The 56,972-nt window shown below is 72.0% G+C and carries 50 protein-coding genes (1 of these 50 running past the window's edge); 13 read left to right on the top strand and 37 right to left on the bottom strand.

Annotated features, from left to right (window positions below; all coding sequences use genetic code 11):
• The 8 genes from ACWD5D_RS12785 to ACWD5D_RS12750 form a co-directional block, all read right to left on the bottom strand.
• Positions 1-846: the beginning of a GMC family oxidoreductase N-terminal domain-containing protein gene (locus tag ACWD5D_RS12785; protein WP_451372679.1), read on the bottom strand. The gene continues 930 nt to the left of window position 1, outside the view; 846 of the gene's 1,776 nt are visible here — the first part of the coding sequence; it begins with the start codon at positions 844-846; the stop codon falls past the left edge of the window.
• Positions 847-952: 106 nt separating this feature from the next.
• Positions 953-2,566, bottom strand: coding sequence for a succinic semialdehyde dehydrogenase (locus ACWD5D_RS12780; protein ID WP_451372678.1), 1,614 nt, complete (start codon positions 2,564-2,566; stop codon positions 953-955).
• Between the two features lie 126 nt (positions 2,567-2,692).
• A complete protein-coding gene (locus ACWD5D_RS12775) occupies positions 2,693-3,733 on the bottom strand; it encodes a serine/threonine-protein kinase (protein ID WP_451372677.1) in 1,041 nt (346 codons plus the stop codon).
• A 124-nt stretch (positions 3,734-3,857) separates the two neighbouring features.
• Entirely contained in the window at positions 3,858-5,615 is a 1,758-nt protein-coding gene (locus ACWD5D_RS12770; RefSeq protein ID WP_451372676.1) for a serine/threonine-protein kinase, read from the bottom strand.
• 124 nt (positions 5,616-5,739) lie between these two features.
• Positions 5,740-7,563: a serine/threonine-protein kinase gene (locus tag ACWD5D_RS12765; protein ID WP_451372675.1), complete on the bottom strand. Its 1,824-nt coding sequence runs from the start codon at positions 7,561-7,563 to the stop codon at positions 5,740-5,742.
• A gap of 195 nt (positions 7,564-7,758) precedes the next feature.
• Entirely contained in the window at positions 7,759-9,519 is a 1,761-nt protein-coding gene (locus tag ACWD5D_RS12760) for a serine/threonine-protein kinase (RefSeq protein ID WP_451372674.1), read from the bottom strand.
• A gap of 320 nt (positions 9,520-9,839) precedes the next feature.
• Positions 9,840-12,746, bottom strand: coding sequence for a protein kinase (locus ACWD5D_RS12755; RefSeq protein WP_451372673.1), 2,907 nt, complete (start codon positions 12,744-12,746; stop codon positions 9,840-9,842).
• Positions 12,747-12,914: 168 nt separating this feature from the next.
• Positions 12,915-14,993, bottom strand: a complete 2,079-nt coding sequence (locus tag ACWD5D_RS12750) for a serine/threonine-protein kinase (RefSeq protein ID WP_451372672.1) — start codon at positions 14,991-14,993, stop codon at positions 12,915-12,917.
• Positions 14,994-15,340: 347 nt separating this feature from the next.
• Between ACWD5D_RS12750 and ACWD5D_RS12745 the strand changes: the two genes are divergently transcribed.
• Positions 15,341-16,543, top strand: coding sequence for a serine hydrolase domain-containing protein (locus ACWD5D_RS12745; RefSeq protein WP_451372671.1), 1,203 nt, complete (start codon positions 15,341-15,343; stop codon positions 16,541-16,543).
• A gap of 162 nt (positions 16,544-16,705) precedes the next feature.
• On the opposite strand, the gene ACWD5D_RS12740 is transcribed toward ACWD5D_RS12745, so the two are convergent.
• On the bottom strand, positions 16,706-18,412 hold the full coding sequence (locus ACWD5D_RS12740; protein ID WP_451372670.1) for a glycerol-3-phosphate dehydrogenase/oxidase: 1,707 nt from the start codon (positions 18,410-18,412) through the stop codon (positions 16,706-16,708).
• Between the two features lie 281 nt (positions 18,413-18,693).
• Here ACWD5D_RS12740 and ACWD5D_RS12735 point away from each other — a divergent pair, with 281 nt between their 5' ends.
• Both ACWD5D_RS12735 and ACWD5D_RS12730 read left to right on the top strand, forming a co-directional pair.
• Positions 18,694-19,902 (top strand): nucleotide sugar dehydrogenase, encoded by a 1,209-nt coding sequence (locus tag ACWD5D_RS12735; protein ID WP_451372669.1) that lies wholly within the window; start codon positions 18,694-18,696, stop codon positions 19,900-19,902.
• A gap of 297 nt (positions 19,903-20,199) precedes the next feature.
• Positions 20,200-20,694, top strand: a complete 495-nt coding sequence (locus tag ACWD5D_RS12730; protein WP_451372668.1) for a hypothetical protein — start codon at positions 20,200-20,202, stop codon at positions 20,692-20,694.
• Between the two features lie 125 nt (positions 20,695-20,819).
• Here ACWD5D_RS12730 and ACWD5D_RS12725 read toward each other — a convergent pair whose 3' ends face one another.
• From ACWD5D_RS12725 to ACWD5D_RS12710, 4 genes are all read right to left on the bottom strand, one after another.
• A complete protein-coding gene (locus ACWD5D_RS12725; protein ID WP_451372667.1) occupies positions 20,820-21,944 on the bottom strand; it encodes a GuaB3 family IMP dehydrogenase-related protein in 1,125 nt (374 codons plus the stop codon).
• 117 nt (positions 21,945-22,061) lie between these two features.
• Complete coding sequence (guaB, locus tag ACWD5D_RS12720) at positions 22,062-23,564, bottom strand: IMP dehydrogenase (protein ID WP_451372666.1); 1,503 nt, start codon at positions 23,562-23,564, stop codon at positions 22,062-22,064.
• 163 nt (positions 23,565-23,727) lie between these two features.
• On the bottom strand, positions 23,728-24,315 hold the full coding sequence (locus tag ACWD5D_RS12715) for a sigma-70 family RNA polymerase sigma factor (protein WP_451372665.1): 588 nt from the start codon (positions 24,313-24,315) through the stop codon (positions 23,728-23,730).
• 517 nt (positions 24,316-24,832) lie between these two features.
• On the bottom strand, positions 24,833-25,444 hold the full coding sequence (locus ACWD5D_RS12710) for a response regulator transcription factor (protein ID WP_003948568.1): 612 nt from the start codon (positions 25,442-25,444) through the stop codon (positions 24,833-24,835).
• 381 nt (positions 25,445-25,825) lie between these two features.
• Between ACWD5D_RS12710 and ACWD5D_RS12705 the strand changes: the two genes are divergently transcribed.
• Positions 25,826-26,155 (top strand): WhiB family transcriptional regulator, encoded by a 330-nt coding sequence (locus tag ACWD5D_RS12705; protein ID WP_393877525.1) that lies wholly within the window; start codon positions 25,826-25,828, stop codon positions 26,153-26,155.
• Positions 26,156-26,222: 67 nt separating this feature from the next.
• Here ACWD5D_RS12705 and ACWD5D_RS12700 read toward each other — a convergent pair whose 3' ends face one another.
• Entirely contained in the window at positions 26,223-27,122 is a 900-nt protein-coding gene (locus ACWD5D_RS12700; RefSeq protein WP_451372664.1) for a LysR family transcriptional regulator, read from the bottom strand.
• Between the two features lie 80 nt (positions 27,123-27,202).
• Between ACWD5D_RS12700 and ACWD5D_RS12695 the strand changes: the two genes are divergently transcribed.
• From ACWD5D_RS12695 to ACWD5D_RS12685, 3 genes are all read left to right on the top strand, one after another.
• Complete coding sequence (locus ACWD5D_RS12695) at positions 27,203-27,871, top strand: MOSC domain-containing protein (protein ID WP_451372663.1); 669 nt, start codon at positions 27,203-27,205, stop codon at positions 27,869-27,871.
• Positions 27,872-27,988: 117 nt separating this feature from the next.
• Positions 27,989-28,762: an SDR family NAD(P)-dependent oxidoreductase gene (locus tag ACWD5D_RS12690; RefSeq protein WP_451372662.1), complete on the top strand. Its 774-nt coding sequence runs from the start codon at positions 27,989-27,991 to the stop codon at positions 28,760-28,762.
• A gap of 76 nt (positions 28,763-28,838) precedes the next feature.
• Positions 28,839-29,546 carry an ester cyclase gene (locus tag ACWD5D_RS12685; protein WP_451372661.1) on the top strand — a complete coding sequence of 236 codons (708 nt, stop codon included), beginning with the start codon at positions 28,839-28,841 and terminating at the stop codon, positions 29,544-29,546.
• A gap of 59 nt (positions 29,547-29,605) precedes the next feature.
• On the opposite strand, the gene groL is transcribed toward ACWD5D_RS12685, so the two are convergent.
• The 4 genes from groL to ACWD5D_RS12665 form a co-directional block, all read right to left on the bottom strand.
• Positions 29,606-31,234, bottom strand: a complete 1,629-nt coding sequence (gene groL / locus ACWD5D_RS12680) for a chaperonin GroEL (RefSeq protein ID WP_451372660.1) — start codon at positions 31,232-31,234, stop codon at positions 29,606-29,608.
• A gap of 118 nt (positions 31,235-31,352) precedes the next feature.
• Positions 31,353-31,661, bottom strand: a complete 309-nt coding sequence (groES, locus tag ACWD5D_RS12675) for a co-chaperone GroES (protein WP_004955293.1) — start codon at positions 31,659-31,661, stop codon at positions 31,353-31,355.
• 359 nt (positions 31,662-32,020) lie between these two features.
• On the bottom strand, positions 32,021-32,860 hold the full coding sequence (locus ACWD5D_RS12670) for a polysaccharide deacetylase family protein (protein ID WP_451372659.1): 840 nt from the start codon (positions 32,858-32,860) through the stop codon (positions 32,021-32,023).
• Positions 32,857-33,783, bottom strand: a complete 927-nt coding sequence (locus ACWD5D_RS12665; RefSeq protein WP_451372658.1) for a polysaccharide deacetylase family protein — start codon at positions 33,781-33,783, stop codon at positions 32,857-32,859. The genes ACWD5D_RS12670 and ACWD5D_RS12665 overlap by 4 nt, the downstream gene beginning before the upstream one ends.
• A gap of 90 nt (positions 33,784-33,873) precedes the next feature.
• On the opposite strand from ACWD5D_RS12665, the gene ACWD5D_RS12660 reads away from it, so the two are divergent.
• On the top strand, positions 33,874-35,076 hold the full coding sequence (locus ACWD5D_RS12660; RefSeq protein WP_451372657.1) for a THUMP-like domain-containing protein: 1,203 nt from the start codon (positions 33,874-33,876) through the stop codon (positions 35,074-35,076).
• A gap of 49 nt (positions 35,077-35,125) precedes the next feature.
• On the opposite strand, the gene ACWD5D_RS12655 is transcribed toward ACWD5D_RS12660, so the two are convergent.
• Positions 35,126-36,391 (bottom strand): RNA polymerase sigma factor, encoded by a 1,266-nt coding sequence (locus ACWD5D_RS12655; RefSeq protein WP_451372656.1) that lies wholly within the window; start codon positions 36,389-36,391, stop codon positions 35,126-35,128.
• A gap of 50 nt (positions 36,392-36,441) precedes the next feature.
• Entirely contained in the window at positions 36,442-36,798 is a 357-nt protein-coding gene (locus ACWD5D_RS12650) for a YciI family protein (RefSeq protein ID WP_451372655.1), read from the bottom strand.
• 249 nt (positions 36,799-37,047) lie between these two features.
• Between ACWD5D_RS12650 and ACWD5D_RS12645 the strand changes: the two genes are divergently transcribed.
• Positions 37,048-37,920: a COG4705 family protein gene (locus ACWD5D_RS12645; RefSeq protein WP_451372654.1), complete on the top strand. Its 873-nt coding sequence runs from the start codon at positions 37,048-37,050 to the stop codon at positions 37,918-37,920.
• A gap of 186 nt (positions 37,921-38,106) precedes the next feature.
• Here the strand turns inward: ACWD5D_RS12645 and ACWD5D_RS12640 are convergent, their stop codons facing one another.
• Genes ACWD5D_RS12640 through tsaB form a run of 4 tightly spaced genes read right to left on the bottom strand, consistent with a single transcriptional unit; the run spans position 38,107 to position 40,592 of the window.
• Entirely contained in the window at positions 38,107-38,364 is a 258-nt protein-coding gene (locus ACWD5D_RS12640; RefSeq protein WP_451372653.1) for a hypothetical protein, read from the bottom strand.
• Entirely contained in the window at positions 38,361-39,452 is a 1,092-nt protein-coding gene (gene tsaD / locus ACWD5D_RS12635) for a tRNA (adenosine(37)-N6)-threonylcarbamoyltransferase complex transferase subunit TsaD (RefSeq protein ID WP_451372652.1), read from the bottom strand. The genes ACWD5D_RS12640 and tsaD overlap by 4 nt, the downstream gene beginning before the upstream one ends.
• On the bottom strand, positions 39,445-39,918 hold the full coding sequence (rimI, locus tag ACWD5D_RS12630) for a ribosomal protein S18-alanine N-acetyltransferase (RefSeq protein ID WP_451372865.1): 474 nt from the start codon (positions 39,916-39,918) through the stop codon (positions 39,445-39,447). Before rimI ends, tsaD begins: the two co-directional genes overlap by 8 nt.
• Before the next feature lie 17 nt (positions 39,919-39,935).
• Positions 39,936-40,592 carry a tRNA (adenosine(37)-N6)-threonylcarbamoyltransferase complex dimerization subunit type 1 TsaB gene (gene tsaB, locus ACWD5D_RS12625; RefSeq protein ID WP_451372651.1) on the bottom strand — a complete coding sequence of 219 codons (657 nt, stop codon included), beginning with the start codon at positions 40,590-40,592 and terminating at the stop codon, positions 39,936-39,938.
• 194 nt (positions 40,593-40,786) lie between these two features.
• On the opposite strand from tsaB, the gene ACWD5D_RS12620 reads away from it, so the two are divergent.
• Entirely contained in the window at positions 40,787-41,344 is a 558-nt protein-coding gene (locus ACWD5D_RS12620) for a hypothetical protein (RefSeq protein WP_451372650.1), read from the top strand.
• Between the two features lie 60 nt (positions 41,345-41,404).
• Here the strand turns inward: ACWD5D_RS12620 and ACWD5D_RS12615 are convergent, their stop codons facing one another.
• The 7 genes from ACWD5D_RS12615 to glmS form a co-directional block, all read right to left on the bottom strand.
• Positions 41,405-41,572: a hypothetical protein gene (locus ACWD5D_RS12615; protein WP_451372649.1), complete on the bottom strand. Its 168-nt coding sequence runs from the start codon at positions 41,570-41,572 to the stop codon at positions 41,405-41,407.
• 139 nt (positions 41,573-41,711) lie between these two features.
• Complete coding sequence (tsaE, locus tag ACWD5D_RS12610; RefSeq protein ID WP_451372648.1) at positions 41,712-42,224, bottom strand: tRNA (adenosine(37)-N6)-threonylcarbamoyltransferase complex ATPase subunit type 1 TsaE; 513 nt, start codon at positions 42,222-42,224, stop codon at positions 41,712-41,714.
• Positions 42,225-42,311: 87 nt separating this feature from the next.
• Positions 42,312-43,553 (bottom strand): alpha/beta fold hydrolase, encoded by a 1,242-nt coding sequence (locus ACWD5D_RS12605; RefSeq protein ID WP_451372647.1) that lies wholly within the window; start codon positions 43,551-43,553, stop codon positions 42,312-42,314.
• Between the two features lie 179 nt (positions 43,554-43,732).
• Positions 43,733-44,905, bottom strand: a complete 1,173-nt coding sequence (gene alr, locus ACWD5D_RS12600; protein WP_451372646.1) for an alanine racemase — start codon at positions 44,903-44,905, stop codon at positions 43,733-43,735.
• A 412-nt stretch (positions 44,906-45,317) separates the two neighbouring features.
• Positions 45,318-46,757 carry an NAD(P)H-hydrate dehydratase gene (locus ACWD5D_RS12595; protein ID WP_451372645.1) on the bottom strand — a complete coding sequence of 480 codons (1,440 nt, stop codon included), beginning with the start codon at positions 46,755-46,757 and terminating at the stop codon, positions 45,318-45,320.
• A 45-nt stretch (positions 46,758-46,802) separates the two neighbouring features.
• Positions 46,803-47,174, bottom strand: coding sequence for a holo-ACP synthase (locus ACWD5D_RS12590; protein ID WP_451372644.1), 372 nt, complete (start codon positions 47,172-47,174; stop codon positions 46,803-46,805).
• A 128-nt stretch (positions 47,175-47,302) separates the two neighbouring features.
• Positions 47,303-49,150, bottom strand: coding sequence for a glutamine--fructose-6-phosphate transaminase (isomerizing) (glmS, locus tag ACWD5D_RS12585; protein ID WP_451372643.1), 1,848 nt, complete (start codon positions 49,148-49,150; stop codon positions 47,303-47,305).
• 161 nt (positions 49,151-49,311) lie between these two features.
• On the opposite strand from glmS, the gene coaA reads away from it, so the two are divergent.
• Entirely contained in the window at positions 49,312-50,301 is a 990-nt protein-coding gene (gene coaA / locus ACWD5D_RS12580; RefSeq protein ID WP_451372642.1) for a type I pantothenate kinase, read from the top strand.
• Positions 50,302-50,350: 49 nt separating this feature from the next.
• Positions 50,351-51,289, top strand: coding sequence for a DUF389 domain-containing protein (locus tag ACWD5D_RS12575; protein WP_451372641.1), 939 nt, complete (start codon positions 50,351-50,353; stop codon positions 51,287-51,289).
• Here ACWD5D_RS12575 and glmM read toward each other — a convergent pair.
• From glmM to rplM, 3 genes are all read right to left on the bottom strand, one after another.
• On the bottom strand, positions 51,286-52,644 hold the full coding sequence (gene glmM, locus ACWD5D_RS12570; RefSeq protein ID WP_451372640.1) for a phosphoglucosamine mutase: 1,359 nt from the start codon (positions 52,642-52,644) through the stop codon (positions 51,286-51,288). The two genes, ACWD5D_RS12575 and glmM, sit on opposite strands and share 4 nt — an antisense overlap.
• A 178-nt stretch (positions 52,645-52,822) precedes the next feature.
• The gene (rpsI, locus tag ACWD5D_RS12565) at positions 52,823-53,344 is read right to left on the bottom strand and encodes a 30S ribosomal protein S9 (protein WP_451372639.1); all 522 of its coding nucleotides are present in this window, start codon (positions 53,342-53,344) and stop codon (positions 52,823-52,825) included.
• 42 nt (positions 53,345-53,386) lie between these two features.
• Positions 53,387-53,830: a 50S ribosomal protein L13 gene (gene rplM / locus ACWD5D_RS12560; protein WP_046730621.1), complete on the bottom strand. Its 444-nt coding sequence runs from the start codon at positions 53,828-53,830 to the stop codon at positions 53,387-53,389.
• 286 nt (positions 53,831-54,116) lie between these two features.
• Between rplM and ACWD5D_RS12555 the strand changes: the two genes are divergently transcribed.
• On the top strand, positions 54,117-54,992 hold the full coding sequence (locus ACWD5D_RS12555; RefSeq protein ID WP_451372638.1) for a hypothetical protein: 876 nt from the start codon (positions 54,117-54,119) through the stop codon (positions 54,990-54,992).
• Position 54,993: 1 nt separating this feature from the next.
• Here the strand turns inward: ACWD5D_RS12555 and truA are convergent, their stop codons facing one another.
• From truA to ACWD5D_RS12540, 3 genes are all read right to left on the bottom strand, one after another.
• A complete protein-coding gene (gene truA / locus ACWD5D_RS12550; RefSeq protein WP_451372637.1) occupies positions 54,994-55,851 on the bottom strand; it encodes a tRNA pseudouridine(38-40) synthase TruA in 858 nt (285 codons plus the stop codon).
• Positions 55,852-55,993: 142 nt separating this feature from the next.
• Positions 55,994-56,479, bottom strand: a complete 486-nt coding sequence (rplQ, locus tag ACWD5D_RS12545; protein ID WP_451372636.1) for a 50S ribosomal protein L17 — start codon at positions 56,477-56,479, stop codon at positions 55,994-55,996.
• A 179-nt stretch (positions 56,480-56,658) separates the two neighbouring features.
• Positions 56,659-56,972: DNA-directed RNA polymerase subunit alpha C-terminal domain-containing protein (locus ACWD5D_RS12540; RefSeq protein WP_451372635.1), on the bottom strand; the 314-nt coding region annotated here is incomplete at its 5' end.

The following is a 56,972-nucleotide window of genomic DNA, read 5'->3' as shown; positions in this document are numbered from 1 at the left end:
CTGGGTGCCGTAGGTGCCGGCCGCGACGACGACCCTGCGGGCGGTGAAGAGCCGCCCCTCGCCCTTCTTCCGGTCCGTGGGGAGTGTGGCCACCGCGTAGCCGCCGCGCGAGTCGTCCGTGACGGACACGACCGTGGTCAGCGGGTGGACCACCGCGCCCGCCTTCTCGGCGAGGTACAGGTAGTTCTCGTTGAGGGTGTTCTTCGCGCCGTGCCGGCAGCCGGTCATGCACTCGCCGCACTCGGTGCAGGCCTTGCGGGCCGGGCCGGCCCCGCCGAAGTACGGGTCGGCGACCTCGCCGCCCGGCTTCGCCTTCGTCGTCCCGTCGGCGTCCTCGCCGTCGCCGAAGAAGACGCCGACCGGCGCCATGTGGAAGGTGTCGCCGACGCCCATCCGCTGGGCCGCCGCCTTCAGGTGGACGTCGGAGGGGGTCATGGTGGGGTTGAGCCGCACGCCGAGCATCCGCTGGGCCTGGTCGTAGTACGGCTTCAGCTCCGCCTGCCAGTCGGTGATGTCCTTCCACTGCGGGTCGTCGAAGAACGCCTTCGGCGGGACGTAGAGGGTGTTGGCGTAGTTCAGCGAGCCGCCGCCGACGCCGGCACCCGCCAGCACCATGACGTTGCCCAGCAGGTGGATGCGCTGGATGCCGTACATGCCGAACCTGGGGGCCCAGAGGTAGTTCTTCAGGTCCCAGGAGTTCTTGGGCAGGCTGTCGCGGGTGAAGCGGCGACCCGCCTCCAGGACGCCGACTTTGTAACCCTTTTCCGTCAGGCGCAGGGCCGACACCGATCCGCCGAAGCCGGAGCCGATGACGAGGACGTCGTAGTCGTAAGCGTCCTGGGGCACGGGGGTCTCCTCGCTGAGTTTCGCGTGCAGGTGCTCTGTGGCTGTGGCCGGTCGCGCCCCGGCGGCGAAGCCGCATGTCGAATGCGGCCCCGCGCCCCCGGGTGGCCTACCGGAACCGGAATGCCTTCATCAGGCTCAGACTCGTGCTCATGAAGCGGGCGTACTTCTCGTCGTCCATGCCCAGCGACGGCGCCATCGGCAGCAGGCGCTGCTGGGCGACCGTCTGGGCCTCGGTGTACTTGAGGATGCCCTCGGAGCCGTGGCGGCGGCCGAGACCGGAGTCCTTCATCCCGCCCATCGGGGACTGGACGCTGCCGTAGGCGGGCGCGTACCCCTCGTTGACGTTGACCGTGCCGGTGCGCAGCCGGGCGGCGACGTCCCGGCCACGGCCGGCACTCGTCGTCCACACGGACGCGTTCAGACCGTACGACGTGGCGTTGGCGCGCTCGACGGCCTCGTCGTCGGTCTTGAACCGGTAGACGGAGACGACCGGGCCGAAGGTCTCCTCGTCGCAGACGGCCATCGAGTCCTCGACCCCGTCGAGGATGGTGGGCTCGAAGAAGTACGGGCCGATGTCGGGGCGGGCCACGCCGCCGGCGACCAGCTTCGCGCCCTTGGTGACGGCCTCCGCCACGTGCCGCTCGACGGTCTTGAGCTGCCGCTCGCCGACCAGGGAGCCCATGTCGGCGCCGTAGGCGAGGGAGTTGCCGAGCCGCATGGCCTTGGTGCGGGCGGCGAAGCGCTCCAGGAAGGCGTCGGCGACCGACTCGTGGACGTACAGCCGCTCGATGGAGATGCAGAGCTGTCCGGCGGAGGAGAAGCAGGCGCGGACGGCGCCCGCGGCGGCCTTCTCGATGTCGGCGTCGTCGAGCACCAGCATCGCGTTCTTGCCGCCGAGTTCGAGGGAGACGCCGACCAGGCGGGAGGCGGCGCCCGCGGCGACCTCGCGGCCGGTGCGGGTGGAGCCGGTGAAGGAGACGTAGTCGGCGTGCCGGACGACCTCCGGGCCGACGACCGGGCCCTCGCCGAGCACGACCTGGAAGACGCCCTCGGGCAGCCCGGCCTCGATCAGCAGGTCACGGGCCCACAGGGCGGTCAGGCAGGTCTCCGTGTCCGGCTTCATCACGACCGCGTTGCCGGCCACGAACGCGGGCAGCGCGTCGCCGACGGACAGCTCCAGCGGGTAGTTCCAGGGGGCGATCTGGCCCACCACTCCGCGCGGGTGGCGGAGTTCGGTGACCTTCGTCAGGGTCGGGATGGCGCCGGTGTGCCGCTTGGGCCGCAGGTAGGCGGGGGCCTTGCGCCCGTAGTGGCGGGCCGCGACGGCGACGGCCTGCACCTCCTCGTGCGCGTGCAGCCGGGCCTTGCCGGTCTCCAGCTGGATCAGGTCGAGGACCTCGGCCTGGCGGGCGAGCACCAGGTCGTGGAAGCGGAGCAGCACGGCGGCCCGCTGCCGTACCGGAGTCCTCTCCCACACCGCCTGCGCGGCGCGGGCGGCCTGGTAGGCCTTGAGCACGTCCTCCGGGGTGGACTCGGGCAGGTCCGCCAGCTTCTCGCCGGTGAACGGGGTGTGGTTGGCGGTACGGCCGGAGCCGACGACGCCCTTCGTCAGCTGCGCCACCAGCTCCGGGGTGACCACGTCGGCGGCGGTGCGGACGCCTTCGGGGGCGGGGGCGAGCGGGTTGGTACCGGTGCGGTCCTGGGCCTGCGAGTCCGTCATGAGGCGCAGGGTATGACGGGAGGAGAACTTTGTGTACCCGTCGGTAACGGGGTTTCACCGTCTGCTCACACACTGCCAGTGATCACTGGCAGCGAATGTGCTGATCAGCGCGTTGTCCGGTGGCGATCATTCGCCCGCGGGTTTTTTCGCGAGGAGGAGGCCGAGGGCGGCGAGGGGGGTGCGGCGGCGGGTGTCGGTGGGCGGGGACAGTCGGGTGTCGGTGGGCAGGGACAGTCGGGTGTCGGTGGGCGGGGACAGGGGCGGGGTTGCCGGGACCGGCACGGGCTCGGCCTCTGCCCCGGGCGCCTGCGCCGACTGAGCCGACTGAGCCGACTGAGCCACAGACACCGGTACCGGGGCCGGAGCCGGTGTCGATACGGATACCGCCTCCTCCACAGCCTCCTTCGCAGCCGCCTCCTCCACCGACGTGCCGCCCACGCACGCCTCCAGCACCACCGCGACCTCGTCCGCGCCCGGCCGGGCCTCCGGTTCGGGTGCGCGCAGGCGTTCCAGCAGCGGGCCGAGCGGACCGGGGTCGGCGCCCTCGACGGCGGTGGCCAGCAGTGCCCCGAGGGACCACAGGTCGGAGGCGGGGCCGGCGGCGCGCCCGGACAGCCGCTCCGGGGCGACGAATCCGGCGGGGGTCTCCTCGGCGTGCCCGTCCCCGATCCCGAAGTCGGTGACGACGACCCGCCCGGTGCCGGCCTCGATCAGGACGTTGGCGGGCTTGAGGTCCCGGTGCACGATCCCGACGGCGTGCGCGGCACGCAGTGCCCCGAGGACGGCGAGCCCCACCCGGGCGGCCTCGGCGGGCGGCAGCGGTCCGCGTCGTACGGCCTCGCGCAGCGACTCGCCCTCGACCAGCTCCATGACGATCCACGGCAGCCCGGCCTCGGTGACCACGTCGAGGCCGGTGACGGCGGAGGGGTGCCGCACGCGGGCGGCGGCGCGGGCCTCCCGGTAGAGGCGGTGGGCGATCCGGCCGCTCTCCTCGTCGTCGGCCGGGTCCCCGGGCAGCAGAGGCTCCTTGACGGCGACCTCCCGCTGTCCCTCCTCGTCCCGGGCGCGCCAGACGGTGCCGGTCGGGCCGGACCCGATGCGCGCGACGAGCCGGTAGCGCCCGCCGATCAGAGGTCCGTCGGGCGGGTGTTCGCCGTCTTCACTCATGCCACATGAGTACCGTGCGCACCCCGCCCTTGTCGAAGAGGTGCGGTCAAACGACACGCGGAACTCCAACTCGCTTTCACACAGCGCGAGTTGGAGCATCCGCGCCTCACCGCCCGGACGGCTGTCAGAGTTTCCCGATGTCCAGGTTGGCGATCGCCGTCCTCGCCACTTCCCGGCCCCGGTCGGTGAAGTCGCCCTTGCCCGGGTAGCCGACGGTGAGTTCGTACAGGTCGCCGGCCTTGGTGACGTAATAGAAGATCTGGAGTTCGCGGGGGCGCGGATTCTGCGAGTCGTCGGTCTTGTATTCCACGGTGTTCTTCGCGGCCTTTCTCCCGCGGTACGTGGGGCTGTCGTCCGGATCCGTCTTCGCGCCCTTGGGCATGTCGAGGGTGTACTCGCCCTGGTTCTTGAACTTCTCGTCGTCGGCGTGCATCTGGGCCGGCGCGTTGCTCTGGATCTCGTGCAGGGAGTCGTCCGACTTCCGGGCGAGGTGCAGGACGATGGAGATGTCGCCGCTGTAGTCCGTGTACGACACCCAGTTCTGGTCGGGGGCGTCCTTCTCCGGGTGACCGATCTGGTAGGCCGCGGGGGTGGCGACGGTGGCGCCCAGCCGGGCGTCGGTGTGCTTCGTCCAGTCGTCGGGGAGCGGGCCCGCGAACGGGTCGGCGAGCAGCAGGTATCCGGCCACCGCGGCCGCGACCACCGCCGCGCCGGCGCCCAGCCAGAGCGCGCGGCCCCGGCCCCGGCGCCGGGAACCGCTCGCGGGCACGGTGGCCTGCGCCGTGGCCGGCGCGGGGTGGGCGGGCTCGGGCGCCGGAGGGTTCGCGGCCGCCTCCAGCAGGGCGCGGACCTGGGGTGCCGTCGGACGGCGGGCGGGGTCCTTCTGGAGCAGGCCGTTGATGACCTCGGCGAGCGGGCCCGGCGCGGCGGCGGGCGGGGCCGGGGTGGCGGCGGGCGGGGCCGGGGTGGCGTTGAGAACGGACTGGAGGGTGGCGGGGGTGTTGCTGCGGCGGAACGGGGAGACGCCCTCGGTGGCCGTGTAGAGCACCACGCCCAGGGACCACAGGTCGCTGGCCGGGCCGGGGCGCTGGCCCAGCACCCGCTCCGGCGCGATGTACTCGGGCGAGCCGACGAAGCCGCCGGTGTCGGTCAGGTTCGAGTCGCCCTCGATCAGGGCGATGCCGAAGTCGGTGAGGACGACCCGGTCGTGCCGGCCGAGCAGCACGTTGTCCGGTTTCACGTCCCGGTGCAGGACGCCGGCCGCGTGGGCCGTCTCCAGCGCGCCGAGCACCTCCAGACCGATCCGGGCCGCCTCGCGGGCGCCCAGCGTGCCCTCCTGGAGGGCGGCGCCCAGCGAACGGCCGCGCACCAGCTCCATCACGATCCACGGCCGTCCGTCGACCACGGCGACGTCGTGCACGCCGACCACCGCGGGGTGGTCGAGCCGGGCCGCCGCACGGGCCTCGCGGCGCATCCGCTCGAAGGCGGTGGCGCGTTCCCGCTCGGGAAGGTGGTCCGGTACCCGGGGTTCCTTGACCGCCACCTCACGGTCCACCACCTCGTCCTTGGCCCGCCACACGGTGCCCATCCCGCCGTGCCCGAGCTTGGCGAGCAGCCGGTAGCGGCCGGCGATCAGCCGTCCGGCGCCGGGCTCCTGGGCCGTCGGCGGGGGCGCGGACACCTGGGTGGGCACGGCGTGCGGCGGCAGTCGGCCCTGATGACGGTCTGCGACCCCGTACGGGTTCACGGCCGCGCCCGCCCCGCTGTTCGCGCCCGCGTTCGCGCCCGTGTTCGCGCCCCCGTTCGCGCCCCCGTTCGGCGGTTGCAGAACAAAGCTCGTCGTCTCGTCGGCCGGGCGGCCCGTTCCCCCGTCGTTGCTCATGTTCCATCCATATCGCGCCATGTGCGCTACGAGCCACATCGCTCATGAACGGTCACAGAGCCGTGACCGACGAGGTGCCGTCCGGTCGTGACTGATACGGCGTCGACGAGCGGTCAGCGAGCGGTCAGCGAGCGGTGACCGTGAAGGTGTCGAGGGCCACGTCGAAGTGCTCCCGTGCCTCGCGCACCTTCCCGACCGGCGCCGACACCCACACGTCGTACATGCGGCCGCCCTCCTCCCAGCACAGGTCATAGGTGTGGCGCGGGCCCTCGGCGGCGCTGTAGCCGTTCCAGGTGAACTCCCAGAGCGCGGCGGGGTGTCCGGCGTGGGTGGTCTGGGTGACCCGGCCGTCGTGGTAACCGGGGTTGTTGCCGGGCCCCTCGGCCGCCGAACGGTTCATGACCGCGACGGGGCCGCCCGGTCCGGGCGGGGTGACCTTGATGCCGAGGCGGAAGGTCTCCCCCGGGGAGAAGTAGAAGACCCGCTCGCCCTGCCGCTCGCGGGTGAAGTCCTCTGGTACGGCGAGGGAGTAGCCGGCCGGGTCCAGGGCGGTGCGGTAGCCGGAGGGTGCCGTGTGCTTGTCGGTGGCCGTCGGCGTGCCGGGCACGGCGGGCGGAGCGGTGCCCGTACCGGAGACCGTCGGGGACGGTGTCGTGGCCGTACCCGTGCCGGTCGCAGGGCTGGACGCCGTACCACCAGGTGTGCCACCGCCCGCGTCGCCGCCCTGGTTCAGCAGCAGCGCCGCCGCCGAGACGCCCGCCCCGGCGACGGCGGCGACGAGGAGCGCGGCGATCAGCACACCGCGCGTGGACTGCCGTGCCGGCGGGGGCTGTTCACCCGACGGGACCGCCGACGAGGGGTGTGCCGACTCCGCCCCGGCCAGCCTCTCCCCTCCTCCCGATCTTCCCAGCCCTTCCGGTCCTTCCGTTCCGCCCGATCCTCCCGACCCTCCCGATCCGCCGGGCGGGGCCAACGCCCCGTGCGCCACGTCGTGTTCGGTCGGCGAGTAGGAGGCGTCGGACGGGCGGCCGCCCAAGCCGCCGTGCCGCGCCGCGCGTCCCCCGCCGAGCCGGTGCGTGCGCCCCGTGGTCGCGGTGCCCGGCGCCGGCGGGGTGCGGCCCGTCTCCAGGAACGTCCGCAGCATCCGCTCGGCGTCTGCCGCGCCCAGCCGCCGCTCGGGATCGCGCTCCAACAGGCCCCGTACGACCGGCAGCAGCGGCTCGGCCTGCGCGGGCGGCCGGATCTCGGCGGCCACGACGGCGTGCAGGATGCCGCCGAGCGAATCGCGCCGGAACAGCGACTCGCCGCTGAGCACAGCGCACAGCAGCACGCCCACCGACCACAGGTCGGACTCCGGGCCCGCCCGCAGGCCGGACATCCGCTCGGGGGCGGTGTACTCGGGCGAGCCGACGAAGGAGCCGGTCTCGGTCAGCGTGCTGGCACCCGCGACCTGCGCGATCCCGAAGTCCGTGAGCACGACCCGGTCGGTGCCCGACTCGACCAGGACGTTGGCGGGCTTGACGTCCCGGTGCAGCACCCCCGCCTCGTGCGCGGTGCCCAGGGCGCTCAGCAGATCGATGCCGATCCGGGCGGCCTCCGCGGCATCGACCGGGCCGCTCGTGGTGATCCGGTCCGCGAGGGAGCCGCCGTCGATCAACTCCATGACGATGTACGGCCGTTCGTCCTGCTCGACGACGTCGTGCACGACGATGATGTGCGGGTGCCGCAGCTGGGCGACCGCCCGCGCCTCGCGCAGGGTGCGGTCACGGCGACGGCGTACGTCGTCGTCCGCGAGGGAGTCGTCCGGGGCGAGTTCCTTCACCGCCACCCGGCGGCCCAGCACCTGGTCGCTCGCCCCCCACACGACACCCATGCCGCCGCGGCCGATGCGCGCCTCCAGGCGGTAACGGCCCGCGATCACACGGAAGTCGTCCCCCTCGGTCCCCATGCGCCCATCATGCCGCACCGGACGCGACCGCTCCGGGGAGCACTCGGCCAAGAGAGGGCGCTGATCGGCCAAGCCCGAGGCACAGGGGCGCGCACTACGCGCGTACCCCGGCGCTCGTACGTGCCCCGGAGCTCAGGCCGCGTCCCTCGGCGCTCAGGCCGCGTCCCTCGGCGCTGAGCCCGCGTCCCTCGGCGCTCAGCCCGCCTTCGGCTGCCAGCTCTGCAGCACCCACTTGAACTGCTTGCTCGTCCTCGCCCAGTCCTCCGCGGGCGTCGACATGTAGATCGCGTACTCCGTGCCCCCCCGCGAGATGTACGTCTCCTCGATGGCGCGCCGGGGCCCGGCGACGTAGGGCTCGTCCTGCTTGCGCGCGTTCCAGGTGTACTCCCACAGCGAGCCCTTGCAGTCGCGGTAGGTGTTCTCCTTCATGGTCACGCGCTTGTAGCCGACCAGCCGGTTTCGGAGCTGCTGTTCCAGGTCCAGCTGGTGCTGGTAGCCGCCGGCGAAGTCAGGGGCGGGGTCGACGGCGATACGGACGAAGTGCAGGCCGCCGTCGGGCGAGTAGTCGACCTGCTTGAAGTCGACCTGTATGCCGCCGCTGGGCCGGTACACCTTGCGCTTCCAGCCCTTGGGCAGGGAGACGCTGAAGCCGATCGGGTCGTCGTAGCGCTCCCAGCTGCCGGGGACGGTGCCGTCCGGGGCCCGGGTGTTCGCCTCCGAGGTCTGCGCTGCGGGCGGGGCGACGACCGCGTCGGAGTCCTGCTGCCTCGACTGCCACTGCTGGTAGCCCACCGCGGCGCCCCCGCCGATCACGGCCGCCATCGCGACGACCAGTGCGAGCGAGCGCAGTCGGCGCCGTGGCCGGGGCCGGGCCTGCGCCGGGCCACCGGGTCCGCCGGCCGGGCCCAGCATCGTGGGCTCGAGCGCCGTCCCCCCGGTGGCGGAGCGGCCCGGGGTGCCGGGGCCGTAACCGGCGGGCGGCGCCGTACCGGTGCCGTACCCCGCGGGGCCCGTACCGATGCCGTACCCCGCAGGGCCCGCGCCGGTGCCGTATCCCTGCGGGCCCGGCCGGGGGCCGTACGGACCGGGGGTGCCCAGGCCCGAGCTCTGGGTCGGTATGAACGCCTGGGCCGCGCTGGGCCGTCTGCCCTCCGCCGCCTCGGCGAGCATCTGCTCGGCCTCCTCGGCGGTGGGCCGCTGGGCCGGTTCCTTGCGCAGCAGGGCGGAGATGACCGGGCCGAGCGCGCCGGCGTGGCGGAGCTCCTCCGCCTCCTCCTCGACGACCGCCTGCATGGTGCTCAGCGGTGAGGTGCGGCGGAACGGCGAGCGGCCCTCGACCGCCGTGTACAGCGTGGCGCCCAGGGCCCACAGGTCGGAGGACGGGCCGGGGTCGTGGCCGCGCACCCGCTCGGGCGCGAGGTAGTCGACCGAGCCGACGACCTCCCCGGTGCGGGTGATGGTGGTGTCGCCCTCGATCTGGGCGATGCCGAAGTCGGTGAGCAGCACCCGGCCGTCCCGGCCGAGCAGGACGTTGCCGGGCTTGACGTCCCGGTGCAGGACGCCCGCGGCGTGCGCGGCGCGCAGCGCCCGCAGCACCCACACACCGATGCGCGCGGTCTCGTGCGGCTCGATGCGGCCGCGCTCCTTGACCGCGTCGGCCAGCGAGTTGCCCTCGACCAGCTCCATCACGATCCAGGGGCGGCCGTCGTGTTCGAGGACGTCGTGCACGGTGACGACGGCGGAGTGGTTGATGCGCGCGGCGGCTCGCGCCTCGGCCCGGGTGCGGGCGAGCAGGATGGCCTGGTCGCTGTCCGAGACGAAGTGCGCGGCGGTCAACTCCTTGACGGCGACCTGCCGGTGCAGCACCTCGTCGTGAGCGCGCCACACCCGGCCCATGCCGCCCCTGCCGATGGAGTCGGCGAGCCGGTAGCGGCCCGCTATGAGCAGGCCCTGCATCTGATTCACGTTGCCCCGCAATGGTCTTGTCAGGGTCAGACTAAGGACCGGCCTGTCCGCGGGGAACAAGCGGGGTGCCAAGGTGACAGTCCTGTGACGCTTGTGCCCCGGGCACCCGGAAGCACCGAATCCCCATGCGTACGGCCGGTGTAGGGAATACGCGACCAGTGCAGGAAGTGCTCAAGCGATGCGGGGAAGCCCGGCCGCCGTACGGCTTGCTCGGTCGGCGTACGGCACTCGGTCGGCGAACGGCGTGCTCGGTCGGCGAACGGCGTGCTCGGTCGGCGTACGGCGTCTTCGACGGGTGTACGTGGTGCCGCTCAGCCCGTGTAGCGGTACGTCGCCGTCGCCTGCTCGTACAGCCGGGTCACCTCGTCGCGCTCCGCCTCCGGGCCGCGGACCTGCACGATGTGGTAGCGGCCGTTCAGCAGGATCGCCATGTTGCGCACATACAGGTCGCGCCCCTGGTCGTCGGTCCAGGTGAACTGCCCCTCCGCCATGGTCCGTCCGCCCACCTCGATGGTGCGCAGTCCGGTGGCCGTGGCCCAACTGGAGTCCCGGTACGGCTGGAGTTCGCTTTCCCTGTCCCGCTGGTAGGCCATCGGATCGGTGCCGTACGTGGAGGTGCCGTCCCGTCCCGGTACGACGAGCAGCTCGAAGTTCCCGTGCGTGTACACCACCTGGCCGCGTCCGTTCCTGGGCGTGCGGGCCCAGCCGTTGGCGACCGCGATCTTGAAACCGTCCGGGTCGGCGCGCAGCGTGAACCCGTCGGCGACGGAGGAGTCGCCGCCGGTCTGGGTCTCGGTGGCGGGCCCGGACGCCGAAGGGCCGCCACCGGACGCGTTGCCGCCGGCCGACGCACCGGTGGACGGCTGCCGGGTGCGGGAGGGGGTGGGGCTCGCCTGTCCCGCGCTGCCGGTACGGTCGCCGCTCGCCGCGCCGCTCCCGTCCTGCTTCGGCATGAACAGCATCGCGTACGCCACCGCACCGGCCAGCAGGAGCAGGATCAGCAGGAGCAGGGTCCGGCCGAGGCTGCGCGGCGAACGCTCCTCCTCCCGGGCCCGCTTGTGCCGCCCGTGCGGATGGGGCGCGGGCATCCCGGCGCGCCGTCGCCGCACCAGCTCTCCGCGCCGCCGCACGATCGGCAGCCGCCTGGGGTCGGCGGGCGGGACCGTGACGACATGGCTGCCCGCGTCCGGCTCGGGCGCGGACCGCACCAGCGAACGCAGCCAGCCGCTCAACTCCTCCACGTCCGGCCGGTCGGTGGGGTCCTGGCGCAGCAACGACTCCACGACCGGGCGCAGCGGCCCGCACTCCTCCGCGAAGGCGGGCGGCTCCGAGCACACCAGCTGCACCAGCTCGGCCGTGGACTCCTCAGGGTAGGGCGCGTGCCCCTGCACGGCCCGGAACAACAGGGCCCCGAGGGCCCACAGGTCCGTGGCCGGCCCGATCGGCGCCGCCAGCTGCCAGTTCTCGTGCACGGGCCCGGCCTGCTCCGGCGCCCACCGCTCGGTCACCGGGCCCACCACGGTCATCCGCACCTGCCGGGCCCGCTCAGCCGCGATCGCGGTCCCGGGCCCGCGCCGTACGGACGTTCCGGCGGGCGGGTCGTCCCAGCGGGAGGGGCCGGTGCTCTGGGAGGGGAGGACGGGGGGTGCGGCCGGCGTGGGGCGGGCGGAGGAGGCGCCGGCCGGGGGTGCGGCTGACGTGGGGCGGGCGAAGGGGCTGTCGGCGGGGCTGCCTGCGGGGGCGGCTCCTGGGGAGAGGGCGCCCGACGGGGCGGATGCGTGAGGGGCCGTTCCGGGCGGGGTGGGTGCGTGCGGGGTGGGTGCGTGCGGGGTGGGTGCGTGCGGGGTGGCTCCGGGGAACGGTTGGGGGGCGGCTCCGGGCGGGGGCGTCCCGTGCGGGGCGGATCCCGGAGACGGCTGGGGGGCGAATCCCGGCGGGACGGCTCCGTGCGGGGCGGATCCCGGAGACGGCTGGGGGCCGGATGTTGCCGGGGGGAGGGTGCTCGGGCGTTGCGGGGCGCCGTCCGCCGGGGCCGGTGTGGTGCCGGAGGCCGGGCGGGGTGTGGCGCCGTGCCAGGGCCTGCCGTGCACGCCGTAGGGGTCGGCGATCGTGCCGGGGGGCGTGTGGCCGGGGGGCGTGCTGCCCTGTTCGGGGGCGTACGGCTGTCGTGCCGCGCCGTCGCCGTCGGTGTCGCCGGGGGCCGGCGGTCGGGCGCCGGGGAGGGCGGCGCGGCCGTTCTGCTGGGCCTCCTGCACACGCGCCGCGGCGCGGGCTCCCGCGCGGTACGCGGCGATGGCCCCGGCGCGGGCGGCACGGATGTCGTCCCCGCTGCCGCTCTCCAGTGCCCGCGGGCCCGCAGGTCCAGCGCCCCCGACTCCGCCGGAAGCCCCGCTTCCGTCCGGCGTCGGCAGCCCGCCGGCCACCCGCGCCTGGATCGCGGCCCGCCGCGCGGCCTCGGGGTCGACGTCGGCGGAAGGAGCCGGCCCGTCGGCGACCGGGCCACCGGCGACGGGACCACCGCCGGCCGGGCCACCGGAACGCGGGAAGGCACCGGCGTCACGGGGGGCCGGGAGGGCGGGGCCGTCGTCCCGGCCTTCCTCCACCGGTACCGGGTCGTATCCGCACAGCGCCTCCTCCGCCGCGCCGACTGCGAGGCCGGTCAGCATGATGCGGCCGTCGTCGAGGACGAGGACCGTGCGGGCGGTGACGTTGCGGTGCACCCAGCCGTGAGCGTGCAGCACGCGCAGCGCCATGAGGACGTCGGAGGCGACCTCCGCCGCCCGGTACGGCGTCAGCGGCTGCTCGGCGAGGAGCGCGGACAGCGGACGCGCGGGCACGGCCTCGCTGACGATCCACAGCGAACCGCCCTCGGCGAACACGTCGAAGACCTGGTCCAGCCGCGGATGGTCGGGGATGCCGGCGACCGCCTGCACGGCCTCGACCGCGCGCCGCACCGCCGGGTCCGTGGGCCTGCGGGTCGCGGTCCGGGCCACCGGGGTCCGGCGCGCCCCGCGCTCACGCGCGGTGAACCCCGCGGGCAGCCCCTCCGCGTCGAGCACCTCGGCCTCGACGACCTCGGGCAACGGCACCTGACGGACCAGGACCTCCTGCCCGCTGTAGGTGTCGAAGGCGAGGGTCTCGGTCAGTTCGTACTCGTCGGAGGGCGGCAACGGAAGGCGGTAGCGATCGGCGAGTACTCGGCCCGCATACTCGTCCACGTTGCCTCCCCCTGCCGTCCGGCCGTTCACTTTCGTTCGCCGTGCGACCCGTTCCGCGTCCGGACCCGGCTGCGTACGGTCCTCGACCATTCACGATACGTGCCGGAGGCAACTCGCATTGAGGGATGAGAGATTCTCGACGATGCTCCCGGCCCGGGCTCGTTCAGGTCATGACTTGGGCTCGAAGGACCGTGTCAGCGTCTTCCAGGTGTCCTTGCGCAGTTCGCTGTCCCACTGACCGGCCTTCGCGGTGTACATCAGCCCGTACCCGAGACGGCTGTTCACCACGAAACCCCGGTCGATGGAGCGGTACTTGGTGCCGTCACCCACGTAGGTGAACTCCCAGTCGGCGGTGTTCCAGCCTCGGTAGTCCACCTTCTCTATGCGGATCCGCTTGTACTGGGGGCGCACCATGGAGCGCTCCTGGTTCTCCCAGTCCGCCACCGGGTCGCTCTTGGGCGTGCTGGTCCAGCCGACGAGCAGCTTCTGCCCGTCGGGACCCGTGTAGCGGTCTCCAGCCCGTCCGGTGGACTCGTACTTCCAGCCCTTGGGCAGCCCGATCGAGTAGCCCTGGCCGCCCTTGTGGGTCGACACCGCCGGCGCGCTCCCGCCGTTCTTGGAGCCGGACGACCTGGAGTCGTCGCCGGAGTCGTCGCCCGACTCGCTCGGCTTCGCGCCCGCCGTGCCGTCCGCTCCGGAACCGGTCGAGGCGCTCGCCGAGGCGGAACCGTCCGTGCGCGTACCGCTGCCGTCGCCCGCCCTGGTCCCCGCGTTCTTGTCCTCCTTGACGGAGGCACTGGCGCTCGACGCGGGCTTCGCACCGGCGCCCTTGTCACCCTTGTCGCCACCGCCGAGCGTGACGGCGAGGACGGTGCCGAGCACCGCGAGGGCGACGACCAGCGCCACGATCAGCAGCGTGCGCCTGGGCACCACGTCGGTGAGCGACGCCCTCGGCACCGGCCGCGGCGGCAGGTCCAGGTCCGGCGGCGGCACCACGGGCCAGCCGGAACTCGGCTTGTTCGCGCTGGAGTTCGGTGCGGCCCCGGAACCCGATGCCACGGAACCCGATGCCGCGGAACCCTGCGCGGCGGCACCGGCAGACCGTCCCGCCGCTCCGGCGCCCTGGGTCTTCGCGGAGCTCTGCCCGGGGACGCCCGCCGCGTCGGAGGCTCCGGTCGCGGCAGCGCCGGACGTGCCCTGCGGGCCTCCGCCGTCCTTCGACCGCGTGGCGGCCGCCGCGCCCGCTGACCCGGCCGCCTTGCGGACCGAACGCAGCGCCCCGCGCAGCCGCTCGGCGGCCTCGTCGCCCCGCTTGCCCTCGGGCCCGTCGGGCTGCTTCGGCAGCGGAACCACCCGCGTGGCGTCCAACGGCTCCGGCTCGCGCGCGTGGATCACGGCGTTGAGCATGGACCGGGCACCGGCGTCGTCGAGCCGATGCGCGGGATCCTTGGAGAGCAGGCCGTAGATGACGTCCCTGAGCGGGCCCGCGTGCTTGGGCTCCTCCAGGGGCTCGGTCATCACCGCGGTGAGAGTGGCGATCGCCGAACCCTTGTCGTACGGCGGAACACCCTCGACCGCCGCGTACAGCAGGCCGCCCAGCGACCACATGTCGGCCGCCGGCCCCGGCTTGTGCCCGCGGGCGCGCTCCGGGGAGATGTAGGAGGGGGCGCCGACGAGCATGCCGGTGGAGGTGATGGACGGGTCGCCCTCGACCTGCGCGATACCGAAGTCGGTGAGCACGACCCGGCCGTCCTCGGCGATCAGCACGTTGGACGGCTTCACGTCCCGGTGCAGGATGCCCTCGCGGTGCGCGGAGCGCAGCACGTCGAGGACGGCCAGGCCGACCTCGGCCGCCCGCCTGGGCTCCAGCAGGCCGTCCTCACGGATGACCTCGGCCAGGGACTTGCCCTCGACCAACTCCATGACGATCCACGGCCGGTCGTCCTCTTCGACCACGTCGAAGACCGTCACCGCGCTGTTGTTGCGGATCCGGGCGATCGCCTTGGCCTCGCGCAGGGTGCGCGTGATCAGGCGCCGCTTCTCCTCCTCGTCGATGTTCGACGGGAACCGCAGCTCCTTGACGGCGACCGTCCTGCCCAGGGTCTCGTCCTCGGCACGCCACACCGTGCCCATACCACCGCGGCCCAGCACGTCTCCCAGCCGGTACCGCCCGGCAAGAAGACGACGCTCGCTCTTGTCCCGACGAGTGTCCTGACGTGAAGTCCCCGCCCGCTCCGCCTCCGACATGCGTCCCCTCATGCAACCGGCCCTGACAGAGCCTCCATTGTCTCTCACCCGACAAGTGGCCGACGCCAGGGGTCCCCTGTCTTCACACCTGTCCGCTCCCCGGCCCGCGCGCACCGGGACACTGACAGAACCAGATGCTCCACTTATCGGAATCAAGACCGCCGACCCGGGTACGGGCACCGGTACGGACACCGACACGGATACGGGTGCGGGCGCAGCGGGCGGGCGCAGGTCGCGGACACGGCTGTGGGCGCGGGCGCGGTCGGGCGCACCGTGCGGGCACGGCTGTGGGCGCAGGGTAGGGACGCAGGTGCGGGCATGAGTGCGGGCGCGGGCGCGGGTGCGACATGAGCGCGCACACGGGTACGGGCGCAGAGACGGCCAAGGGTGCGGACAAGGGCGGCGCCGTGCTGCGGACGCTGCGGACCCTGCCGCCCGTACCGGCACCGCGGGCCCTGCTGCCGGTCCTGCTGCCGGTCCTGCCGCCGGTCCTGCTGCTCGCCCTGTTGCTCACCCCCGCCCAGCCCGGCGCCCCCGCCTCACCCTCCACCACCTTCGCGGCAGGCGCCGCATCCGCCGCCAGGGCCACGAACGCGGTCCTCCCGCTGCTGGTCACCGAGGGAGGGGCCCCGGCCGCCGCCCTGCTGACCCGGGACAGCGCCGGCTCCCGCCGCACGTACCACTACACGGCCGCCGGCCGCGACATCACCCGGGCCGACCGCTTCCGGGCCGGCAGCATCACGAAAACCTTCGTCGCGACGGTCGTGCTGCAACTGGCCGCGGAACACCGGCTCTCCCTGTCCGACCCCGTGGAGCGGTACCTGCCCGGGCTGCTGCGCGGTCGCCGCACCGACGGCCGCCACATCACCCTGCGCGCCCTGCTCACCCACACCAGCGGACTCCCCGACTTCGCCCAGGTCACTCGCGGGAAAGTCGCCCTGACTCCGCTTCAAGACGTACGCCTCGCTCTCGCCCTCCCTCCGGCCCGCCCGGGCCACTACGCCTACTCCAGCACCAACTACGTCCTCCTCGGCATGGTCGTCCGCCAGGTCACCGGCCACTCGTACGCCACCGAGGCCCGGCGCCGGATCATCGCTCCGCTGGGTCTGACGGGCACCTCCTTCCCCGGCTCCCGCCGGTCGCTGCCCCAGCCGCACGGCCGCGCCTACGCCGCCGACGGCTCCGACGTCACCGAGCTCGATCCGCGCGTGGCCGGCGCGGCGGGCGAGCTGGTGACCACGCTCGACGACCTGGACCGCTTCTACGCGGCCCTGCTGGGCGGCGAGCTGCTGCCCCCGCGCCGGCTGCGCGAGATGCTCGACACACGCGCCGCACATGGCGTGTACGGCATGGGCCTGTACCCGGCCCGGCTTCCGTGCGGCATCACGGTGTGGGGGCACAACGGGCGGATCCCCGGCAGCTACGTGCGCACCGCGGCCACCGTCGACGGCCGTCGCGTCCTCACCTTCCGCGCGAACACGGACGCGAGCGCGAACCCCCGGCTCGAACCGGCCTTGCTCTCCGCCGAGTTCTGCCCTCGCACCCGGTAGAACGACCAAGTCCCGAACGGAGATCCCAGCCGGGGCCACCCGTTCGAGTGAAGTCGGCCCCGGCCCAGCGCACATAGCCGTGTCCCCCAGCAGCCACCCTGCGCCCAACAGCCCACGAAGCAGCCCCCTCCGCCGAGCCCAGCCACCCGCCCCCGGACCCTCCTACAGCGGCACGATGTCCGGCGCGCCCAGCCTCGCCGCGTCGGCCGTCTGGTCGTCGGGCTGGAGCTGGGACTCCCGCTCGGCCTCCACCCGCTTCTCGTAGTGCTCGACCTCACGCTCGATCTGGTCCTTGTCCCAGCCGAGGACGGGTGCCATCAGTTCGGCGGCCTCGCGGGCGCTGCGGGTGCCCCGGTCGAAGGTCTCGATGGAGATGCGGGTGCGGCGGGTGAGCGCGTCGTCCAGGTGACGGGCGCCCTCGTGCGAGGCGGCGTAGACGATCTCGGCACGCAGATAGTCGTCGGCGTGCTTGAGCGGCTCGCCCAGGGTGGGATCGGCGGCGATGAGCTCCAGCACCTGCTCGGACATCGAGCCGTAACGGTTCAGCAGGTGCTCCACGCGGACCACGTGCAGCCTGTGGCGGGCGGCGATACGTGCTCGCGCGTTCCACAGTGCCGGGTAGCCCTCCGCGCCGAGCAGCGGGATCTCCTCCGTCACGGAGTCGGCGACGCGCATGTCGAGACCGTGGACCGCCTCGTCGACGGCGTCCTTGGCCATCACCCGGTAGGTCGTGTACTTGCCGCCCGCGACCACCACGAGCCCCGGGGCCGGGTGCGCGACGGTGTGCTCGCGGGACAGCTTGCTGGTGGCGTCGGACTCACCGGCCAGCAGTGGCCGCAGGCCCGCGTACACACCTTGGACGTCGTCGCGGCTCAGGGGCACCGCGAGCACCGAGTTGACGTGCTCCAGCAGGTAGTCGATGTCGGCGCTGGAGGCGGCCGGGTGGGCCTTGTCGAGGTCCCAGTCGGTGTCCGTGGTGCCGACGATCCAGTGCCGGCCCCAGGGGATGACGAACAGGACGGACTTCTCGGTGCGCAGGATCAGGCCGGTGCTGGAGTGGATGCGGTCCTTGGGCACGACGAGGTGGATGCCCTTGGAGGCGCGGACGTGGAACTGGCCGCGCTCACCCACCATGGCCTGGGTGTCATCGGTCCACACGCCCGTGGCGTTGACGACCTGCCGGGCCCGGATCTCGTACTCCCCGCCGCCCTCCACGTCCTGCACCCGGACGCCGACGACCCGCTCGCCCTCGCGCAGGAACCCGGTCACGCGCGCGCGGTTGGCCGCCTTCGCGCCGTAGGACACCGCCGTGCGCACCAAGGTCGTCACGAAGCGGGCGTCGTCCATCTGGGCGTCGTAGTACTGGAGGGCGCCGACCAGCGCGTCCTTCCTCAGGCAGGGGGCGACGCGGAGGGCGTGACGGCGGCTCAGGTGGCGGTGCATGGGCAGGCCCCGGCCGTGTCCGCGGGCCATGGACATGGCGTCGTAGAGGGCGACGCCCGAGCCGGCGTACAACCGCTCCCAGCCCTTGTGCTCGAGCGGGTAGAGGAACGGCACCGGTTTGACCAGGTGCGGGGCGAGCCGCTCCAGGAGCAGTCCGCGCTCCTTGAGTGCCTCGCGGACGAGGGCGAAGTCGAGCATCTCCAGATAGCGCAGGCCGCCGTGGATGAGCTTGCTGGATCTGCTGGAGGTGCCGGACGCCCAGTCGCGGGCCTCCACGATGCCGGTGGACAGGCCACGGGTGACCGCGTCCAGTGCGGTGCCGGCGCCCACCACCCCACCGCCGACCACCAGCACGTCCAGTTCGTGCTCCGCCATCCCGGCCAGTGCCTCGGCGCGCTGCGCCGGATCCAGAGTCGCTGTCCTCACCGCTGCCTCCCGCAGTCGCAAACCCGCTCGCGTCGGCCGCACCCGGTGGGCGAAGCCCGGTTCACCCCCTCCTCATGCCCAAATTCTGACCGGGTTGCCCGACTTCAGCCACCACGAGCTCACAACCTGTGGACAACTCACGCGCAACCCGCGGAAGACACACGAACACAATCACACATAACGGTCATATTTGTACCTAGTCTGACAGAGCGCTCGCTCGACCAGTCCACAGGGCTTGCGCACCTGTCCCGCTTCGGTTACTGGGAAGGACGGCCCACGCCATGCCCGCAGACCTCGCCGTCATCGGACTCGGTCCCTACGGCCTGCCGCTCGCCCAGGCCGCAGTCGCCGCGGGGATCCCGACCATCGGGTACGCCACCGGCCCCGAGGCCGGCTCGCTCAGCCCCGCCGAGCTGCGCCGGATGTACGCCACCGGCTTCCGGCCGGGCACCGACCCCGCCCACCTCGGCCGGGTGCGCACCGCCGTGATCTGCGCGCCGACCCCGCGCGGCGCCGACGGCACGCTCGACCTCAGTCAGGTCGAGACGGCCGCGCGGGCCCTGGCCGAACGGCTGCGCCCGCACACCACGGTCATCCTGGAGTCGCCGGTGCTGCCCGGAACGACCGAGCAGTTCCTGCGTCCCCTGCTGGAGGAGGGCTCCGGGCTGTGCGCCGGCCGCGACTTCCACCTCGCCTACTCGCCCAGCCGGGTCGACCCCGGCAACCGCGACCACACCCCCGCCAACACGCCCAAGGTCATCGGCGGTCTCACCCCCGCCTGCACCGAGTCGGCCGCGACCTTCTACGGGCGGCTCACGGACAAGGTGGTCCGCGCGCGCGGGCTGCGCGAGGCCGAGACCGTGCAGTTGCTGGAGACCAACTTCCGGCATGTCAACATCGCGCTGGTCAATGAGATGGCCGTGCTCTGTCACGACCTGGGCGTCGACCTGTGGGACGTGATCCGCTGTGCGGAGACCAAGCCGTTCGGGTTCCAGGCGTTCCGGCCGGGGCCGGGCGTCGGCGGGCACGGCGTCCCGCAGGACCTGACCGGCCACGCCAGCCGCAGCCTGCGCATGGTGGAGCTGGCCCAGCAGGTCAACCACCGCATGCCGGGGTACGTCGTCCAGCGCGCCGCCGCCCTCCTGAACGAGCACGGCAAGTCCGCCAGGGGCGCCCGCGTCCTGCTGCTGGGCATCACCTACAAGGCCGACCTCGCCGACCAGCAGGGCACGCCCGCGCAGGAGATCGCGCTGCGGCTGATGGAGCTGGGCGCCTCGGTCAGCTACCACGATCCGCTGGTGGCCTCCTGGAGCCTGCTGGACCGCCCGGTCCCGCGCGTGGACTCCCTCTACGAGGCCGCCGCCGACGCCGATCTGACGATCCTGCTCCAGCCGCACCGCACGTACGACCTCCAGGGCCTGTCGGTGAAGGCCCAGCTGCTGCTGGACACCCGCGGGGTGACGCCCACGGGGGCCGCGCACCGGCTCTGAGAACGATCACGAACGGAAAACAGCCGGGAGCGTCGTCGTTCTCGGCTGTTAGTCTCCCCCGGACTCGTCGCACACACGTGCGTACGGGTCTTCCGTTCCGTCATCCGCTCACGGCATCCAGCGGTGCCGCACCTCGGGGGAATCTCTGTCATGAACCAGTCATCTCCGCCACCCCAGCCTCCGCAGCCCGGCCCGGCCGCCGGCAACCCGTACGCCCAGCAGCCGCCCGCCGATGCCCCGGGGATGCCCGGTGCCCCTGGCGCGCCTGGTGTTCCCGGTGCTCCTGCGGCTCCTGGTATGTCTGCTCCTGGCGCGCCGGGTGTTCCCGGTACGCCGTACCCGGCGCAGCCGGGCGCGTTCGCCGCGCCGCCGGCCCCGCCCGCGCCGGTCCGGAACAACCTGGCCCTCGGTCTGGTCGCCGCCTTCGCGGCCGCCCTGGTCGTCGGCGCGCTCTACGGCGTGATCATCGGCCTCACCGAGCACGAGATCGGCTGGGCGGCCGTCGGTGTCGGCTTCGTCATCGGCGTCGCGGCGGGCAAGGCCGGCGGGCGCAACCCCGCCGTCGCCATCGCGAGCATCCTGCTCGCGCTCGCCGCGGTCTACCTCGGCCAGCTGGTCGGCGAGGCCATGATGATCGCGGACCTCCTGCACGTGGGCTTCTCCGAGATGTTCTTCGACCACTTCGGCGTGGTCCAGGAAGCCTGGAAGAAGGATGCGGGCCCGCTCACCTTCCTCTTCTTCGCCATCGCCGCCTACGCCGCGTTCTCCGGCGCAAAGAAGGCCGGCTCGTAAGGCACACACGCGCGCGACGCACGCCTCACGAAGCACGCCTAAGCACGACGCACGCCCACGAGCGTGCCCGCACGGAAAGGGCCCGGTCACCGCTACGGTGACCGGGCCCTTCGCGTCGTACGGGGTCAGCGACGGTGCTGGCTGTCCGCGACCGTCACCTCGACGCGCTGGAACTCCTTCAGCTCGCTGTAGCCGGTGGTGGCCATGGCGCGGCGCAGGGCGCCGAAGAAGTTCATCGAGCCGTCGGGGGTGTGGGACGGGCCGGTGAGGATCTCCTCGACCGTGCCGACCGTGCCCAGGTCGACCTTCTTGCCGCGGGGCAGCTCCTCGTTGACCGCCTCCATACCCCAGTGGTGGCCCCGGCCCGGCGCGTCGGTGCCACGGGCCAGCGGGGAGCCCATCATCACCGAGTCGGCACCGCAGGCGATCGCCTTCGGGAGGTCGCCGGACCAGCCGACACCGCCGTCCGCGATCACGTGCACGTACCGGCCGCCGGACTCGTCCATGTAGTCCCGGCGGGCCGCGGCCACGTCGGCGACGGCCGTCGCCATCGGGACCTGGATGCCGAGGACGTTGCGCGTGGTGTGCGCGGCGCCGCCGCCGAAGCCGACGAGGACGCCGGCCGCGCCGGTGCGCATGAGGTGCAGGGCGGCCGTGTAGGTGGCGCAGCCGCCGACGATCACCGGGACGTCCAGCTCGTAGATGAACTGCTTGAGGTTCAGCGGCTCGTGCGAGGACGAGACGTGCTCCGCCGAGACCGTCGTACCGCGGATGACGAAGATGTCCACGCCCGCGTCGACGACGGCCTTGGAGAACTGGGCGGTGCGCTGCGGGGAGAGCGCGGCCGCCGTGACCACGCCGGAGTCGCGCACCTCCTTGATGCGGGCGCCGATCAGCTCCTCCTTGATGGGCGCCGCGTAGATCTCCTGCAGACGGCGGGTGGCCGTCTCCGCGTCCAGCTCGTGGATCTCGTCGAGCAGCGGCTGCGGGTCCTCGTACCGCGTCCACAGACCCTCGAGGTTGAGGACGCCGAGGCCGCCCAGCTCACCGATGCGGATCGCGGTGGCCGGGGAGACGACCGAGTCCATGGGGGCGGCCAGGAAGGGCAGCTCGAAGCGGTAGGCGTCGATCTGCCAGGCGATCGAGACCTCCTTCGGGTCCCGCGTACGGCGGCTGGGGACGACGGCGATGTCGTCGAAGGCGTACGCCCGGCGGCCGCGCTTGCCGCGCCCGATCTCGATCTCAGTCACGTCTTGGGCCTTTCCCTGATGCGTTTCAGCGTCTTCCAGTATCGCCGACGGGTACGACAACGGCGGCCCCGGATGCTCCGGGGCCGCCGTCGAGGGGTCTTCACGCGTGCGCGTGCGTCACTTCCTGCTGTAGTTCGGCGCCTCGACCGTCATCTGGATGTCGTGCGGGTGGCTCTCCTTGAGGCCGGCCGACGTGATGCGTACGAAGCGGCCCTTGGACTCCATCTCCTCGATGGTGGCGGCGCCCACGTAGCCCATGGTCTGGCGCAGGCCGCCGACGAGCTGGTGCAGCACGTTGGACAGCGGGCCGCGGTAGGGCACCTGGCCCTCGACGCCCTCGGGCACGAGCTTCTCGTCCGAGGTCACCTCGGCCTGGAAGTAGCGGTCCTTCGAGTACGACTTGCCCTGACCGCGGGACTGCATGGCACCCAGCGAGCCCATGCCGCGGTACGACTTGAACTGCTTGCCGTTGATGAAGAGCAGCTCGCCCGGCGACTCCTCGCAGCCGGCGAGGAGGCTGCCCAGCATGACGGTGTCCGCACCGGCGGCGAGCGCCTTGCCGATGTCGCCGGAGTACTGCAGACCGCCGTCGCCGATCAGCGGGACGCCCGCGGGGCGGGCCGCGAGGGAGGCCTCGTAGATGGCGGTGACCTGCGGGACACCGATGCCGGCGACCACGCGGGTGGTGCAGATCGACCCCGGGCCGACGCCCACCTTGATGCCGTCGACACCGGCGTCGATGAGCGCCTGGGCGCCGTCGCGGGTGGCGACGTTGCCGCCGATCACGTCGACGTTCACGCTGGACTTGATCTTCGACATCCAGCTGAGGGCGTTGCTGTTGTGGCCGTGCGAGGTGTCGACGACCAGGAAGTCCACACCGGCCGCGGCGAGCGCCTGGGCACGCTCCAGCGCCTCGGGGCTGGCGCCGACGGCGGCGCCGACGAGCAGCCGGCCCTCGGAGTCCTTGGCGGCGTTCGGGTACTGCTCGGCCTTGACGAAGTCCTTGACCGTGATCAGGCCCTTGAGGACGCCCGCGTCGTCGACCAGCGGCAGCTTCTCGATCTTGTGCTTGCGCAGCAGCTCCATGGCCTCGGGCCCGGAGATGCCGACCTTGCCGGTGACCAGGGGCATCGGGGTCATGACCTCGCGCACCTGGCGCGTGCGGTCGCTCTCGAAGGCCATGTCGCGGTTGGTGACGATGCCCAGCAGCTTGCCGGCCGGGTCGGTGACCGGGACACCGCTGATGCGGAACTTGGCGCACAGGGCGTCCGCCTCGGCGAGCGTGGCCTCCGGGTGCACCGTGATCGGGTCGGTGACCATGCCGGACTCGGACCGCTTCACCAGGTCGACCTGGTTGACCTGGTCCTCGACGGAGAGGTTGCGGTGGAGCACGCCGACGCCGCCCAGGCGGGCCATGGCGATCGCCATGCGGGACTCGGTCACCTTGTCCATCGCCGCGGACAGCAGCGGGATGTTGACCCGGACATTGCGGGAGATGCGGGACGAGGTGTCGACCGCGTTGGGCAGCACCTCGGATGCGCCCGGCAGCAGCAGCACGTCGTCGTAGGTCAGCCCGAGTGTCGCGAATTTTCCGGGCACTCCGTCGACGTTGGCAGTCATGACACCTTCCCCAAATGGCCTTGATCGGTGCGGATGTCCATGCTAACGGGAAGCGTCGCTAGCAAATTCCACGGTACGGAGTGACTTCAGGCTTCGTACGTTCGTACGGAAATCGAAGCGTTCCCGCACGACAGGGGGGCTTCGGCGGCTCCGCCCAAGGGTGTTACTGCTCGGCGAGGGCGCGCAGGCGGCTCAGCGCCCGGTGCTGGGCGACCCGGACCGCTCCGGGTGACATTCCCAACATCTGCCCCGTCTCCTCCGCGGTCAAGCCCACGGCGATGCGCAGCAGGAGCAGCTCGCGCTGGTTCTCGGGGAGGTTGGCCAGCAGCTTCTTGGCCCACGCCGCGTCGCTGCTGAGCAGGGCGCGCTCCTCGGGGCCGAGGGAGTCGTCGGGGCGTTCGGGCATCTCGTCCGAGGGGACGACCGTGGAGCCCGGGTGGCGCATCGCGGCGCGCTGGAGGTCGGCGACCTTGTGCGAGGCGATGGCGAAGACGAAGGCCTCGAAGGGGCGCCCGGTGTCCCGGTAGCGGGGCAGGGCGAGGAGGACGGCCACGCAGACCTCCTGGGCGAGGTCCTCGACGAAGTGGCGTGCGTCGCCGGGAAGCCGGGACAGCCGGGTGCGGCAGTAGCGCAACGCCAGCGGGTGCACATGGGCCAGCAGATCGTGGGTGGCCTGCTCGTCCCCGTCGACAGCACGATGAACGAGCGCACCGATCGCCCCATGGGCCGTGCCCGCCTCGTCGTCGCGCATCGGTCCATGGTGCCTTGCGGCACTCCGGTCCGTCGCATCGTGTTCGTGGTTGTGCACCGAAGCGTTATGAGCAGGTGCGCCGGCACTCATCCCCTGCGCCCTCCCCTTCCGCTCGATCGACTCGTCCCCGAGAGACTCCACATCTCAAGGATGCGGCATCCGCGGCGAAACAAGCATCGCGCGTCCGGCGGGCCGACTTGCGAAGCGCCCGCCGAGGTCCCCGGCGGAACCGTACCGCCCGGCCGGGCACGACCCCGGCAGTCCGGCCGCGTACGGCCTCACCAGCCGGTTCGCCCGCCCCGGCGGCCGGTTCACCGGCTCCGGCGACCGAGTCGCCGACGCCGGCAGCCGATTCGCCGGTCCCGGCATTCGATTCGCCGGTCCCGGCATCCGGTTCACCCACGGTCCTGACACACGCGCCGCCGCCCCGGAGGGCCCCGGTGTCGCCCACCCAGCCCACCCCAGGGCGGGCGGGGGGCTTCGGGTGGCGGTGCGTCGTGCCGCCCCGGCGCATGTCCTACCGGACCAGTCCCCAGCGGAAGCCGAGTGCCACCGCATGGGCGCGGTCCGAGGCGCCGAGCTTCTTGAACAGGCGCCGGGCGTGGGTCTTGACGGTGTCCTCGGAGAGGAACAGCTCCCGGCCGATCTCGGCGTTGGAGCGGCCGTGACTCATGCCCTCCAGCACCTGGATCTCGCGCGCGGTGAGCGTGGGCGCGGCGCCCATCTCGGCCGAGCGCAGCCGGCGCGGGGCGAGCCGCCAGGTCGGGTCGGCGAGGGCCTGGGTCACGGTGGCCCTCAGCTCGGCGCGCGAGGCGTCCTTGTGCAGGTAGCCGCGGGCGCCGGCGGCGACCGCGAGGGCCACACCGTCGAGGTCCTCGGCGACCGTGAGCATGATGATGCGCGCGCCGGGGTCGGCGGACAGCAGCCTGCGCACGGTCTCGACGCCGCCCAGGCCGGGCATGCGTACGTCCATCAGGATGAGGTCGGAGCGGTCGGCACCCCAGCGGCGGAGGACTTCCTCGCCGTTGGCCGCCGTCGTCACACGCTCGACGCCGGGCACGGTCGCGACCGCGCGGCGGAGCGCCTCTCGGGCAAGCGGGGAGTCGTCGCAGACGAGGACGGATGTCATGACCGCCCTCCGCAGCTGATGCGCGTCACCTTGAGCCTCCAGGCTGGTACGTAATCGTCACCTGTGCGGTCGACCGTCTCGGACGCCTGCCCGAGCACTTGTGTTTTCAACCGCCTCCGCACTCTCAACGACGGTCACTCGAAAGAGTTACGGGGCTGCGTGCCGTCTTCGGCACTCTACGTGAGGGTCTCGACACGGTGCAGACATGCCCAACGGACTCTCAACTTTTCATCACAACCTATGCCCCATTTAGCCGCTATTGCTCCCATTTCCTAGTGTCTGGAGCTAGATTCGCAATGAGTCATATTTTCATCTCCTTCCACCGGAGATGTACGGTCGATGGCACCGTATCCGCCCAGAACGGCTGCAAGGGGTCACGTAATGGCAGATTTCTCCCGCCTTCCCGGACCGAACGCGGACCTGTGGGACTGGCAGCTCCTGGCCGCCTGCCGCGGGGTGGACAGCTCACTCTTCTTCCACCCGGAGGGCGAGCGCGGAGCGGCCCGGAGCGCTCGCGAGAACTCGGCCAAGGAGGTCTGCATGAGGTGCCCGGTCCGTGCCCAGTGCGCGGCGCACGCGCTGGCGGTGCGCGAGCCGTACGGCGTGTGGGGCGGCCTCACCGAGGACGAGCGCGAAGAGTTGATGGGACGGGCACGCAACCGGCTGGTGTCGGCGTCGACCACCAGCGGGGGCGCTGCTCCGAACGCCTGAAGGAACGTTTCTGCAATCGCTCCCCCGGGCAGGCGCGGGCGTGCCCATGAGGCGTGCCGTCGTCCGGTTACGCGCGCGTGGCCGCCCTGGCCAGCTGTTCCAGCGTCGCCGCCACGGCGGGCACCTGGGCCAGGTCGGGCAGGGTGAGGGCGACGATCTCCCGCCGCACCGCCGGTTCGAGGCGGACCGCCCGCACACCTCTCGGCCGTACCGACTCCACCGCGAGCTGGGGCAGCACGGCCACACCCAGGCCGGCGCCGACCAGGCCGACCACCGCCGGATAGTCGTCGGTGGCGAAGTCGATGCGCGGAGTGAAACCGGCGCTCTCGCACACCTCCACCAGCTGGCCGCGGCAGCGCGGGCAGCCCGCGATCCAGGGTTCGCGGGCCAGTTCGCCGATGGCGACGGACTCCCCGCGCGCGAGCCGGTGCCGTTCGGGCACCAGGGCCACCAGACGGTCCGTCAGCAGGGGCCGTACGACGAGGTCGTCCCAGTCCTCGGCGACCGCCGCCCCCTCGTAGCGGAACGCCAGTGCCAGGTCGCAGTCGCCCTCGCGCAGCAGTTCGACGGAGTTCGGGGGCTCGGCCTCCTCCAGGGAGACCCGGGTGCCGGGGTGGGCGGCGCGCAGGGCCGCGAGGGCGCTGGGGACCAGGGTGGAGCTGCCGCTGGGGAAGGAGACCAGGCGGACCCGGCCGGCCCGCAGGCCCGCGATCGCGGCGACCTCCTCCTCGGCGGCGGTGAGTCCGGCGAGGATGCCGGAGGCGTGCCGGACCAGGGCCTCGCCGGCCTGGGTCAGGCGCATCTCCCGGCCGCCGCGGACCAGCAGCGGGGTGCCGACCGAGGCTTCCAGGGCCTTCATCTGCTGGCTCACGGCGGGCTGGGTGCAGCCCAGTTCGCGTCCCGCCGCGGAAAAGGAGCCGGTGGTGGCGACGGCGCGCAGGACACGGAGATGACGGGCCTCGATCACCCTTCGAGCATAAGCCGGGCTTGGATGTGGCACCCAATTTCGCGTCGACGCTTTGGGATGTGGTCCCGTACCGTGCGGTTATGAAGCTACTCTCGGTCAATCTGGGCCGCCCCCGGCCGGTGCCGTACACGGACCAGGCACAGGGTGTGACGGGCATCGACAAGCGGCCGGCCGACGGGCCCGTACGGGTGGCGGCTCCGGGACCCAAGGGGGTCGGCGGGAGCGGGCTGGCCGGGGACGCGGTCTGCGAACTGCGCCACCACGGCGGCGACGACCAGGCGCTTTACGCCTTCGCGCGCGAGGACCTCGACGACTGGGAGCGCGAGCTGGGCCGGTCGCTGTCCGCCGGCTGCTTCGGCGAGAACCTCACGACGGAGGGTCTCGACGTGTCCGGGGCGCTGATCGGGGAACGCTGGCGGATCGGTTCCGAGGTGGTGGTGGAGGTGACGTCGGGGCGCATCCCGTGCCGTACGTTCCAGGGCCATCTGGGCGAGCGGGGCTGGGTGCGCAGATTCACCCGGAAGGGCGCGCCGGGGGCCTACCTGCGGGTGGTCGAACCGGGTGAGATCCGCGCGGGCGATCCGATCGGGATCGTGCACCGGCCGGACCACGGGGTGACGGTCGCGATGCAGTTCCGCGCGATGACCACGGAGCGGGAACTGCTGCCGCGGGTGCTCGCGGCGGGCGAGGCGCTGCACCCCGAGACGCTGGCCGCGGCCCGCAAGTACGTGGCGGGCCAGGACCGCTGAGGGGACGTCATCCGCACGGCATCCGCACGGCATCCGCACGTCACAGGGCCACCGGCGCGTCACCTGTCCGTCGCCGCAGCGGCGGCCGCCGTCGGTGCGGGTCACTACGCTTGGGCCATGACAACGGCTCTGATTACGGGATCGACCGCGGGGATCGGTGCCGCCTTCGCGCGGCGGCTGGCGGCCGACGGGCATGACCTCGTCCTGGTGGCCCGGGACGAGAAGCGGCTGCGCGAACAGGCGACCGAGCTGCACGACCGGCACGGCATCGAGGTGGAGGTGCTCGCCGCCGACCTCGCCGAGGACAAGGGCATCGAGACCGTGGCCGACCGGCTCGGCGACCGGAAGCACCCGGTCGACCTGCTGGTCAACAACGCCGGCTTCGGCAACAAGGGCCGCTATCTCGAGGTGTCGATGGCCGACGAGCTGAGGATGCTCAAGGTGCACTGCGAGGCGGTGCTGCGGCTGACCTCGGCGGCCGCCGAGGCGATGCGTGAGCGCGGGCGCGGCGGAGTGGTGAACGTCGCCTCGGTGGCGGCTTTCGTGCCCCGGGGCACGTACGGCGCCTCGAAGGCGTGGGTCGTGCAGTTCACGCAGGGCGCGGCGAAGGACCTCGCGGGCAGCGGGGTGCGGCTGATGGCGCTGGCGCCGGGCTTCGTGCGCACCGAGTTCCACGAGCGGGCGGGGATGGGCACGGACAACATCCCCGGCTGGATGTGGCTGGACGCCGACAAGCTGGTCGCCGCGGCCCTGGCCGACCTCGCGCGCGGCAGGACGCTGTCCATCCCGGACCCCCGGTACAAGGCGCTGATGGGTCTGGTGAAGGTGGCCCCGCGCGGGCTGCTGGGCGGGATCTCCTCGAAGACGGGGCGCAAGTACGGGCCGCAGTAGCGAACGGGTGACGCCATCGTTCCGGTGCGAAAATGGACATGACGGATCCGGGGCAGGGGGGCCGGGAGGCGGCGTCATGACCTTCGTACAGCTCATCGAGTGCAAGACCAGCCGGTTGGACGAGATGAACCGGCTCCTGGACGACTGGGTTGCGCAGACCAAGGGCAGGCGAACGGCGGCGCACGCGCTGGTCGGCAGGGACCGTTCGGACGCGTCGCACATCGTGGAAGTGGTCGAGTTCTCCTCGTACGAGGAGGCGATGCGCAACTCGAACCTGCCGGAGACCGACCGGATCTTCCGGGGCATGGTCGCCCTGTGCGACGAGATGCCGACGTTCACCGACCTGGACGTCGTGCGGGACGAGCGGCTGTCCGCGATCACCGTGCGCAGGTTCTTCGAGGCGCTCGCGACCGAGGGCGAGCTGCCCCCGCTCAACGACCTGCTGGACGAGGACGTGCACAGCCACGATCCGGTGAATCCGCAGGACAGCATCGGGATGGACAACGTCCGCGGCGAGTACGAGATGTGGCGCCGCGCCTTCGACTTCACGTTCTCGGTCGAGGACGTACTCACCCAGGGCGACCAGGCCTGCGCGCGGTGGACCTGGAATGCCACGCACAAGGGCGATTTCCTGGGGATCGCGCCCACCGGCAGGCAGGTCTCGATGACCGGACTGACCCTGTTCCGGTTCACGGACAACGGCAAGATCGCCGAGACGTGGTGGCAGCACGACCAGCTCGGCCTGATGCAGCAGCTGGGCGCGCTGGACGAGTTGGAGCGGTAGACAGGGCGAAGGCCCGGCTCCCCTTCCGGGGCGCCGGGCCTTCGTCACGAGCGTGAGGCTCAGTGGGCGTGGCCGTGACCGTGGCCGTGGCCCGCGGCAGCCTCTTCCTCTTCCTTCTTCTCGACGACCAGGGTCTCGGTCGTGAGGAGGAGGGAGGCGATGGAGGCGGCGTTCTCCAGGGCGGAGCGGGTGACCTTGACCGGGTCGATGACGCCGGCCTTGACCAGGTCGCCGTACTCGCCGGTGGCGGCGTTGTAGCCGCTGCCCTTGTCGAGCTCGGCGACCTTGGACACGATCACGTAGCCCTCGAGGCCGGCGTTCTCGGCGATCCAGCGCAGCGGCTCGACGGCGGCACGGCGGACGACGGCGACACCGGTGGCCTCGTCGCCCTCCTTGCCGAGGTTGCCGTCCAGGACCTTCACGGCGTGGACGAGTGCGGAGCCACCACCGGAGACGATGCCCTCCTCGACCGCGGCGCGGGTCGCGGAGATGGCGTCCTCCAGACGGTGCTTCTTCTCCTTCAGCTCCACCTCGGTGGCGGCGCCGACCTTGATCACGCACACGCCGCCAGCCAGCTTCGCGAGGCGCTCCTGGAGCTTCTCGCGGTCCCAGTCGGAGTCGGTGTTGTCGATCTCGGCCTTGATCTGCGCGACGCGGCCCGTGACGTCCTCGGACTTGCCGCCACCCTCGACGATGGTGGTGTCGTCCTTGGTGACGGTCACGCGGCGGGCGGAGCCCAGCACGTCCAGACCGGCCTGGTCGAGCTTGAGGCCGACCTCCTCGGAGATGACCGTGCCGCCGGTGAGGATCGCGATGTCCTGCAGCATGGCCTTGCGGCGGTCGCCGAAGCCGGGGGCCTTCACCGCGACGGCGTTGAAGGTGCCGCGGATCTTGTTGACGACCAGGGTCGACAGGGCCTCGCCCTCGACGTCCTCGGCGATGATCAGCAGCGGCCGCGAGGCACCCGCCTGGATGACCTTCTCCAGCAGCGGCAGCAGGTCCTGGATGGACGAGATCTTGCCCTGGTTGATCAGGATGTACGGGTCGTCGAGGACGGCCTCCATACGCTCCTGGTCGGTGACGAAGTACGGGGACAGGTAGCCCTTGTCGAAGGCCATGCCCTCGGTGAAGTCCAGCTCCAGACCGAAGGTGTTGGACTCCTCGACGGTGATGACACCATCCTTGCCGACCTTGTCCATGGCCTCGGCGATCAGCTCGCCGACCTGCTGGTCCTGGGCGGACAGCGCGGCGACGGCGGCGATGTCGGACTTCTCGTCGATCGGGCGGGCCGAGGCGTGCAGCTCCTCGGAGACGGCCTTGACCGCGGCGTCGATGCCCTTCTTCAGGGAGGCCGGGGAGGCACCGGCGGCGACGTTCTTCAGACCCTCGCGCACGAGCGCCTGGGCGAGCACGGTGGCGGTGGTGGTGCCGTCACCCGCGATGTCGTTGGTCTTGGTCGCCACCTCCTTCACCAGCTGCGCGCCGAGGTTCTCGTACGGGTCATCGATCTCGACCTCACGGGCGATCGTGACACCGTCGTTGGTGATGGTGGGGGCGCCGAACTTCTTGTCGATGACGACGTTGCGGCCCTTGGGGCCGATCGTCACCTTCACCGTGTCGGCCAGCTTGTTGACGCCGCGCTCGAGGGCGCGACGGGCGTCCTCGTCGAACTTCAGGATCTTCGCCATGACAGCGGGAGCCCTCTCGGAAAATCTCGGTGGAATGAAACTGCGCCCCGGGCGCCCGGCTACTTATCGGTCGCGGGGGGCCAGGGGCGCAGTCATGAGCAGAATTGCTCGGGGTGAACTACTTCTCGATGATCGCGAGCACGTCGCGAGCCGAGAGGACGAGGTACTCGTCGCCGTTGTACTTCACCTCGGTGCCGCCGTACTTGCTGTACAGGACGACGTCGCCGACCTTGACGTCGAGCGGCAGGCGCTCGCCGTTCTCGAAACGGCCCGGACCCACGGCGAGGACGGCGCCCTCCTGGGGCTTCTCCTTCGCGGTGTCCGGGATGACCAGGCCGGAGGCCGTGGTCTGCTCGGCGTCGAGCGGCTGGACCACGATGCGGTCCTCGAGCGGCTTGATGGCAACCTTGGAGCTGGCGGTCGTCACGATCCGACCTCCCCCTTCGGAGATCTCACGGGGTTAACTGTCTGAGGTGGCGACCAGGTGGATCCGTCGTCGCGGGTGCCGGACCTGCCCGTCGCTTTGTTGGCACTCTCATCTGCCGAGTGCCAGAGCCGAGACTATGACCGGGGTTAGCACTCGGTCAAGCGGAGTGCCAATTGCCGTGCGGCGCGTCGGCGGAGTCCGGCCTCTGGAGTCGGGTCGCTGATGGTGTCGGTGCCACCCTCTCGGGGGCTGCCACCCTCTCGGGGGCTGCCACCCCCGGGCCCCCGCTTCGGCCCTGAACGGGCCTCGTCCGCGAACTCCCCCAGAGGGGGTGCCCCCGGACGGGCTGGATTTCTCGGCTACAGGTAGTCCTCCAGGCGCGCCACCGTCATTCCCCGCTTCTGCACCCTGTGCAGCAGGAGGAGTGTGCGGTCCCTGAGGGTGTGGCCCGTGGCCTTCTCGGGGCCGACCAGGACGATGTCGCCCGGGTGGAGGCGCTTGTCGCCCCTGGCGTAGGTGAGGCCGTCGGCGTTCATGACGGCTCGCCACAGGACGACGTTGGAGATGCCGCAGGCGGCGGCAGCGCGGAGGGTGGTGCGGTCGTAGCGGCCGTGCGGCGGGCGCAGGAGGTGGGGGCGGGTGCCGAAGCGGAGGGCGAGGCGGTCCTGTTCGGCGCAGATCTCGGCGCGCTGGCCGGTGTAGGACCGGCCGCGCAGGGCGGGGTGGTCGAGGGTGCGGTTCTCCGCCGTGGCGCCGGCCGCGCGGAGGCGGGCGTAGTGTCCGGCGGCGGGGGCGACGACGCTCTCGGGGAGGAAGAGGCTCACCGGGAGGTGCAGGTCGCGGACCATGTCGACGAAGCGCGGGTCGCGGGCGGAGCCGTCGTCGTAGGTGAGGAAGACGACCTTGTCGGTGGTGGCGACGCGGTCCAGGACGCGGGGGTCGGAGGCCTGCTCGGTGTGGGTCAGCAGGCGGACGGGGCGGGCCGGCGGGGCGGCGAGCGGGGTCGCGAGTCCCCAGCGGCGGTAGGCCTCGTCCGGGTGCGGGCGGGATGTGCGGACTCCCTCGGCGGCCTTCTTGCCGAGGCGTTCGATGGGGTCGACGGACTGGGCGCAGCCGGTGAGGAGGAGGGCCGAGGCGAGTACGGCGGTCAGGGCCCGTCGGTGCCCCAGGCCGCGCGTGCACCGCCCCGGGCGCCTCACAGGTAGTCCTCCAGGCGGGCCACGGCGTAGCCCTCGCGCGTGACCTTGTTCAGGAAGCGGCGCATGTCGTCGACCATCGTGCCGTTCCAGTCGTCGTGGCCGCGGAAGTGGGTGAGGACGATGTCGCCGGGATGCAGGTCGCGGTCGTCCTCCCGGTACTCCCAGTGGTCGACGAAGACCTCCTCGTCCCAGATGGGCGCGTACTTGATGCCGCAGGACTTCGCGGCGCGCAGGGTGTCGCCGTTGTAGTTGCCGTACGGCGGCCGGAAGACGGTGGGCGCCTTGCCGAACTGCTTCTTCATGACCGCCTGCATGCCGCAGATCTCGTCCCGCTGCTCCTCGTAGGACAGGCCGGGGAGATAGGGGTGGGTCATGGTGTGGTTGTTGAGGGTGTGGCCCTCGGACTGCATCTTGCGGAAGTAGCCGTAGTCGTCCTTCACCAGGTAGTTGCTGAGGAAGGCGCTGTACGGGATCTTCAGGTCGCTCATCATGCGCAGGAAGTCGGGGTCCTTCTCGGCGCCGTCGTCGATGGTGAGGAAGACGACCTTCTGCTTGGTGGGGACCGTGGTGAAGACCGGGGGCAGGTCGTCCTCCACCTGTCCGTCGACCTCGAAGCCGGCGCGTGCGGTGATCTTCGGCTTGTGGGCCGGCGGGGCGGGGGGCGTGAGCGGCACCGCGTCCAGTTTCCAGAACTCGGAGGCGGCGACCAGGCGGGTGCGTTCGGCGGCGGCGTCCAGGGGGTGGTCGGGGCCCGCCTGACCGGCCTGGCCGCCGGGGCCGGGGTGGCCGGCGGAGTCCCCGCCGGAGCCGGCGCAGCCGGAGAGGACGGCGGTGGTGGCCAGGGCGAGGGCGAGGGCACCGTAGCGGAGCGCCGTTCTCGGGTGCCGTGCCGGAATTTTGTCATTTTGTACTACTGCTCGCATGGTGTCGGATCCTCGCAGGACCCCGCCCCGATCCCTGCCCGACACCGCCGCCGGAAGCGCACCATCCACCGACTGGCCCACAATGACCCGGTGAACGACCAGCTCCCCTCCTTCCACTCCCTGCGCACGCCCGAGGGCCGGGCCCTCCTCGACGAGGTGCGGGGCACGGCCCCGGCGGACGAACTCGCCGTCGCCACCCGGCTGCGCCGCACCCACCCCGCCGAACTGGTGTCGGCCGCGCTCGGCCAGGCCCGGCTGCGGCAGCGGGCGGCGGCCAAGTTCGCGGCCGAGGACGCCGAGCGGATGTTCTTCACGCCCAACGGGGTCGAGCAGTCGACGCGGGCGAGCGTGGCGACGTACCGGGCGGCCCGGATGAAGGACCTGGGGGTGACCTCGGTGGCCGACCTGTGCTGCGGGATCGGCGGTGACGCGATCGCGCTGGCGCGGGCCGGGATCAGGGTGCTGGCCGTGGACCGGGACCCGCTGACGGTGGCCGTGGCCCGGGCGAACGCCGAGACCCTCGGCCTCGACAAGCTGATCGAGGTGCGGGAGGCGGACGTCACCGAGGTCGACACCGCCGGCTACGACGCCGTCTTCGTGGACCCGGCGCGGCGCGGCGGCCGGGGCCGCGTTTTCGACCCGGAGGCGTACTCGCCGCCCCTGTCCTGGGCGGTCGCCACCGCTCTCGAGGCCCCCCGCGCCGCCCTGAAGATCGCCCCTGGCGTCCCGCACGAGGCGATCCCGGCCGAGGCCGAGGCGGAGTGGATCTCCGACGGCGGTGACGTGAAGGAGGCGGTGCTGTGGTTCGGCACCGAGCCGGGCCTCGTCCGCGCCACCCTGCTGCCCGGCCCGCGCACCCTGCTCGGCCGGGGCCTGCCCGACCCCGAAGTGCGCCCGGTAGGACGGTATTTGTACGAGCCGGACGGCGCCGTGATCCGCGCCCATCTGGTCGCCGAGGTGGCCGAGCAGGTCGGCGGCGGCCTGCTCGACGCGACCATCGCCTACGTCACGGCCGACGAACTGCGTCCGACGCCGTACGCCTCCGCCTACGAGATCACCGACCGACTCCCCTTCAACGTGAAGAAGTTGAAGGCGCTGCTGCGCGAGCGCGAGGTCGGCACGCTGACCGTGAAGAAGCGCGGCTCGGCGGTCGAACCGGAGGAACTGCGCCGCAAGGTCAAACCGCAGGGGCCGGCTTCGGCGACGGTGTTCCTGACGCGGGTGGCGGGGGCGCCGACGATGCTGATCGGCGCCCCCGCACAGCCGGCGTTTCCCGCCGGCGGACCGTCGTGAGCGGGTCCGAAAGCGCTGCGGCACCGGCCGGGCCGCATCGCCTGCCCCCTCAATGACGGGGAAGGGACTGGAGTTTCGCCAGCAGCAGCTGCCGCTCCCGTTCGTTGCGGGCGAGGGACGCCGCCCGTTCGAACTCCGTGCGTGCCTCGGCCGTACGGCCGAGGCGGGCGAGCAGGTCGCCCCGGACGCTGGGCAGCAAGTGGTAGTCGCGCAGAGCCGGTTCGGCGGCGAGGGTGTCGACGAGGCGCAGTGCCTCGGCGGGGCCGTCGCTCATCGACACGGCGACCGCTCGGTTCAACTCGACGACCGGGGACGGGGATCGGGCCGCGAGCAGGGCGTACAGGGTGGCGATCGTGCGCCAATCGGTCTCCTCGTAGGTGTACGCGCGCGCGTGGCTGGCGGCGATGGCCGCCTGGAGGACGTAGGGGCCGGGGGCGCCCGAGGACGCGGCCTCGGCGCGGGCGAGGGCCTGGACGCCGCGGGCGATGAGCATGCGGCTCCAGCGGCGGCGGTTCTGGTCCTTGAGCAGGACCGGCACGCCCCCCGGACCCGTGCGGGCGGCCGCACGGGACGCCTGGAACTCCAGCAGCGCGGTCAGGGCGTGGACCTCGGGTTCCTTCGGCATCAGGGAGGAGAGCACGCGGGCCAGCCGCAGGGCGTCCTCGCACAGGCCGGGGCGCAGCAGGTCGTCGCCGGCGGTGGCCGCGTACCCCTCGTTGAAGATCAGGTAGATGACGTCCAGGACCGAGCCGAGGCGGGCCTCGCGGTCGGGACCGTACGGCACCTCGAAGGCCACGTTCCGCGTCGCCAGGGTCCGCTTCGCGCGGACGATGCGCTGGGCGATCGTCGGCTCCGGGACGAGGTAGGCCCGGGCGATCTCGGCCGTGGTCAGGCCGCCCAGCAGACGCAGCGTGAGGGCGGTGCGCGCCTGCGGCGACAGCACCGGGTGGCAGGTGGTGAAGACCAGCCGGAGCAGGTCGTCGTCGATGTCCTCGGGGTCGGCGGGCTCCTCGAACGGGGTCGTGGTCTCCAGGTCCCGGCCGATCTCGGCGAGCTTGCGGGCGTAGGTCTCACGGCGCCGGATCAGGTCGACGGCGCGGTGCCGGGCGGTGGCCATGAGCCAGGCCCCGGGGTTGTCGGGCACCCCCTCGCGGGGCCACCGCTCCAGCGCGGCGACCAGCGCGTCCTGCGCCAGTTCCTCGGCGATGCCGACGTCCCGGACGATCCGGGCGACGCCGGCGATCACCCGGGGCGACTCCAGGCGGAAGACGGTCTCGATCGTGTGCGCCGCGGTGGGCTGCGGTTCCGGTTCCACAACCCACCATGCAACACCCCAAGCGGTCGCCGCGGCCAACCGCGGGATGATCAGCCCTCGGCGATCTCGCGCACCTCGCACGAGACGTTCCAGTAGGTCTCGTGGACCTTCAGGAACCGCGAGGTCCACTCCAGCGCCTCGGCCTTGTCCTTGCACTGCATGAGCGCGTAGCCGCCGATGACCTCCTTGGACTCGGTGAACGGCCCGTCGGTGACGGACAGCTTGCCGTCCTGCCAGCGCACCGTGGTGCCCTGGGCGGCAGGGGTGAGACCGGCCGTGTCGAGCATGACGCCGGCCTTGGTGATCTCCTCGATCAGCTCACCCATCCGCTGCATCAGCTCCTCGCTGGGGCCGCCGGCGGGAGCGGTGGACTCGTCGATGTGCACGATCGACAGGTAGCGGGGCATGGTGACTCCTTCGGTCGAGGCGGCGGGGCCGATCCCCGCCGCTCACCCATGCGTCGATCGGGAGACACCCGGATCGACACCCTCGACGGAATTCTTCGAGATTTTTTCCGGAGGTCCGGCGGAGACGTCCGCGCACGTCGAAAACACGTCCGAAGACCCCGTACCCGCGTGTTCGGGATGCGCTCAGGTCGCCCCTGGCAGGGTCGGTCGGACCACGGTTCGCCCCCCCACACCTCGTCAGGAGCACCTTTGACGACGACGAAGTCCGTGATGAAGAAGCTGCCAGAGGTCACCCTCGCGTTCTGGATCATGAAGATCGCCGCGACGACGCTGGGCGAGACGGCCGGCGACCTGTTCTCGCAGACGCTGAAGCTCGGCTACTTCCTCACCACGATCGCCCTCTTCCTGGTCTTCGTGGCGACGCTGGTGATCCAGCTGCGCTCGTCCCACTACAACCCGTTCTTCTACTGGACCGTGATCCTGTCGACCTCCATGGCCGGCACCACGATGTCCGACTTCATGAACCGCGACGCGAGCGCCGAGTACCTCTCGGACGGCGCCACGAAGCTCGGCTGGGGCCCACAGGGGCTCGGCCTCGGCTACCCGGCCGGCGCGGCGATCCTCGTCTCGATCCTGCTGGCGATCTTCCTGGCCTGGAAGCTGAGCGGGATGACCTTCCAGATCACCGACATCGTCACGTTCAGGGGCGAGACCCTGTTCTGGTCGGCGATCCTGGTCTCCAACACCCTCGGCACCTCGATGGGCGACTTCCTCTCCGACAGCTCCGGCCTCGGCTACCTGGGCGGCGCGGCCCTGATCAGCGGCCTGCTGCTGGTTCTGCTCGCGCTGACGAAGGTGCCGGCCGTCCCGAACGTCCTGCTGTTCTGGATCGCGTTCGTGCTGACCCGCCCGCTGGGCGCCACGGCCGGCGACTTCCTCACCAAACCGGCCGCCAAGGGCGGTCTGGATCTGGGTACGGCCGGTTCCTCGGCGGTGCTGCTCGCGGTGCTGTTCGGCCTGATGGGGTACGCGCACGTCAGGGAGCGGCGCGCGGCGAAGGCGCCAAAGGCCGCGGGGCCAAAAGCGGGTGCCGTCCGGTCGCACCAGGCGGGGCGCCGCTGAACGCGAAACCCCGCCCCGGTGAACCGGGGCGGGGTTTTCATGGAGCGCCGGGCAGGCCTTGCACCTGCATCTCCCCGCAGGAAGCGGGACGTCTTTCCTTGGACCACCAACGCACTGCGTCCGGGCCGTTGTTCGGGCCGTTCGCTGTGTGATGATCATAGCCCAGCCGGGCCGGACGCCTCAACCTCAGCCGTCGGCCAACGCCTCGAACCGCCAGCGGTGCACGGCCCGGGTCACCAACTCCGGGTGCGGCTCGGGCAGTTCGGGCAGTTCGGCGTCGTACGACGCGTCCCACCACGTGACGACCAGCACCCGGTCCTGCGGCGCGCGGAAGGTCTCCCTTCGCAACGGCTCACCGGCCAGCGGCTGTTCACGCACCCAGGCGAGCAGCTCCGCGCCCCGTCCGTCGACCGCCCGGGCCTCCCACATCAGCGCGACGGTCACGAGTACAGGTTCTCCTTGCTGACCTCGTGCACGTGGTCGTGGTCGTGACCGGGCACGTGCGGGTCGGTCACCGGCAGGGAGGAGTCGGCCGACAGGTCCCAGTCGGAGGCGGCCCGGTTGCGGGCGACCATCTCGGCGCCGAGCGCGGCGACCATCGCGCCGTTGTCCGTGCACAGCTTGGGACGCGGGACGCGCAGCCGGACACCGGCGGCCTCGCAGCGCTCCTGGGCGAGGGCGCGCAGCCGGGAGTTGGCGGCCACGCCCCCGCCGATCATCAGGTGGTCGACACCCTCGTCCTTGCAGGCACGGACGGCCTTGCGGGTGAGGACGTCCACCACGGCCTCCTGGAAGGAGGCGGCCACGTCACGGACCGGGACCTCCTCGCCGGCCGCACGCCGGGCCTCGATCCAGCGGGCCACGGCCGTCTTGAGACCGGAGAAGGAGAAGTCGTAGGCGGGGTCGCGCGGGCCGGTCAGGCCGCGCGGGAAGGCGATCGACCCCGGGTCGCCCTCGCGGGCGTAGCGGTCGATGACCGGACCGCCCGGGAAGCCGAGGTTCAGCACACGGGCGATCTTGTCGAAGGCCTCGCCGGCCGCGTCGTCGATGGTCGCACCCAGGGGGTGGACGTCGGAGGTGATGTCCTCGGACAGCAGCAGCGAGGAGTGACCGCCGGACACCAGCAGGGCCATGGTCGGCTCGGGCAGCGGGCCGTGCTCCAGCTGGTCCACGCAGATGTGGGAGGCGAGGTGGTTGACGCCGTAGAGGGGCTTGCCGAGGGCGTAGGCGTACGCCTTGGCCGCCGAGACGCCGACCAGCAGGGCACCGGCGAGGCCGGGTCCGGCGGTGACGGCGATGCCGTCGAGGTCCTTCGCCGAGACGCCGGCCTCCTTGAGCGCACGGCCGATGGTGGGGACCATCGCCTCCAGGTGCGCCCGGGACGCCACCTCCGGGACGACACCGCCGAAGCGGGCGTGCTCGTCGACGCTGGAGGCGACGGCGTCGGCCAGCAGGGTGGTGCCGCGGACGATGCCGACGCCGGTCTCGTCGCAAGAGGTCTCGATGCCGAGGACGAGGGGTTCGTCAGCCATTGATGTCGGTTCCTTGCACTGATGAGGAAGGGTCGGTCAGGCGCATCACCAGGGCGTCCACATTGCCCGGCTGGTAGTAGCCGCGTCTGAAGCCGATGGGGGCGAAGCCGAAGCGCTCGTAGAGCTTCTGCGCGCGGACGTTGTCGACCCGGCACTCGAGCATGACCTCGGCGCACTCGAAGGCCGTCGCGGCCTTCAGCAGCTCGGTCAGCAGCCGGGCGCCCAGACCGGTCCCCTGGAGTTCGTGGGCGACGGCGATGGTCTGGATGTCGCCCTGGTCACCGGAGGCGGCCAGGCCCGCGTAGCCGACGATCCGGTCGCCCTCCTCGGCGACCAGGTAGCGCCGGGTCGACCCGGGGCCCCGGGCGTGGGCCAGCTCGGACCAGAACATCCCCCGGGACCAGGCGTCCTCGGGGAAGAGGCCCTTCTCCAGCTCCAGGACCCGGTCGATGTCCCACCAGCGCATCTCGCGCAGCTGTGCGGTCACTTGGGTGTGACCACCTTGTAGTTCTTCGGCACCTGCGCGTCGGGGCGGCGCAGGTACAGCGGCCGGGGCTCCGGCAGCTCCTCGCCCGCGGCGAGTCTCTCGGCGGCCAGCGAGGCGAGCGCGGCGGCGGAGACGTGCTCGGGCTCGTGGGCGCTCGGGAACGTGTCGGGGTACAGCAGGGCGCCCGCGCCGACCGCGGGCAGCCCGGCGACCCGCTCCGCGATGTCGGCCGGGCGGTCGACGGCGGGGCCGGTGAGCCGGGTGCGGGAGTCGGCGTAGGTCGCCCAGTAGACCTCCTTGCGCCGGGCGTCGGTCGCCACGACGAAGGGGCCCTTCTCGATGTCGGCGGCGTAGGCGAGGGCGTCCAGCGTGCACAGGCCGTGGACGGGGACGCCGAGCGCGAGGCCGAAGGTGTCGGCGGTCATCAGACCGACGCGCAGCCCGGTGTAGGGGCCGGGCCCGGTGCCGACGACGATCCCGGTGACGGCGTCCAGCGTGAGCCCCGACTCGGTGAGCACACGGTCGACGGCCGGCAGCAGCAGCTCCCCGTGCCGGCGGGCGTCCACCTGACTCGACGAGGCGATGACGTGCGTGCCGTCGTGCAACGCGACGGTGACGGCGGGGGTGGCGGTATCCAGAGCGAGCAAGAGCACGCGAACAGCCTACGGCGCCGAGGGGCCTGTGTCGGAAATCCCGGCATTCACCCGAAGGGCGGGCGGCGCGGCGTCCGGCGGGATTTCCGACACAGGCCCTTACCCTCGTGCACGCCCGCCCCGGTCGGGCTGTCACTGGCTGCTACGGTCTGTACGAAGTACGACATATCCACGCGAGGCAGAGGTGAGCGGACGTGGCAGGGACCAGCTCCGGGATCGTGGCCGGCCTCACCGCGGTGGCCGTCGGCACCGTCGGCCTCCTCGCCTTCCAAGCCCAGGCGCACGCTCCGGCGCACCTGGGCAGCCCGTCCGGGGCCAGCGCGCCGCCCTCGGCGGCCCCCAGCAAGGCCCCGCGCGACCGGCGGCACCCGACCGCGCTGCCGGGCGGTTCCGGCAAGGGTGAACGGGTCGTGTACTCGGTGGACGACGACCGGGTCTGGCTGGTCGACGAGCGGGGCCGGGTGCAGCACACCTTCCCCGTGCGCCCCGGCGCCGTCGACCCGGTACCGGGCCGTTACTGGGTCACCTCCCGCTCGAACGCGGTCACCGGGACCGACGGCGTCCCCGTCGAGCACGTCGTGCGTTTCACCAGCGTGGACGGCGTGGTGATCGGCTTCAGCGCGGCCGTGGGCGACGGCGCGCCTGCGAACACCGAGTCCGTGAAGACGGGCGGCATCCGGGAGACGCGACCGGACGGCGAGGAGATGTGGAAGTTCGCGACGATCGGGGTGCCGATCGTCGTGATCCGCTAGCGGGGCCGCCCCGGACACGGGCGGCGCATCCCACCGGGCTCGGGCGTGCGAGCGGAGCGCCTACGCCGCGTCGCGGTGCTCCTCGGTCGGCTCGGGCGTCTCGGGTTCCGGCTCGCGCGGGGGTCTGGAGACGGCGTCCGCAGCCGCGCACGACGCCAGCAGATCGCGCATGGACACCCCGGCGAGCGGGGGCCGCGAGGGCTGCTCCGTGGGACGAGAAGCGGGCATGGGCGCCTCCTGAGCTGCGGGGGCGGGCGTAGTTAGGTACACCTAACCGCGGGCTGGCTACCATGTGACCACGCCCGGGACGTCCTGCGCAATATGTTCCCGACGGCTTGTCGGAAAGGTGGGACCGGCGCCCGTCCGGTCAGGCCGTGAGCGTCTCCAGCTCCGCGCCCGTCCACCGCTGACCGAGCCCGGTCACCGTGACGTGCCGCACCTCGTCGGAGGTGTCCCCGACCGCCCGGTGGATGACGACCTGGAGCCGGTCCTCGGTCAGCTCCTCGACCTTGCCCTCGCCCCACTCCACGACGATCACCGAGTCGGGCAGCGAGACGTCGAGGTCCAGGTCCTCCATCTCGTCGAGGCCGCCGGAGAGCCGGTAGGCGTCGACGTGGACGAGCGGCGGGCCGTCGCCCAGCGAGGGGTGCACCCGTGCGATCACGAAGGTCGGCGAGGTGACCGCGCCACGCACCCCGAGCCCCTCGCCGAGCCCGCGGGTCAGCGTCGTCTTGCCCGCGCCGAGCTCCCCGGAGAGCATCACCAGGTCGCCCGCGCGCAGCAGCTTGGCCAGCTGCCTGCCCAGCTCCCGCATCTGCTCGGGAGAGGTGACGGTCAGCCGGGTCTCGGCGGACTGGTGCGGTGCTGCTGATTCTTGCATCATCACTCACTTGCAGTAGTACACAGGCCACGCCCCGTGAGGGATCGGTTCGGGCTGGACCGCAGCCGGTGGGCTGGAAGCCACCTCTCAGGAGGAGGCGGAGTCACAGCCACTTACGGTAGCCGTAATCGGCACCGCCCCAGCGCGGGTGAGCAGATCGGCGAGGCGGTCTATGACCACTTCCGGGTGCTCCAGCATCACCAGGTGCCCGGCGTCCGGGACGAGCACCAGCTCGGCCTCGGGCAGCAGGCCGGCGATGACCTCACTGTGCTCGCTGGGCGTCACCAGGTCCTGGACGCCGGCCAGCACGAGCACCGGGAAGTCCCGGAAACAGGCCAGGGCCTCGGTCTTGTCGTGGTCGGTGAAGGCCGGGTAGAACTCGGCGACCACGTCGATCGGCGTGGACTCGATCATCCGCTCGGCGAACCGGGCGACCGCCGGGTCGACGTCCCGCCCCGCGAACGAGTACCGCTTGATGATCCCGGCGAACAGGTCGGCGGTCGCCCGCCGCCCCCGCTCGACCAGTTCCGCCTGCTGTCCGAGCGCCTTCAGCACTCCGGGCAGGATCCGGCGCACCGCGTTGACACCGGCCAGCGGCAGGCCGAAGTCGACCTCGCCGAGCCGCCCGGAGGAGGTGCCGACGAAGGCGGTGGCGACCACGCGGTCGCGGATCAGCTCCGGGTACTGGGCGGCCAGCGCCATCATCGTCATCCCGCCCATCGAGTGGCCGACCAGCACGATCGGGCCCTCCGGTACGGCGGCGTCGAGCACGGCCAACAGATCGCGCCCGAGCTGGTCGATGGTGACGGGCTCCCGGTCCCGGGTCTGGGCCACGCCCCGCCCGGACCGCCCGTGGCTGCGCTGGTCCCAGTACACGGTCCGGACGACCCCGCGCAGGGCCGCCCGCTGGAAGTGCCAGGAGTCCTGGTTGAGGCAGTAGCCGTGGCTGAAGACGACGGTGACCGGGGCGGGCGCCTTGCGGCCGAAGAGCCGGCGGCGGCGCGGGGAGACCTTCGCGCCCGGGTCCGGCTCGACGTCGTCGACCTCGTAGTACAGCTCGGTGCCGTCGTCGGCGTACGCCTTGCCCGGGGTGCCGCGCAGGGTGCCGTACGGACCTGTCGAATCCAGCGCCAGCCGGGCCTTGCGGCGCATACCGCGGCCCACCGTCATGCGCTCTATCGCGACACCGGTGGCCGCGCCCGCGGCGAGGACGCCTATCGCGGCACCGGCGATACCGGTCGCCCTGCGCCAGCTCCCCGCGCCGGCGACGGAGGCCGCGGCCGCCGAGGCGACGGCGTCCGCCACGGCCTCCGCACTGCTCTCGCTCACGTACCGCTCCTCTTCGCCGTACTGCAGTTCGCCTGATGGGTCGAACGGATGATGCCGGTGTGGTGCTTGTGGTGCCAGTGGTTCCTGTGGGGCTTGTGGTCTGCCGGTCGCCCGCCGGATTCCTGCCGGGACGCGAGCGGGCCGGAGGGAGACACCCGGCCCGGAGGCCCGGCGCGGGGTCAGCCCTCTTCGGCTTGTTCCTCGTTCACATAGACGCGAGGAACGCGCGTTCCGATCCGGGTGACGATCTCGTACGCGATGGTGCCGCAGGCCTGGGCCCAGTCCTCGGCGGTGGGCTCGCCCCGGTCGCCGGGACCGAACAGTACGGCCTCACTGCCCACCAGGGGCTCGTCGCCGCCCAGGTCGACCACGAACTGGTCCATCGCGACCCGCCCCGCGACCGTCCGCCACTTGCCGTCGACCAGCACCGGACCGGTGCCGGAGGCGTGCCGCGGGATGCCGTCCGCGTATCCCACCGGCACCAGGCCGAGGGTGGTGTCACCGGCGGTGACGTAGTGGTGGCCGTAGCTGACGCCGTGTCCGCCCGGGACGTGCTTGACCATCGCCAGCGACGCGCTGAGCGTCATCACCGGGCGCAGTCCGAAGTCGGCCGGGGGGCCCAGCTCCGGGCTGGGCGAGATGCCGTACAGGGCGATACCGGTACGGACCAGGTCGAAATGGGTCTCCGGAAGGGTCAGCGTGGCCGGGGAGTTGGCGATGTGCCGCACCTCGGGGCGCACGCCCTGCTCCTCCGCGTACGCCACCAGCTCCCGGAAGAGGGCGAGCTGGGCGGCGATGGAGGGATGTCCGGGCTCGTCGGCGCAGGCGAAGTGGGACCACAGTCCGGTGACCCGGATCAGCCCCTCGGACTCGGCGCTCAGTGCCTCGGCCACCAGCTCGGGCCAGTCGGCGGGCTGGCAGCCGCTGCGGCCGAGCCCGGTGTCGGCCTTCAGCTGGACGCGCGCGGTCCGGCCGGCGGCCCGCGCGGCCTGCGTCACCTCGCGCAGCGCCCACATCCCGCTGACGGCCACGTCGATGTCCGCCTCCACGGCCTGCCGCCAGGGGCCGCCCGGGACCCACAGCCAGCACAGGATGGGCCCCGGCAGGCCGGCCGCGCGCAGCGCCAGCGCCTCCTCGGGCGTGGCCGTGCCCAGCCAACTCGCCCCCGCCGCGAGGGCCTCGCGGGCGCACCGGACCGCCCCGTGACCGTACGCGTCGGACTTGACGACGGCCATCAGGGCCGCGTCCTTCGCCCGCGCACGCAGCACACGCACATTGGCGCGCAGCGCACCCAGATCGATCTCGGCGCGGGCACGCAGATGCGCGGTCGGCACAGCTGAAGTCTCACTCATGGCGCCCCCAGTCTCTCAGAGGGCTCGGACAGCCCCCCGGTCGCACTCATCGACGGTGTCTTCCAGCTGCCCGGTCGCCGCCCCCACACGTGCACCCGGTTCCCCTTCTTCAGCACGCCGCGCAGCGTGCGGGCATCGGCGAGTTCCGGGGTGACGCAGCCGTAGGAACCGGCGGTCGGGTAAATACTGCCGTACGCGGTTGAGCCGGGGGGTGGTTCGTCCGCTGATCACGCGGTCAGCCAAACGCGCGGCTTCCGCGGATCCGGGACGCCGCGCGGACGGGTCACCCGAGGGGCGGACCCGGGTCAAGGACGATCGGGCCGTCAGCCACTCGTTCCCGAACCCCTCGCCCCAGGGGCACGGTGACGGACCCCCGGGCCGTCGCCGGGCCGGCGGCCACGCCGCCTCCCCCTCACCCTCGTCGAACGTCCCTCCACGCCTCCGGAATCCGCGCCGCGACGTCATGCGCCCCCGCCGGCGCTCCCTCCGAGGCGAACCGCCCGGCGAGGCCGTGCAGATAGGCCGCCACGCTTCCGGCGTCCCGCGCGGACAGCCCGGAGGCCAGCAGCGACCCGGCGAGCCCCGACAGCACGTCCCCGCTGCCCGCCGTGGCGAGCCACGCGGTTCCCGTCGCGTTGACCCGTACCGCGCCGCCCTCGAAGTCGGCCACCAGGGTGGACGACCCCTTCAGCAGCACGGTCGACCGGTACACGGCCGCCAGCTCCCGTACGGCGGCCAGCCGCGCCCCCTCGACCTCCTCGCGGCGCACCCCCAGCAGGGCCGCCGCCTCCCCGGCGTGCGGCGTCATCAGGGTCGGCGCCGTGCGTCCGCGCACCGCGTCCCGCTCCGCCAGCCGCAGCCCGTCGGCGTCCAGCAGCACCGGCACGTCCGTCCCGAGCACCTCGGCGACGCTCTCCGCGTCGTCCCCGGCGCCGGGCCCGACGACCCACGCCTGCACGCGTCCGGCCTTGGCCGCTCCCCGGTCGGACACGAGGGTCTCCGGGAACCGCGCGATGACGGCGTCCCCGGCGGGTCCGACGTACCGTACGGCCCCGGCCCCGCCCCGCAGGGCCCCGGAGACGGCGAGCACGGCGGCCCCCGGGTACCGCGCGGACCCGGCGGCGATACCGACGACCCCCCGCCGGTACTTGTCGCTCTCCGCCGCGGGCACGGGCAACAGCCGCGCCACGTCGGCGTGCTGCAAGGACTCCAGGTCCGCGTCGGCGGGCAGTTCGAGCCCGATGTCGACCAGGCGCACGACCCCGGCGTACTCCCGCCCGGGATCGATCAGCAGCCCCGGTTTGCACGTCCCGAAGGTGACGGTGAGATCGGCCGGGAGAGCCGTCCCGCGCACCTCCCCCGTGTCCGCATCGATCCCGCTGGGCAGATCCACGGCGACGACACGGGCCCCGGACCGCTCGACGACCGCGGCCAACCGCTCGGCGTCGGCCCGCAGTCCGCCCCGCCCGCCGATCCCGACGATCCCGTCCACGACCAGGTCGGCGGCCAAGACCACCCGCTCGGCAGCCGCGTCGACGGCCGCGACGACGGACCCTCCGGCCCGCCGCAGGGCCGCCAGTCCCCCGGCGTGAGCGCGGTCGGGCGCCAGCAGCACGGCGGTGACCCCCGCCCCGCGCCGCGCCAGCCGGGCCCCGGCGTACAGCGCGTCCCCGCCGTTGTCCCCGCTGCCGACGAGCAGCACGACCCGGCTTCCGTACACCCGCCCGAGAAACTCCGCGCAGGCCGCGGCCAGTCCGGCGGCGGCCCGCTGCATGAGCGCACCCTCCGGAAGCCTTGCCATCAACGCCCGCTCGGCCGCCCTCACCGTCTCCACGCTGTACGCAGTACGCATACGTCCGAGTCTCCCCCGGAAGCCGGCCGGACCGCACGCGGGTCGCTACCCCTCGGCGACCACCACCGCCGACGCGACCCCCGCGTCGTGGCTGAGCGACACGTGCCACGACTGCACGCCCAGCTCCGCCGCCCGCGCGGCCACGGTCCCCTTCACCCGCAACCGGGGCTGCCCGCTGTCCTCGACGTACACCTCGGCGTCGGTCCAGAGCAGCCCGGACGGCGCGCCCAGCGCCTTGGCCACGGCCTCCTTGGCCGCGAACCGCGCCGCGAGCGAGGCGATACCGCGCCGCTCCCCGCTGTCCAGCAGCAACTCGCTCTCCAGGAACAGGCGCTGGGCCAGCCCCGGCGTACGCTCCAGCGCCGCGTCGAACCGCTCGATCTCGGCCACGTCGATCCCGACCCCGATGATGCTCATACCGGGCAGCCTACGGCCGCGCCCGCACCCGAGCGGACGGCGAACGGCACACGGCGGCCGTTCGCCCTTCCCCTCACTCCCTCGGCTCTCCTCACTCCCTCAGCTCTCCTCGCCCCCCCGGGCACCGCTCACTCCACCGTCACCGACTTCGCCAGGTTCCGGGGCTGGTCCACCTCGTTGCCGCGCGCCGTCGCCAGCTCGCACGCGAACACCTGGAGCGGCACCGTGGCCACGAGCGGCTGCAGCAGGGTCGGCGTGGCCGGGATCCGGATCAGGTGGTCCGCGTACGGCGCGACCGCCTCGTCCCCCTCCTCCGCGATCACGATGGTCCGCGCTCCCCGGGCCCGGATCTCCTGGATGTTGGACACGATCTTGTCGTGGAGGACGGACCGCCCCCGGGGCGAGGGCGCGACCACGACCACCGGCAGGTCCTTCTCGATCAGGGCGATCGGACCGTGCTTCAGCTCGCCCGCCGCGAAGCCCTCGGCGTGCATGTACGCCAGCTCCTTCAGCTTGAGGGCGCCTTCGAGAGCGACCGGGTATCCGACGTGCCGGCCCAGGAACAGCACGGTGTCCTTGCCGGCGAGGGAGCGCGCGAGGGCGCGTACGGGCTCCATGGTCCCGAGGACCCGCTCGACCGCGCCCGAGATCTGCGAGAGGTCCCGGATGACGGCGCGGATCTCGTCGCCCCACTTGGTGCCGCGCACCTGGCCCAGGTACAGGGCGACCAAGTAGCACGCCACCAGCTGGGTCAGGAACGCCTTGGTGGACGCGACCGCGATCTCGGGCCCGGCGTGCGTGTACAGCACCGCGTCCGACTCGCGGGGAATGGTCGAGCCGTTGGTGTTGCAGATGGCGAGGACCTTCGAGCCCTGCTCGCGCGCGTGCCGCAGCGCCATCAGGGTGTCCATGGTCTCGCCGGACTGGGAGATGGCGATGACCAGGGACCGTCCGTCCAGGATCGGGTCCCGGTAGCGGAACTCGCTCGCCAGCTCCACCTCGCACGGGATCCGCGTCCAGTGCTCGATGGCGTACTTGGCGATCAGGCCCGCGTGGAAGGCCGTGCCGCAGGCGACGATGACGACCTTGTCCAGCTCGCGCAGTTCGGGCGGGGTGATGCGGACCTCGTCCAGGGTCAGCGAGCCGGCCGCGTCGATGCGTCCGAGGAGGGTGTCGGCGACCGCCTTGGGCTGCTCGGCGATCTCCTTGAGCATGAAGTAGTCGTAGCCGCCCTTCTCGGCGGCGGAGGCGTCCCAGTCGACGTGGTAGGAGTGCACGTCGGCGGGGCGGCCGTCGAAGCCGGTCACCGTGACGCCGTCCGGGCGCAGTTCCACCACCTGGTCCTGGCCCAGTTCGACGGCCGAGCGGGTGTGCTCGATGAACGCGGCGACGTCGGAGGCGAGGAACGCCTCGCCCTCGCCGACGCCCACCACCAGCGGGGAGTTGCGGCGCGCGCCCACGACCACGTCCGGCGCGTCCGCGTGGACGGCGACCAGGGTGAACGCGCCCTCCAGGCGCCGGCACACGAGCCGCATCGCCTCCGCGAGGTCGGCGGTCCGGGAGAACTCCTCGGCCAGCAGATGCGCGACGACCTCGGTGTCCGTCTCGGAGACCAGTTCGTGGCCCCGCTCGGCCAGTTCGGCCCGCAGCACGGCGAAGTTCTCGATGATCCCGTTGTGGACGACGGCCACGCGCCCCGCGTTGTCCAGATGCGGATGCGCGTTCGCGTCCGTGGGGCCTCCGTGCGTGGCCCACCGTGTGTGACCGATGCCCGTCGAGCCCGTCGGCAGCGGGCGGCCGGCCAACTCCTTCTCCAGATTGACCAGTTTCCCGGCCCTCTTCGCCGCGGCCAGCCCCCCGTCCGCCTGCACGGCCACGCCCGCCGAGTCGTACCCCCGGTACTCCAGCCGCCTGAGCCCGGCCATCACGACATCCAGCGCCGACTGAGATCCCACGTATCCCACAATTCCGCACATGAACGGCAGCCTACGATCAACAAGCCCGTCAAAACGTTCACCGCGTGCCCGAAATCGGAAATTCACACCGGGGTACGAAGGTCCCGGACCGCAACAAGTGCGCGGTCCCACGTGACGCACCCCACCCCACCGCCCTGTTCAAACTCCGTTAACAATGGACTGTGATCTCACCGGTCTCCTCGATCCCCCGGAGCGCCCACCGGCACAGGCCGGAGGCGACTCCCTACGTCGACCTCACACGCGCCGAGTGGAGCGCGCTGCGGGACAAGACGCCGCTGCCACTGAGCGCGGAGGAGGTGGAGAAGCTGCGCGGGCTCGGCGACGTGATCGACCTGGACGAGGTGCGGGACATCTACCTGCCGCTGTCCCGGCTGCTCAACCTCTACGTCGGCGCCACCGACGGCCTGCGCAGCGCGCTGAACACCTTTCTCGGGGAACAGGGTTCCCAGTCCGGCACCCCGTTCGTCATAGGCGTCGCCGGCTCGGTGGCCGTGGGCAAGTCGACCGTCGCCCGGCTGCTGCAGGCGCTGCTCTCGCGCTGGCCCGAGCACCCCCGGGTGGAACTCGTGACCACCGACGGCTTCCTGCTGCCCACCAAGGAGCTCGAGGCCCGCGGCCTGATGTCGCGCAAGGGCTTCCCCGAGTCGTACGACCGCCGGGCACTGACCCGGTTCGTCGCCGACATCAAGGCGGGCAAGGACGAGGTGTCCGCGCCCGTCTACTCGCACCTCATCTACGACATCGTGCGCGGCGAGCAGCTCACGGTGCGCCGGCCCGACATCCTCATCGTCGAGGGCCTGAACGTCCTCCAGCCCGCCCTGCCCGGCACGGACGGCCGCACCCGGGTCGGCCTCGCCGACTTCTTCGACTTCAGCGTGTACGTCGACGCGAGCGTCGAGGACATCGAGCGCTGGTACCTCAGCCGCTTCACGAAGCTGCGCCAGACCGCCTTCCAGGACCCGCACTCGTACTTCCGCAAGTACACCCAGGTCTCCGAGGACGAAGCCCTCGACTACGCCCGCACCCTGTGGCGGACGATCAACCAGCCCAACCTGGTCGAGAACATCGCCCCCACCCGCGGCCGCGCCACCCTCGTCGTACGCAAGGGCCCGGACCACAAGGTGCAGAGGCTGCGACTGCGCAAGCTGTGACGTGTCCATGAATGCCTGTGAGACGACGGACGCCTGTTAGAAAGGCGTCATGCTGCATCTGCGCCTGATCACCCCCGCCGAGAAGACGGACGAGGTGGTGCGGCTGATCGAGGACACGATCGGTACCGCCCACCTCGTCGTCCTGCCGACAGCCGCCCGCAACCCCGTCGGGGACCTCGTGCTGTGCGACGTGGCACGCGAGGCGGGCGACGAACTCATCGGCGGGCTACGCCGGTTGGGGCTGGACGAGACCGGCTCGATCGCCGTCGAGGACATCGACCTCTCGCTGTCCCGGCGCGCCGACAAGGCCGAGGACGAGGCGCCGGGCGAGGGCGCGGACGCGGTGCTCTGGGAGGGCCTGACCGAGGCGACCCACGAGGAGTCGACCCTGTCGGTCACCTACGTCGCCTTCATCACGCTGGCCACGATGATCGCGGCCTGCGGTGTGGTCCTGGACAACGCCGTCCTGATCGTGGGCGCGATGGCGGTGGGACCGGAGTTCGGCCCGCTGGCCGGCTTCAGCACGGCCCTGGTGCGGCGTCGTCCCCGCCTCGCGCTGCGCTCCCTGACCGCACTGCTCGTGGGCTTCGCCGTGGCGATGGCGGTGACGGTCGGCTTCACCGTGTTCATGGACGCCGTCGACCTCTTCCACCGGTCCGACCTGGAGGGCGAGCGCCCCAACACGGCGTTCGTCTACGCCCCCGACGCCTTCTCGTTCATCGTGGCGGTCCTCGCCGGCATCGCCGGCACCCTGTCCCTGACCTCCGCCAAGTCGGGCGCCCTGGTGGGCGTGGCCATCTCCGTGACCACGGTCCCGGCCGCCGCCAACGCCGCCGTGGCCCTCGCCTACGGCGACACGGCCCAGACGGCCGGCTCGACGTACCAGCTCCTGCTGAACCTGCTGGGCATCGTCCTGGCCGGCACCCTGACCCTGCTGGCCCAGAAGTGGTTCTGGGCCAGGTACAGGAAACAGCGGGCGGCGCTCTAGCCGAGCGCCGACTTCACCGCGTCGGCCAGCCGCCCGGCCACCGTCCGGGCCTGGTCGATGTCCGCGGCCTCGACCATCACCCGCACCAGCGGCTCGGTGCCGGAAGGCCGCAGCAGCACCCGCCCGGTGGACCCCAGCTCCCGCTCCGCCTCGGCGACGGCGGCGGCCAGGTCGGCCGAGGTCTTCACCCGCGTCCTGTCCACGTCCGGCACGTTGACGAGCACCTGCGGCAGCCGCTCCATGACCGAGGCCAGCTCCCGCAGCGTCCGGCCGGTCTGCGCGACCCGCGCCGCCAGCAGCAGACCCGTCAGCGTGCCGTCACCGGTGGTCGCGTGGTCGAGGATGATCACGTGCCCGGACTGCTCGCCACCGAGGGCGTAGTCGTGCTGCTTCATCTCCTCCAGCACGTAGCGGTCGCCCACCGCGGTCTGCACGAGCCGGATGCCCGCCCGCTCCATCGCCAGCTTGAAACCGAGGTTGGACATGACGGTGGCGACGACGGTGTCGGCCCGCAGCTCGGAGCGCTCGCGCAGGGCCAGCGCGAGGACGGCCAGGATCTGGTCGCCGTCCACCTCGTCGCCGGTGTGGTCCACGGCCAGACAGCGGTCGGCGTCCCCGTCGTGCGCGATGCCGAGGTCCGCGCCGTGCTCGACGACCGCGGCTTTCAGTTTGTCCAGGTGGGTGGAGCCGCAGCCGTCGTTGATGTTGAGGCCGTCCGGCTCGGTACCGATCGTGACGATCTCGGCACCGGCCCGGGAGAACGCCTCCGGCGAGACCCCCGCGGCCGCGCCGTGCGCCTCGTCCAGGACGATCTTCAGGCCGTCCAGCCGGTTGGGCAGGACCGACAGCAGATGGGCGACGTACTGCTCGAAGCCCTCGTCGTAGAACCGCACGCGGCCGACCCCGGCGCCGGTGGGCCGCTCCCAGGGCTCGCCGTGGCGGTGGGACTCGTACACCGCCTCGATCCTGTCCTCCAGGTCGTCGGCGAGCTTGTGCCCGCCGCGGGCGAAGAACTTGATGCCGTTGTCCGGCATGGCGTTGTGGCTGGCGGAGAGCATCACGCCGAGGTCGGCGCCGAGCGCGCCGGTCAGATGCGCCACCGCCGGCGTCGGCAGCACGCCGACGCGCAGGACGTCCACGCCCGCGCTGGCCAGACCGGCGACCATGGCCGCCTCCAGGAACTCCCCGGACGCGCGCGGGTCCCGTCCGACCACCGCCGTCGGCTTGTGGCCCTCGAAGGTGCCCGCCTCGGCGAGCACGTGCGCAGCCGCGACGGACAGGCCGAGCGCCATCTCGGCCGTCAGGTCCGCGTTGGCGACGCCACGCACGCCGTCCGTGCCGAAGAGTCGTCCCACTTGTCCTCCTGAGGAAGCGTCCACGCCGCCGAGCCTGATGACAGGCGCCGTGACATCCGGTCACACAAGCCGTTGAGCGTCTTGTGTCGTTATACGCCCTTGTCCGGGATAAACGAACGCCCCGACGGCACTGTGGCGTGCCGCCGGGGCGTTCGGAGTACGAGCAGGCAGCTGCTGTTTAGCGCTTGCTGTACTGCGGAGCCTTGCGGGCCTTCTTGAGACCGGCCTTCTTGCGCTCGACCGCACGGTCGTCGCGCTTGAGGAAGCCGGCCTTCTTGAGCGGGCCGCGGTTGTTGTCGACGTCGGCCTCGTTCAGCGCACGGGCGACACCGAGACGGAGCGCACCGGCCTGACCGGAGACACCGCCACCCGCGATGCGGGCGATGACGTCGTAACGGCCCTCGAGCTCGAGCACCTTGAAGGGCTCGTTGACTTCCTGCTGGTGCACCTTGTTCGGGAAGTAGTCCTCGAGGGTGCGACCGTTGATCTTCCACTTGCCGGTGCCCGGAACGATCCGGACGCGGGCGATGGCGTTCTTGCGACGGCCCAGGCCGGCGGCCGGCTGGGGCTCACCGAAGCGCGAGGCGAGGGACTCGGAGGTGTACTCACCCTCCACGACGTCCTCGGACTCGGTGGTGTAGCTGTCGATGTCGACGAGCTCAGTCTCTTCGACCGGCTGCTCAACAGTGGTCTCGGCCACGATTCTCCTCAGATTCTCTTCGGTCTTAGGGGGTGGCCGGACTTACTGCGCGACCTGGGTGATCTCGAACGGCACCGGCTGCTGCGCAGCGTGCGGGTGCACGTCACCCTTGTAGACCTTCAGCTTCGAGAGCATCTGACGGCCCAGCGTGTTCTTGGGGAGCATGCCCTTGACGGCCTTCTCGATGGCCTTCTCGGGGTTCTTGTCCAGCAGCTCGTCGTAACGGACGGAGCGCAGACCACCCGGGTAGCCGGAGTGGCGGTACGCCATCTTCTGGGTCCGCTTGTTGCCGGACAGGTGCACCTTGTCGGCGTTGATGATGATGACGAAGTCACCGGTGTCGACGTGGGGCGCGTAGATCGGCTTGTGCTTGCCCCGCAGAAGGGACGCGGCGGTGGTGGCGAGACGGCCCAGGACAATGTCCTGGGCGTCGATGACGTGCCACTGGCGCGTCACATCGCCGGGCTTGGGGCTGTACGTACGCACGGTTCGTAGCCTTCGCTTCGAGTGAATGGTCCTGAACAGGTCACCGAAACGATCACGACAGCCTCGACCGCACCACGGTGACGCAACCGTGTGCTGATCGCTGGTCATCGGCCCGGTGGACCGGTGTAAGGGCCCGTCCCGTGAGAATGAGCAAGCCAATACACAACGAAGAAGCAGATTACCTGGATGCCCCCTGACGGGTCAAAACGAGGCATGCCGACAGACAAAAACGGCATCCGGGCAGACCCGTCCCTCCATCGTGCGACCCCCGTCTAAGATGCGCCCCATGAGTTACGGGCAGGGGGGACCCCAGTCTCAGTGGGATCCCTGGAAACCGAATTCCCAGCAGCCCTGGAGCGGCGGCGACGACGGCACCCCGGACTGGGCCGCGCTCGCCGATGCCTCGGCGAGTCGCAACAAGCGGCGCAGGCTGCTGTTCATCGGAGGCGGCGCACTGGCCACGATCGCGGTCGGCACGGCCGTCGCCATGGCCGTCGTCTCCGCGAACAGCGACAACAAGGCCTCGGGCAACCCCGGTGACCTGCCCGCCAGCGCCTCGCTGCCGAGCGGCACGGCCACGGCGCCGTCCTTCGCCCCGACCAGCGCACCGCCCCCGCTGGACCCGAAGGACTTCATATCCAGCGCCGGGAAGGACAAGGCGCCGCTGAGCGCCGACACCCTGTTCCCCGGCACCCGGCTGACCATGAACAGCACGGTGTACAAGAAGGGCGCCACGGCCGACACCGGCAGCTGCGCCTCGGCCACGGGCGGCACCCTGCCGAAGATCCTCACCTCGAACGGCTGCACCCGCCTGATCCGCGCCACCTACACCGACGGCGACATCGCCGTCACCGTCGGCGTCGCCGTCTTCGACACCCAGGCCCAGGCCGCGAAGGCCAAGTCCCAGACCAACGACAGCAGCATCGTGCGCTCGCTGTCCGGCAAGGGCGTCAAGCCCTTCTGCGCCGGGGCGTTCTGCCGGTCGACGCGAAACGCCGTCGGCCGCTACGCCTACTTCACGATCAGCGGCTTCACCAGCGCCAAGGACGTGACGAAGAAGGACACGCAGGTCTTCCGCACCGGCGACGACCTGGCCGAGTTCACCTTCAACCAGATCTACCGCCGCGGCCAGGCCCAGGCCTCCGCGGCGGCGAACCAGTAGCTCAGCAGCACCCCGCCGTCGGGAGCGAGCGCTTGTTCCGGGCCTCCCGGTTCCGGGCGGCCAGCAGCTCGTCGGCGGGGTAACCGACCTCCTCCAGCGTCAGCCCGTGCGGCCGCACGACATGCACGGCGGAGTCCCGTACCCTCGCGGCCAGCACCTTCCCGGGCCACTTCGGGTCCCGGTGGCCGTCGCCGACGAAGAGCAGTGCGCCGATCAGCGAGCGCACCATGTTGTGGCAGAAGGCGTCGGCCCGGACGGTGGCCGTGATGACCCCGTCGGTGCCCCGCTCCAGGCTCAGCTCCTGCAGGGTGCGGATCGTGGTCGCGCCCTCGCGCCGCTTGCAGTACGCGGCGAAGTCGTGTTCCCCGAGCAGCTCCCGCGCGGCCTCGTTCATCGCGTCCACGTCGAGCGGCCAGTCGTGCCAGAGCACATGGCCCCGCAGCAGCGGGTCGACGCCGCCCGGATTGTCGGTGACGCGGTAGGCGTAGCGCCGCCAGATCGCGGAGAACCGCGCGTTGAAGCCCTCCGGGGCCTCGGTCAGGCTCCAGACCCGCACGTCCTTGGACAGCCGGCCGGCCAGCCGCTTCAGCAGCTTCTCCCGGTGCTCGGCCCACAGCTCCACGGGCAGATCCACATGGGCCACCTGGCCGCGCGCGTGCACACCGGCGTCGGTCCGCCCGGCCACGGTCAGCTCGTACGTCGTGTCCTTCGTACGGGTCACCGTGCGCAGGGCGTCCTCTATCTCCCCCTGCACGGTCCGCCTGCCGCCGGCCTGCTTGGCCCAGCCGTGGAAGTCGGTGCCGTCGTAGGACAGGTCGAGGCGGATACGGACATGACCGGGCTGTGCTTCGTCACTCACACAGAAATCCTCTCAGGTACGAAAAAGCGGGCCCGCCCCTGGAAAAGGAACGGACCCGCCAACGCCCTAAAGGGGCGCGGGGAACCGCGCGACCGGCCACGACGCTGCCGCAGCAGCCGGCCGGCAGTCCCCGGCAGAACGCTTACGCGTCCTTCGACTCCTCGGCGGGAGCCTCGGCGGCCTCGGTCGTCTCGACCTGGGCCTCGTCGGCTTCCTTGACCGCACGCTTGGTGGCGGCCTCGGCCTCACCCACGGCCTTCTGCTGCACCGTCAGAGCCTCGACCAGCTCGATGACAGCCATGGGCGCGTTGTCGCCACGGCGGTTACCGATCTTGGTGATGCGGGTGTAGCCACCCGGACGGTTCTCGTAGCGCGGGCCGATCTCGGTGAAGAGCGTGTGGACGATGCTCTTGTCCGTGATCACCTGGAGCACCTGACGGCGGTTGTGAAGGTCGCCCTTCTTCGCCTTGGTGACCAGACGCTCGGCGTACGGGCGCAGGCGGCGGGCCTTCGCCTCGGTGGTGGTGATACGGCCGTGCTCGAAGAGGCTCTTCGCAAGGTTCGCGAGGAGCAGCTTCTCGTGCGCGGCGCTGCCGCCCAGACGGGCACCCTTGGCGGGCTTCGGCATTGTTCTTCTCCTGTGTGTCTGCCCCGGCCGTGTCAGGTACCGGAGTCAGTATCCGAGCGGGCGGTTGCCCGTCGAAGATCCGGGGCGTCCCCGAAGGGGCGCCCCGGAAGGGGCGCGGGGAACTGCGCGATCAGGCACAGCGCACCCGCGGCCAGGAACCGGCAGTCGGTCCCGAGCTGTCAGTACTGCTCGGTCTCGACGAACCCGGCGTCTGCGTCGTCGTCGGCGCCGAAGGCGTCGGCGGCGGCGGTGGGGTCGAACCCGGGCGGGCTGTCCTTGAGGGCCAGGCCCATGCCGACCAGCTTCGCCTTGACCTCGTCGATGGACTTCGCACCGAAGTTGCGGATGTCCAGGAGGTCGGCCTCGGAGCGCGCGACGAGTTCACCCACGGAGTGGATGCCCTCACGCTTGAGGCAGTTGTAGGAGCGGACCGTGAGCTCCAGCTCCTCGATCGGCAGCGCGAGGTCGGCGGCCAGGGCGGCGTCCGTGGGGG

The organism is Streptomyces sp. NPDC002520 (assembly GCF_053595235.1).
This window is presented reverse-complemented; position numbering and strand designations above follow the sequence as displayed.

Excerpts from the sequence above, each read along its gene's own strand:
- ACWD5D_RS12615 (WP_451372649.1), bottom strand. The coding sequence starts at position 41,572 with ATGCCCGCTTCTCGTCCCACGGAGCAGCCCTCGCGGCCCCCGCTCGCC.
- ACWD5D_RS12730 (WP_451372668.1), top strand. The coding sequence starts at position 20,200 with ATGTCTGCTCCTGGCGCGCCGGGTGTTCCCGGTACGCCGTACCCGGCG.
- ACWD5D_RS12710 (WP_003948568.1), bottom strand. The coding sequence starts at position 25,444 with ATGACATCCGTCCTCGTCTGCGACGACTCCCCGCTTGCCCGAGAGGCG.
- ACWD5D_RS12555 (WP_451372638.1), top strand. The coding sequence starts at position 54,117 with ATGAGTTACGGGCAGGGGGGACCCCAGTCTCAGTGGGATCCCTGGAAA.
- guaB (WP_451372666.1), bottom strand. The coding sequence starts at position 23,564 with ATGACTGCCAACGTCGACGGAGTGCCCGGAAAATTCGCGACACTCGGG.
- ACWD5D_RS12650 (WP_451372655.1), bottom strand. The coding sequence starts at position 36,798 with ATGCCCCGCTACCTGTCGATCGTGCACATCGACGAGTCCACCGCTCCC.
- tsaE (WP_451372648.1), bottom strand. The coding sequence starts at position 42,224 with ATGCAAGAATCAGCAGCACCGCACCAGTCCGCCGAGACCCGGCTGACC.
- ACWD5D_RS12715 (WP_451372665.1), bottom strand. The coding sequence starts at position 24,315 with ATGCGCGACGACGAGGCGGGCACGGCCCATGGGGCGATCGGTGCGCTC.
- ACWD5D_RS12760 (WP_451372674.1), bottom strand. The coding sequence starts at position 9,519 with ATGCAGGGCCTGCTCATAGCGGGCCGCTACCGGCTCGCCGACTCCATC.
- rplQ (WP_451372636.1), bottom strand. The coding sequence starts at position 56,479 with ATGCCGAAGCCCGCCAAGGGTGCCCGTCTGGGCGGCAGCGCCGCGCAC.
- ACWD5D_RS12590 (WP_451372644.1), bottom strand. The coding sequence starts at position 47,174 with ATGAGCATCATCGGGGTCGGGATCGACGTGGCCGAGATCGAGCGGTTC.
- ACWD5D_RS12575 (WP_451372641.1), top strand. The coding sequence starts at position 50,351 with ATGCTGCATCTGCGCCTGATCACCCCCGCCGAGAAGACGGACGAGGTG.
- ACWD5D_RS12665 (WP_451372658.1), bottom strand. The coding sequence starts at position 33,783 with ATGCGAGCAGTAGTACAAAATGACAAAATTCCGGCACGGCACCCGAGA.
- ACWD5D_RS12690 (WP_451372662.1), top strand. The coding sequence starts at position 27,989 with ATGACAACGGCTCTGATTACGGGATCGACCGCGGGGATCGGTGCCGCC.
- groL (WP_451372660.1), bottom strand. The coding sequence starts at position 31,234 with ATGGCGAAGATCCTGAAGTTCGACGAGGACGCCCGTCGCGCCCTCGAG.
- ACWD5D_RS12735 (WP_451372669.1), top strand. The coding sequence starts at position 18,694 with ATGCCCGCAGACCTCGCCGTCATCGGACTCGGTCCCTACGGCCTGCCG.
- ACWD5D_RS12780 (WP_451372678.1), bottom strand. The coding sequence starts at position 2,566 with ATGACGGACTCGCAGGCCCAGGACCGCACCGGTACCAACCCGCTCGCC.
- ACWD5D_RS12770 (WP_451372676.1), bottom strand. The coding sequence starts at position 5,615 with ATGAGCAACGACGGGGGAACGGGCCGCCCGGCCGACGAGACGACGAGC.
- ACWD5D_RS12595 (WP_451372645.1), bottom strand. The coding sequence starts at position 46,757 with ATGCGTACTGCGTACAGCGTGGAGACGGTGAGGGCGGCCGAGCGGGCG.
- ACWD5D_RS12775 (WP_451372677.1), bottom strand. The coding sequence starts at position 3,733 with ATGAGTGAAGACGGCGAACACCCGCCCGACGGACCTCTGATCGGCGGG.
- ACWD5D_RS12705 (WP_393877525.1), top strand. The coding sequence starts at position 25,826 with ATGGCAGATTTCTCCCGCCTTCCCGGACCGAACGCGGACCTGTGGGAC.
- ACWD5D_RS12685 (WP_451372661.1), top strand. The coding sequence starts at position 28,839 with ATGACCTTCGTACAGCTCATCGAGTGCAAGACCAGCCGGTTGGACGAG.
- glmS (WP_451372643.1), bottom strand. The coding sequence starts at position 49,150 with ATGTGCGGAATTGTGGGATACGTGGGATCTCAGTCGGCGCTGGATGTC.
- alr (WP_451372646.1), bottom strand. The coding sequence starts at position 44,905 with ATGAGTGAGACTTCAGCTGTGCCGACCGCGCATCTGCGTGCCCGCGCC.
- ACWD5D_RS12745 (WP_451372671.1), top strand. The coding sequence starts at position 15,341 with ATGAGCGCGCACACGGGTACGGGCGCAGAGACGGCCAAGGGTGCGGAC.
- rimI (WP_451372865.1), bottom strand. The coding sequence starts at position 39,918 with ATGCGCTGGTGGGACATCGACCGGGTCCTGGAGCTGGAGAAGGGCCTC.
- ACWD5D_RS12750 (WP_451372672.1), bottom strand. The coding sequence starts at position 14,993 with ATGTCGGAGGCGGAGCGGGCGGGGACTTCACGTCAGGACACTCGTCGG.
- ACWD5D_RS12695 (WP_451372663.1), top strand. The coding sequence starts at position 27,203 with ATGAAGCTACTCTCGGTCAATCTGGGCCGCCCCCGGCCGGTGCCGTAC.
- tsaD (WP_451372652.1), bottom strand. The coding sequence starts at position 39,452 with ATGGCTGACGAACCCCTCGTCCTCGGCATCGAGACCTCTTGCGACGAG.
- ACWD5D_RS12765 (WP_451372675.1), bottom strand. The coding sequence starts at position 7,563 with ATGGGGACCGAGGGGGACGACTTCCGTGTGATCGCGGGCCGTTACCGC.